Annotated in this window: 54 protein-coding genes, 1 pseudogene and 1 riboswitch (2 of these 56 cut by a window edge); of the genes and pseudogenes, 34 read left to right on the top strand and 21 right to left on the bottom strand. The window is 44.1% G+C overall.

From position 1 onward, the window contains the following. Positions 1–702 carry the 5' portion of a sodium/proton antiporter NhaB gene (gene nhaB, locus ACHA99_RS06830; RefSeq protein ID WP_028760322.1) on the bottom strand. It extends 900 nt beyond the left edge of the window, so 702 of the gene's 1,602 nt are visible here — the first part of the coding sequence; the start codon lies at positions 700–702; the stop codon falls past the left edge of the window. Between the two features lie 301 nt (positions 703–1,003). On the opposite strand from nhaB, the gene fadR reads away from it, so the two are divergent. Then, complete coding sequence (fadR, locus tag ACHA99_RS06825) at positions 1,004–1,720, top strand: fatty acid metabolism transcriptional regulator FadR (RefSeq protein WP_028760321.1); 717 nt, start codon at positions 1,004–1,006, stop codon at positions 1,718–1,720. Positions 1,721–1,804: 84 nt separating this feature from the next. On the opposite strand, the gene ACHA99_RS06820 is transcribed toward fadR, so the two are convergent. The 4 genes from ACHA99_RS06820 to sodB all read right to left on the bottom strand — a co-directional run bounded on the left by ACHA99_RS06820 (position 1,805) and on the right by sodB (position 7,481). After that, on the bottom strand, positions 1,805–3,331 hold the full coding sequence (locus ACHA99_RS06820) for a SpoVR family protein (protein WP_393941822.1): 1,527 nt from the start codon (positions 3,329–3,331) through the stop codon (positions 1,805–1,807). A 9-nt stretch (positions 3,332–3,340) separates the two neighbouring features. Beyond that, positions 3,341–4,609, bottom strand: a complete 1,269-nt coding sequence (locus tag ACHA99_RS06815) for a YeaH/YhbH family protein (RefSeq protein ID WP_063883574.1) — start codon at positions 4,607–4,609, stop codon at positions 3,341–3,343. Positions 4,610–4,675: 66 nt separating this feature from the next. Then, positions 4,676–6,610 (bottom strand): PrkA family serine protein kinase, encoded by a 1,935-nt coding sequence (locus ACHA99_RS06810; protein WP_393941819.1) that lies wholly within the window; start codon positions 6,608–6,610, stop codon positions 4,676–4,678. A gap of 286 nt (positions 6,611–6,896) precedes the next feature. Continuing rightward, complete coding sequence (gene sodB / locus ACHA99_RS06805) at positions 6,897–7,481, bottom strand: superoxide dismutase [Fe] (protein WP_028760317.1); 585 nt, start codon at positions 7,479–7,481, stop codon at positions 6,897–6,899. Between the two features lie 225 nt (positions 7,482–7,706). Between sodB and grxD the strand changes: the two genes are divergently transcribed. Then, the gene (grxD, locus tag ACHA99_RS06800; RefSeq protein WP_011846572.1) at positions 7,707–8,039 is read left to right on the top strand and encodes a Grx4 family monothiol glutaredoxin; all 333 of its coding nucleotides are present in this window, start codon (positions 7,707–7,709) and stop codon (positions 8,037–8,039) included. Positions 8,040–8,202: 163 nt separating this feature from the next. Here the strand turns inward: grxD and ACHA99_RS06795 are convergent, their stop codons facing one another. Further along, positions 8,203–9,453: a uracil-xanthine permease family protein gene (locus ACHA99_RS06795; protein ID WP_263144613.1), complete on the bottom strand. Its 1,251-nt coding sequence runs from the start codon at positions 9,451–9,453 to the stop codon at positions 8,203–8,205. Positions 9,454–9,668: 215 nt separating this feature from the next. Here ACHA99_RS06795 and ACHA99_RS06790 point away from each other — a divergent pair, with 215 nt between their 5' ends. After that, a complete protein-coding gene (locus ACHA99_RS06790) occupies positions 9,669–10,760 on the top strand; it encodes a DUF2066 domain-containing protein (protein ID WP_393941816.1) in 1,092 nt (363 codons plus the stop codon). A gap of 62 nt (positions 10,761–10,822) precedes the next feature. Next, the gene (gene hda / locus ACHA99_RS06785) at positions 10,823–11,533 is read left to right on the top strand and encodes a DnaA inactivator Hda (RefSeq protein ID WP_393941814.1); all 711 of its coding nucleotides are present in this window, start codon (positions 10,823–10,825) and stop codon (positions 11,531–11,533) included. Positions 11,534–11,651: 118 nt separating this feature from the next. Here the strand turns inward: hda and ACHA99_RS06780 are convergent. The 4 genes and pseudogenes from ACHA99_RS06780 to ACHA99_RS06765 all read right to left on the bottom strand — a co-directional run bounded on the left by ACHA99_RS06780 (position 11,652) and on the right by ACHA99_RS06765 (position 16,284). Then, a pseudogene (locus tag ACHA99_RS06780) lies at positions 11,652–13,606 on the bottom strand (hypothetical protein). A gap of 302 nt (positions 13,607–13,908) precedes the next feature. Further along, positions 13,909–14,283, bottom strand: coding sequence for a DUF2069 domain-containing protein (locus ACHA99_RS06775; RefSeq protein ID WP_028760312.1), 375 nt, complete (start codon positions 14,281–14,283; stop codon positions 13,909–13,911). A 52-nt stretch (positions 14,284–14,335) separates the two neighbouring features. Then, the gene (gene arsC, locus ACHA99_RS06770) at positions 14,336–14,686 is read right to left on the bottom strand and encodes an arsenate reductase (glutaredoxin) (protein ID WP_286993544.1); all 351 of its coding nucleotides are present in this window, start codon (positions 14,684–14,686) and stop codon (positions 14,336–14,338) included. A gap of 128 nt (positions 14,687–14,814) precedes the next feature. Next, positions 14,815–16,284 carry a M48 family metalloprotease gene (locus tag ACHA99_RS06765; protein ID WP_393941812.1) on the bottom strand — a complete coding sequence of 490 codons (1,470 nt, stop codon included), beginning with the start codon at positions 16,282–16,284 and terminating at the stop codon, positions 14,815–14,817. A 111-nt stretch (positions 16,285–16,395) separates the two neighbouring features. Between ACHA99_RS06765 and ACHA99_RS06760 the strand changes: the two genes are divergently transcribed. From ACHA99_RS06760 to ACHA99_RS06750, 3 genes are all read left to right on the top strand, one after another. Further along, complete coding sequence (locus tag ACHA99_RS06760; protein ID WP_393941810.1) at positions 16,396–16,629, top strand: sulfurtransferase TusA family protein; 234 nt, start codon at positions 16,396–16,398, stop codon at positions 16,627–16,629. Positions 16,630–16,854: 225 nt separating this feature from the next. Then, positions 16,855–17,937 (top strand): AI-2E family transporter, encoded by a 1,083-nt coding sequence (locus tag ACHA99_RS06755; RefSeq protein ID WP_393941808.1) that lies wholly within the window; start codon positions 16,855–16,857, stop codon positions 17,935–17,937. Between the two features lie 510 nt (positions 17,938–18,447). After that, a complete protein-coding gene (locus ACHA99_RS06750) occupies positions 18,448–18,798 on the top strand; it encodes a cytochrome c3 family protein (RefSeq protein ID WP_105252823.1) in 351 nt (116 codons plus the stop codon). A 98-nt stretch (positions 18,799–18,896) separates the two neighbouring features. Here ACHA99_RS06750 and ACHA99_RS06745 read toward each other — a convergent pair whose 3' ends face one another. Beyond that, on the bottom strand, positions 18,897–19,643 hold the full coding sequence (locus tag ACHA99_RS06745) for a cytochrome b/b6 domain-containing protein (protein WP_393941806.1): 747 nt from the start codon (positions 19,641–19,643) through the stop codon (positions 18,897–18,899). Positions 19,644–19,940: 297 nt separating this feature from the next. On the opposite strand from ACHA99_RS06745, the gene ACHA99_RS06740 reads away from it, so the two are divergent. Continuing rightward, positions 19,941–20,576 carry a LuxR C-terminal-related transcriptional regulator gene (locus ACHA99_RS06740; protein WP_028760305.1) on the top strand — a complete coding sequence of 212 codons (636 nt, stop codon included), beginning with the start codon at positions 19,941–19,943 and terminating at the stop codon, positions 20,574–20,576. Positions 20,577–20,693: 117 nt separating this feature from the next. Here ACHA99_RS06740 and ACHA99_RS06735 read toward each other — a convergent pair whose 3' ends face one another. Then, the gene (locus ACHA99_RS06735; RefSeq protein ID WP_393941803.1) at positions 20,694–22,460 is read right to left on the bottom strand and encodes a M61 family metallopeptidase; all 1,767 of its coding nucleotides are present in this window, start codon (positions 22,458–22,460) and stop codon (positions 20,694–20,696) included. Between the two features lie 144 nt (positions 22,461–22,604). Here ACHA99_RS06735 and hinT point away from each other — a divergent pair, with 144 nt between their 5' ends. From hinT to tsgA, 6 genes are all read left to right on the top strand, one after another. Further along, positions 22,605–22,961 (top strand): purine nucleoside phosphoramidase, encoded by a 357-nt coding sequence (gene hinT, locus ACHA99_RS06730; RefSeq protein WP_006081303.1) that lies wholly within the window; start codon positions 22,605–22,607, stop codon positions 22,959–22,961. After that, positions 22,958–23,485 carry a PaaI family thioesterase gene (locus ACHA99_RS06725; protein WP_028760303.1) on the top strand — a complete coding sequence of 176 codons (528 nt, stop codon included), beginning with the start codon at positions 22,958–22,960 and terminating at the stop codon, positions 23,483–23,485. The genes hinT and ACHA99_RS06725 overlap by 4 nt, the downstream gene beginning before the upstream one ends. After that, positions 23,472–23,969, top strand: a complete 498-nt coding sequence (locus ACHA99_RS06720) for a PaaI family thioesterase (protein ID WP_168823948.1) — start codon at positions 23,472–23,474, stop codon at positions 23,967–23,969. Before ACHA99_RS06725 ends, ACHA99_RS06720 begins: the two co-directional genes overlap by 14 nt. Positions 23,970–24,138: 169 nt before the next feature. Further along, positions 24,139–24,534, top strand: coding sequence for a YcfL family protein (locus tag ACHA99_RS06715; protein WP_028760301.1), 396 nt, complete (start codon positions 24,139–24,141; stop codon positions 24,532–24,534). Between the two features lie 300 nt (positions 24,535–24,834). Further along, positions 24,835–25,539, top strand: coding sequence for a purine-nucleoside phosphorylase (deoD, locus tag ACHA99_RS06710; RefSeq protein WP_012196924.1), 705 nt, complete (start codon positions 24,835–24,837; stop codon positions 25,537–25,539). A gap of 50 nt (positions 25,540–25,589) precedes the next feature. Beyond that, on the top strand, positions 25,590–26,765 hold the full coding sequence (tsgA, locus tag ACHA99_RS06705) for an MFS transporter TsgA (RefSeq protein ID WP_393941800.1): 1,176 nt from the start codon (positions 25,590–25,592) through the stop codon (positions 26,763–26,765). 67 nt (positions 26,766–26,832) lie between these two features. Here tsgA and ACHA99_RS06700 read toward each other — a convergent pair whose 3' ends face one another. Beyond that, positions 26,833–27,513 (bottom strand): Crp/Fnr family transcriptional regulator, encoded by a 681-nt coding sequence (locus ACHA99_RS06700; RefSeq protein ID WP_012196926.1) that lies wholly within the window; start codon positions 27,511–27,513, stop codon positions 26,833–26,835. 197 nt (positions 27,514–27,710) lie between these two features. Beyond that, positions 27,711–27,849, top strand: a riboswitch (TPP riboswitch). A 54-nt stretch (positions 27,850–27,903) separates the two neighbouring features. On the opposite strand from ACHA99_RS06700, the gene ACHA99_RS06695 reads away from it, so the two are divergent. The 13 genes from ACHA99_RS06695 to ACHA99_RS06635 all read left to right on the top strand — a co-directional run bounded on the left by ACHA99_RS06695 (position 27,904) and on the right by ACHA99_RS06635 (position 38,748). Beyond that, positions 27,904–30,123 (top strand): TonB-dependent receptor, encoded by a 2,220-nt coding sequence (locus tag ACHA99_RS06695; RefSeq protein WP_393941798.1) that lies wholly within the window; start codon positions 27,904–27,906, stop codon positions 30,121–30,123. Between the two features lie 97 nt (positions 30,124–30,220). Then, positions 30,221–30,481, top strand: a complete 261-nt coding sequence (locus ACHA99_RS06690; protein WP_393941796.1) for a hypothetical protein — start codon at positions 30,221–30,223, stop codon at positions 30,479–30,481. Between the two features lie 46 nt (positions 30,482–30,527). After that, positions 30,528–31,181 (top strand): nicotinamide riboside transporter PnuC, encoded by a 654-nt coding sequence (gene pnuC / locus ACHA99_RS06685; protein WP_393941794.1) that lies wholly within the window; start codon positions 30,528–30,530, stop codon positions 31,179–31,181. Beyond that, positions 31,181–32,293 carry a phosphotransferase gene (locus tag ACHA99_RS06680; RefSeq protein WP_393941792.1) on the top strand — a complete coding sequence of 371 codons (1,113 nt, stop codon included), beginning with the start codon at positions 31,181–31,183 and terminating at the stop codon, positions 32,291–32,293. Before pnuC ends, ACHA99_RS06680 begins: the two co-directional genes overlap by 1 nt. Positions 32,294–32,485: 192 nt before the next feature. Further along, entirely contained in the window at positions 32,486–33,343 is an 858-nt protein-coding gene (locus ACHA99_RS06675) for a DUF6279 family lipoprotein (RefSeq protein ID WP_393941790.1), read from the top strand. Between the two features lie 81 nt (positions 33,344–33,424). Further along, a complete protein-coding gene (locus ACHA99_RS06670) occupies positions 33,425–34,018 on the top strand; it encodes a DoxX family protein (RefSeq protein WP_263163101.1) in 594 nt (197 codons plus the stop codon). 186 nt (positions 34,019–34,204) lie between these two features. Next, the gene (locus ACHA99_RS06665) at positions 34,205–34,753 is read left to right on the top strand and encodes an NAD(P)H nitroreductase (protein ID WP_263163099.1); all 549 of its coding nucleotides are present in this window, start codon (positions 34,205–34,207) and stop codon (positions 34,751–34,753) included. A 30-nt stretch (positions 34,754–34,783) separates the two neighbouring features. Continuing rightward, the gene (locus tag ACHA99_RS06660) at positions 34,784–35,281 is read left to right on the top strand and encodes a GNAT family N-acetyltransferase (RefSeq protein ID WP_131525839.1); all 498 of its coding nucleotides are present in this window, start codon (positions 34,784–34,786) and stop codon (positions 35,279–35,281) included. A 193-nt stretch (positions 35,282–35,474) separates the two neighbouring features. Continuing rightward, positions 35,475–36,098 carry a 2OG-Fe(II) oxygenase gene (locus tag ACHA99_RS06655; protein ID WP_028760290.1) on the top strand — a complete coding sequence of 208 codons (624 nt, stop codon included), beginning with the start codon at positions 35,475–35,477 and terminating at the stop codon, positions 36,096–36,098. A gap of 399 nt (positions 36,099–36,497) precedes the next feature. Next, positions 36,498–37,103, top strand: coding sequence for a GNAT family N-acetyltransferase (locus ACHA99_RS06650; protein WP_131525840.1), 606 nt, complete (start codon positions 36,498–36,500; stop codon positions 37,101–37,103). 19 nt (positions 37,104–37,122) lie between these two features. Then, positions 37,123–37,587 (top strand): N-acetyltransferase, encoded by a 465-nt coding sequence (locus tag ACHA99_RS06645; RefSeq protein ID WP_131525841.1) that lies wholly within the window; start codon positions 37,123–37,125, stop codon positions 37,585–37,587. Positions 37,588–37,619: 32 nt separating this feature from the next. Then, positions 37,620–38,024 (top strand): hypothetical protein, encoded by a 405-nt coding sequence (locus ACHA99_RS06640; protein ID WP_105252762.1) that lies wholly within the window; start codon positions 37,620–37,622, stop codon positions 38,022–38,024. Positions 38,025–38,352: 328 nt separating this feature from the next. Then, complete coding sequence (locus tag ACHA99_RS06635) at positions 38,353–38,748, top strand: hypothetical protein (protein WP_105252761.1); 396 nt, start codon at positions 38,353–38,355, stop codon at positions 38,746–38,748. Positions 38,749–38,813: 65 nt separating this feature from the next. Here the strand turns inward: ACHA99_RS06635 and ACHA99_RS06630 are convergent, their stop codons facing one another. Further along, a complete protein-coding gene (locus ACHA99_RS06630) occupies positions 38,814–39,629 on the bottom strand; it encodes an ABC transporter substrate-binding protein (protein WP_263138258.1) in 816 nt (271 codons plus the stop codon). A gap of 137 nt (positions 39,630–39,766) precedes the next feature. Between ACHA99_RS06630 and ACHA99_RS06625 the strand changes: the two genes are divergently transcribed. From ACHA99_RS06625 to ACHA99_RS06610, 4 genes are all read left to right on the top strand, one after another. Then, a complete protein-coding gene (locus ACHA99_RS06625; protein ID WP_263179630.1) occupies positions 39,767–40,864 on the top strand; it encodes a DUF2157 domain-containing protein in 1,098 nt (365 codons plus the stop codon). A 19-nt stretch (positions 40,865–40,883) separates the two neighbouring features. Beyond that, a complete protein-coding gene (locus tag ACHA99_RS06620; RefSeq protein WP_393941840.1) occupies positions 40,884–42,014 on the top strand; it encodes a DUF4401 domain-containing protein in 1,131 nt (376 codons plus the stop codon). After that, a complete protein-coding gene (locus tag ACHA99_RS06615; protein WP_105252757.1) occupies positions 42,014–42,529 on the top strand; it encodes a GDYXXLXY domain-containing protein in 516 nt (171 codons plus the stop codon). The genes ACHA99_RS06620 and ACHA99_RS06615 overlap by 1 nt, the downstream gene beginning before the upstream one ends. Before the next feature lie 292 nt (positions 42,530–42,821). Continuing rightward, a complete protein-coding gene (locus ACHA99_RS06610) occupies positions 42,822–45,656 on the top strand; it encodes an ExeM/NucH family extracellular endonuclease (RefSeq protein WP_393941784.1) in 2,835 nt (944 codons plus the stop codon). A gap of 696 nt (positions 45,657–46,352) precedes the next feature. Here the strand turns inward: ACHA99_RS06610 and ACHA99_RS06605 are convergent. Beyond that, complete coding sequence (locus tag ACHA99_RS06605; RefSeq protein WP_168823976.1) at positions 46,353–46,595, bottom strand: thioredoxin family protein; 243 nt, start codon at positions 46,593–46,595, stop codon at positions 46,353–46,355. 744 nt (positions 46,596–47,339) lie between these two features. On the opposite strand from ACHA99_RS06605, the gene ACHA99_RS06600 reads away from it, so the two are divergent. Further along, on the top strand, positions 47,340–48,656 hold the full coding sequence (locus tag ACHA99_RS06600; RefSeq protein ID WP_393941782.1) for a hemolysin family protein: 1,317 nt from the start codon (positions 47,340–47,342) through the stop codon (positions 48,654–48,656). 773 nt (positions 48,657–49,429) lie between these two features. Then, positions 49,430–49,822, top strand: a complete 393-nt coding sequence (locus tag ACHA99_RS06595; protein WP_393941780.1) for a DUF6678 family protein — start codon at positions 49,430–49,432, stop codon at positions 49,820–49,822. Between the two features lie 200 nt (positions 49,823–50,022). On the opposite strand, the gene ACHA99_RS06590 is transcribed toward ACHA99_RS06595, so the two are convergent. The 6 genes from ACHA99_RS06590 to ppk1 all read right to left on the bottom strand — a co-directional run bounded on the left by ACHA99_RS06590 (position 50,023) and on the right by ppk1 (position 56,685). Continuing rightward, positions 50,023–50,919: a hypothetical protein gene (locus ACHA99_RS06590; RefSeq protein ID WP_263265253.1), complete on the bottom strand. Its 897-nt coding sequence runs from the start codon at positions 50,917–50,919 to the stop codon at positions 50,023–50,025. An 11-nt stretch (positions 50,920–50,930) separates the two neighbouring features. Then, a complete protein-coding gene (locus ACHA99_RS06585) occupies positions 50,931–51,689 on the bottom strand; it encodes a hypothetical protein (protein ID WP_263185176.1) in 759 nt (252 codons plus the stop codon). Next, on the bottom strand, positions 51,689–52,216 hold the full coding sequence (locus tag ACHA99_RS06580) for a hypothetical protein (RefSeq protein ID WP_393941777.1): 528 nt from the start codon (positions 52,214–52,216) through the stop codon (positions 51,689–51,691). The genes ACHA99_RS06585 and ACHA99_RS06580 overlap by 1 nt, the downstream gene beginning before the upstream one ends. 22 nt (positions 52,217–52,238) lie before the next feature. Continuing rightward, positions 52,239–52,523 carry a J domain-containing protein gene (locus tag ACHA99_RS06575; RefSeq protein WP_006081330.1) on the bottom strand — a complete coding sequence of 95 codons (285 nt, stop codon included), beginning with the start codon at positions 52,521–52,523 and terminating at the stop codon, positions 52,239–52,241. 403 nt (positions 52,524–52,926) lie between these two features. After that, complete coding sequence (ppx, locus tag ACHA99_RS06570; RefSeq protein WP_028760274.1) at positions 52,927–54,471, bottom strand: exopolyphosphatase; 1,545 nt, start codon at positions 54,469–54,471, stop codon at positions 52,927–52,929. 42 nt (positions 54,472–54,513) lie between these two features. Further along, a complete protein-coding gene (gene ppk1, locus ACHA99_RS06565; protein WP_028760273.1) occupies positions 54,514–56,685 on the bottom strand; it encodes a polyphosphate kinase 1 in 2,172 nt (723 codons plus the stop codon). A gap of 376 nt (positions 56,686–57,061) precedes the next feature. On the opposite strand from ppk1, the gene yegD reads away from it, so the two are divergent. Further along, positions 57,062–57,671 carry the 5' portion of a molecular chaperone gene (yegD, locus tag ACHA99_RS06560; RefSeq protein WP_168823987.1) on the top strand. It continues 857 nt past the right edge of the window, so only the first 610 of its 1,467 coding nucleotides appear in the window; it begins with the start codon at positions 57,062–57,064; the stop codon falls past the right edge of the window.

Below are 57,671 nucleotides of genomic sequence, written 5' to 3'. Positions count from 1 at the left end.
GATAATAAGGTTTTGTGGTTCACCCACCATAGTACACACGCCGCCCAGCGCAGTACCCACACCCGCATGCATTAACAGATTACGTAGGAAACCACGGAATGCACTGAGTTCTTCTTCGTTTAACTGATCTTCACCATCATCATTTTTACCTTCAGAGGTATGATCGTGATCAGCGCCGAAATCTTTTCCAGAAGCGACCTTGTGGTAAATAGAATAGAAACCCACAGCGACCGCGATAATGACGGCAATAACCGTTAACGCATCTAAGAAGGCTGATAAAAAGGCTGAAGCCAAACAAAACATTAATGACACTAAAATTTTAGAGCGCACTTTAGTAATGATTTTCGTGAAGCCAAATAGCAGCAATTGCTTCATGAAATATATACCAGCGACCATAAATACCAAGAGTAATAATACTTCGAGGTTGGCTTCTATTTCATGTAAGACTTGGCTTGCCGATGTCATTCCGATCGCGACGGCTTCAATTGCCAATAATCCGCCGGGCTGTAATGGATAGCATTTTAATGCCATTGCTAAGGTAAAAATAAATTCTAGAACCAATACCCAACCAGCCACAAAGGGGTCGACATAGAAAAAGAGTATTGGATTGATAATTAAAAATGACAGTATTGCGGTTTTGTACCACTTAGGAGAATTTCCTAAGAAGTTCCCAATAAACGCCTGACTCATTGTCGCCGGCATGGCAGCCTCTCTTCTAATTATGTTAAAAATTGCACGTGATTATTATCAATACCTGCGTTAGTTAAATGAGTCTAGCCTAAAGAGAAAGCTAATGTAATGAGTTACTGATACCGACATTTCAAAAAGCGGAGCTAAGCGGCAAAATTGGCCCATCCTGTATTGACCTTGGTCGTTTTTTTGAACGATTCTGTGACATTTACACGGCGATAACACAGTGATTTTAAGTGAATGGTTTCCATTTTTTACCGCTCTGGTATGATCAGTGACCATTACGACGCACAACAACTGGATAAGTGGGCTGATGATTATCAATGCCAAAGGACCTGCAAGTTTTGCAGAGAAGTATATTGTGAGATCAATTTGGGAAAACAAATTTCCTCCAGGGTCCATTTTACCGGCTGAACGTGAGCTTTCAGAATTGATTGGTGTGACTCGCACCACTCTGCGTGAGGTGCTTCAGCGCTTGGCGCGTGACGGTTGGCTGAAAATTCAGCATGGCAAACCAACACGGGTTAACAACTTTTGGGAAACCTCAGGCTTAAACATCCTTGAGACTATTGCTGATTTGAATCCCGAGGGTTTTCCGGTATTGGTTGACCAACTCTTGTCAGCTAGAACGAACGTCAGTGCTATCTATTTTCGCGGTGCTTTGCGTTATAACCCGGATACCGCTGTGGAGGTACTTGCAAAGATTCACCAGCTTGAAGATACGGCTGAATCCTATGCTGAATTTGACTACTTACTGCATCACACCTTAGCTTTTTCGTCCGGAAATCCACTTTACGTTTTGATATTAAACGGATTTAAAGGTTTGTATAGTCGAGTTGGTCGTTATTACTTTACCAGCTCAGATGCGCGTTTATTAGCATTGAACTTTTACAAAGAATTAGAACTGTTGGCTCAGGCTAAAAATTACCTCGATGTCTCTGCGCTAATGCGTACCTATGGCATGAATAGCGGTAAGATGTGGTTACAATTACGCGAAGATATGCCGGCTTCTATTGCTCAAGATCATTAAACTCTGTGAGTGATATCGCGTTAAGATAGCGCTAAATAAACAAAAAGGCCGTTTCAATTGGAAACGGCCTTTTTATTGTGCTTATTATTCTGGTTTATTGGCTTCAGGGCAGGATGCTAAGACGCTAATACTCGCATCTGCATTTTTTTGCTCTAAGGTGACAGTGAAACCCCATAATCGATGTAAATGCTTTAATACTTCTTTATGGCTGTTGGCTAAGGGAATATCGTTATTTGGCACATAATGTAAGGTTAAGGATCGATCACCGTTGATTTCTACATTATGTACTTGGATATTCGGCTCAATATTAGACAGGTTATATTGTTGTGATAGTAACTGGCGAATATCTTGATAGCCCCGTTCATCGTGGATTGCAGATACCGAAAGATAATTGCGTTTCTCATCATCATGGATACCGAACAATTTAAATTGGCGGATAACTTTAGGTGAGAGATATTGGCTAATAAAACTTTCATCTTTAAAGTTTTGCATTGCAAAGTGTAAGGTTTCAATCCAATCGCTGCCAGCAATGTCGGGAAACCAAGCTTTATCTTCATCGGTTGGATTTTCACAAATACGCCGAATATCGGTGAACATGGCAAAGCCTAAAGCGTATGGGTTGATGCCACTGTAATAACGACTGTTGTAATCGGGTTGGGCCACAACGCCTGTATGGCTTTGCAAAAACTCGATCATGAAGCGGTCAGTAACCACGCCATCGTCGTATAAGTGATTCAAGATAGTGTAATGCCAGAAGGTTGCCCAGCCTTCATTCATCACTTGAGTTTGTTTTTGCGGATAAAAATATTGCGCCATTTTACGCACAATACGGATTATTTCCCTTTGCCATGGTTCAAGCAAAGGAGCGTTTTTCTCGATGAAATATAAAATATTTTCCTGCGGTTCGGCGGGGAAACGACGCTTTTTAGATTGAGACTGCTCATGTTGATGGGTTGGAATGGTGCGCCATAAATCATTTACTTGGCTTTGAAGGTAAGCCTCGCGATCCTTTTGTCTTGCTTGTTCTTCCCTGAATGAGATTTCAGAGGGACGTTTATAACGATCTACACCATAGTTCATTAGCGCATGACAGGAGTCTATGACGCTTTCGACTTGTTCTACACCGTATTTTTGCTCGCAGTCACTTATGTAGTTTTTAGCAAAGACAAGGTAGTCAATAATCGAGCTCGCATCTGTCCATGTCTTAAATAAGTAATTGTTTTTAAAAAAGCTGTTATGTCCGAAACAGGCGTGAGCTATCACCAGCGCCTGCATTGTGATGGTGTTTTCTTCCATTAAGTAAGCGATGCAGGGGTTAGAGTTAATCACAATTTCATAGGCGAGCCCCATTTGGCCACGTTTGTAACCTTGCTCGGTTTCGATAAAACGTTTGCCGAAAGACCAATGGGTGTAACCTATGGGCATGCCTATGCCAGCATAAGCATCCATCATCTGTTCAGCAGTGATGACTTCAATTTGATTTGGGTAAGTGCTGAGTTTATAGAGCGCTGCCACCCGCTCAATTTCCTTGAGGTAGCCTTGCAGTAGCTCGAAGCTCCAGTCGGGACCATCGCTCAGTGGTGTCCAAGGTGTTGATTTAGTTATCCCCATAGTGCCCCCTTAAACCGCTTGTTTCTTGAATAGCTCCCTAAAGACAGGGTAAATATCTTCGGCTTGACGTATATGCTGCACGGCGATGTTGTCGTAATGCTGTTGCAGGGATTCATATTCGCGCCACAGGGTTTGATGGGCGCGATTGGTGATTTCGATATAGCTGTAGTAGCGCACCAGTGGCAATATTTTTTGTTCTAACAATTGCCTACAGGTAGGTGAATCATCGGCCCAGTTATCCCCGTCGGATGCTTGGGCTGCGTAAATATTCCACTCATCGGCGGGGTAGCGGGCTTGTTGAATTTCATGCATTAATTTCAATGCACTGGACACTATGGTGCCGCCCGTTTCTTGGGAGTAAAAGAACTCGTGTTCATCGACTTCTTTGGCTTGGGTATGGTGGCGAATGTAAACCACTTCTAAATTTTTATAGGTACGAGTGAGGAACAGATACAGCAAGATATAGAAGCGTTTTGCCATATCTTTAGTTGCCTGATCCATAGAACCTGACACATCCATTAAACAGAACATCACAGCTTGGCTAGAGGGGATTTCTCGTTTCGCATAATTATTAAAGCGCAGATCGAAGGTATCGATAAACGGCACTCTAGCAATCTTTTGTTTTAACTCCTCAATTTGAGCTTTTAAATCCAAAATCAACTCCGCCTTAGTACCTGGAATATTTTCCAGTTCAGCAAGTTCTTGTTCTAACTCTTTTAATAGTTTCTTTTTACTGGCCGACATCGCAATGCGACGTGCAAGGGATGAACGTAATGAACGGACAATATTGATGTTAGCGGGGACGCCATCATTGGTGAACCCAGCACGGTAAATTTGGTATTCCACCAGTTTATTGAGGCGATTTTTTTGTAGATTGGGGAGTTCTAAGTCCTCAAACAATAACTCTAGATACTCGTCTTTAGAGATTTCGAACACAAAGTCATCGTCGCCTTCACCCGAGTTTGAGGCCTCGCCTTTGCCCGAACCGCCGCCTGAACCACCAGGTGGTCGGTCAATTTTATCGCCACGGGTAAATTGGTCATTACCGGGATGCACTCTATCCCTGACACCACCTTTGCCTTGGTGAAACATAGGTTCACTGATATCCCGTGTTGGGATACTGATTTTTTCGCCTTTATCTACATCCGTTACGCTGCGACGAGTCACTGCATCGCTGACGGCTTTTTTAATTTGTTGCTTATATCTATTGATAAAGCGTTGGCGGTTGACTGTGCTTTTTCCTTTCGCATTCAACCGTCTATCGATAAAGTTCGCCATACGCACCTCCCAAAACCCAGCGAAGGCTTTGGCAACACCAAAGCCCTGTACTTAGTTAGCGCAAGTTTAAGAAGATTTACGAACTCGTAAATACCACTCAGACAAGAGTCGGACTTGTTTTTTGGTATAGCCTTTCTCCATCATGCGATTGACGAAATCATCGTGTTTGCGTTGATCGTCGTTCGACGTTTTGGCGTTAAAGGAAATAACAGGCAGTAAATCTTCTGTGTTGGAGAACATTTTCTTCTCGATCACAGTGCGAAGTTTCTCGTAGCTGGTCCAGAGCGGATTGTTACCCTCATGATTCGCGCGGGCGCGCAGCACAAAGTTGACGATTTCATTACGGAAATCTTTAGGATTACTGATCCCCGCTGGCTTCTCAATCTTTTCAAGTTCAGCATTGAGGGCGGCACGGTCGAATAGCTGACCTGTTTCTGGGTCGCGGTATTCTTGATCTTGTATCCAAAAATCGGCGTAAGTGACATAGCGGTCGAAGATATTTTGGCCATATTCAGAGTAAGACTCTAAGTAAGCGGTTTGAATTTCTTTACCGATAAACTCCACATATTTAGGGATCAAATAACCTTTTAGGAATTCAAGATAACGTTCGGCGGTATCGCCGGGGAACTGTTCTTGTTCAATTTGTCGTTCGAGGACATAGAATAAATGTACTGGGTTGGCGGCGATCTCTGAATGGTCGAAGTTAAATACCCGCGACAAAATCTTAAAGGCGAAACGGGTGGATAGTCCATTCATGCCTTCATCGACACCTGCGTAATCACGGTATTCTTGGTAAGACTTAGCCTTAGGATCGGTATCTTTCAGGCTTTCACCGTCATATACCCGCATCTTAGAGTAGATGGAGGAGTTTTCAGGCGGCTTGATGCGTGACAACACACTAAATTGCGCTAAGGTTTCTAAGGTGCCGGGAGCGCAGGGCGCTTTCGATAACTCAGAGTTGATTAGCAGTTTTTGATAGATTTGCAGCTCTTCTGAGACCCGTAAACAGTAGGGCACTTTGACTATGTAAACACGGTCGAGGAAGGCTTCGTTGTTTTTGTTGTTTTTGAAGGTTGACCACTCGGACTCGTTTGAGTGAGCCAGAATAATCCCGCTATAGGGCAAGGCCGATAAGCCTTCTGTGCCGTTATAGTTACCTTCTTGCGTCGCAGTCAGTAGTGGATGCAGCACTTTAATTGGTGCCTTAAACATCTCGACGAATTCCATCACCCCTTGGTTTGCACGGCACAATGCGCCTGAATAGGCGTAAGCATCGGGATCATCTTGGGAGAAATGTTCGAGCTGCCGAATATCGACTTTACCGACAAGGGACGAAATATCTTGGTTGTTTTCATCACCGGGTTCAGTTTTCGCTATTGCCACTTGGTCCAGAATGGATGGAAAGACTTTCACCACGCGAAATTTGGAGATATCGCCACTAAATTCATGCAGACGTTTTACCGCCCAAGGCGACATGATGGTTTTCAGATAACGGTTGGGAATGTTGAATTCATCTTTTAACAGCTGTCCATCTTCTTCCACATCAAACAGGCAGAAGGGGTGATCGTTGACTGGGCTGCGGACTCCATTCGCGCTCAGAATGTAAATGGGCACTTTTTGCATTAGGGCTTTGAGTTTTTCGGCTAGCGATGACTTACCGCCGCCCACTGGGCCCAGTAGGTATAGAATTTGTTTGGATTCTTCTAATCCTTGAGCCGAGTGCTTTAGGTAAGCCACAATTTGCTCTATGGCGTCTTCCATGCCGAAGAAATCTTTAAATGCGGGATAGCGTGAAATAAGTCGATTCGAAAAAATACGGCTAAGTGTTGGATTTTTTGCGGTATCAATGACTTCTGCTTCACCAATTGCAAGCAGTAGTCGCTCTGATGCTGACATGTAAGCGCTGCGATCTCCCTTGCAGATGTCCAGAAACTCCTGCAAAGAATATTCTTCATCGAGTTTTTGTTCGTAGCGCTTTTGGTAATGCTCGAAAATGCCCATATAAACCCCCTTAAACGCCAGTGATGTCATGGAACGGATAACTGGCTAGCCAGCCTCCTACTCTAATCTTAGACACAAACTCACTATCTGTGTCAAAAAAATATCAAATAAAAACAATAACAAATAGTTGCAAACGCAATTATTGCACTTGTAGTTAGCGGAGGATAAATCGGTAGGATAAGGGATGGGCGGCAAACGAGTGGCATAAAAAAAGAGCCACTAGGGCTCTTTTTACTGGGATTAACCCACTGCTCATTCGGCAGTAAACAACGTTAGGTTAAATGAATTAACCTGCGAAGTTTTGGTTAACGAAGTCCCAGTTAACTAATTGCCAGAAGTGGGCAAGGTAGTCAGGACGCACGTTACGGTAATCGATGTAGTAAGCGTGTTCCCACACGTCAACTGTCATGATTGGCGTTACTGTGCTGTCAGTCAGTGGCGTCGCTGCATTGCTAGTGTTAACGATAGCAAGAGTGCCATCGGCTTTTTTCACTAACCATGTCCAAGCGCTACCGAAGTTGTTTACTGCCGAATCAGTAAATTGTGCTTTGAATGCGTCGAATGAACCGAAAGCGGCATTGATTGCATCAGCAACTGGGCCTGTTGGTTCGCCGCCAGCATTAGGGGCTAAGCAGTTCCAGTAAAAAGTGTGGTTCCACACTTGAGCTGCGTTGTTAAATACGCCACCCGTAGAAGTCTTGATGATATCTTCTAAAGATTTGCCAGCGAAATCAGTTCCTTCGATTAAGCCGTTTAGCTTCACAACATAAGTGTTGTGGTGCTTGCCGTAGTGGTATTCTATGGTTTCTTGAGAAATGTGTGGTTCTAGTGCGTTCTTTGCATATGGTAATGCGGGTAATTCGAAAGCCATTAGTATCTCTCCATGGTCTTAGGTTATCGTTTCTTAAACGTGCTCACTTAGGACTATTGTACCGATAAAATTTGTGATGTGAATCATTGTTTAGCTAATTGGCTAGATAGACGCCATCGAAAAATCAAATGTCGACATAACCTTACAAACTGTGGGATTTTGTTCTGCGTCTAGCTGACGTACAATAGTCGCATTGAGTCAACGTCATCCTACTTAGGAATCAAAATGGAAACAGTAGAGAAAATTAAGCAGCAGATCACGGAAAACCCTATCATTGTTTATATGAAAGGCTCTCCTAAGTTACCAAGCTGTGGCTTCTCGTCACAGGTAGCTCAGATCATGATTAACTGCGGCGAGCAGTTTGCATTCGTGGATATTCTTCAGCATCCAGACATTCGCGCAGAATTACCTAAGTTTGCTAACTGGCCGACTTTCCCACAATTGTGGATTGAAGGCGAGTTAATCGGTGGGTGTGATATCGTAGTGGACATGTTCCAAAAAGGCGAATTACAACCTTTGATCAAAGCGGCTGCCGCTAAGATCAAGACTGAAGAGTAAGAGTTAATTCTTACTTCATAAAAATATTGCTTCATAAAAAAGGCCGCCGTGATTGATATCACAGCGGCCTTTTTTATGGTGGTTTCTTAATAAACGATCAATTTTATAAAGTGGTCATTTTTCAACGATCTACTTCGAAATTGATCGTGTCTTCAAGCCGTAATTAATGAGGCGTCACATCAGACTCGTGGTGTTTATTGTGTGGCTTAGTCGCGGGTAATAGTAAGTTCATGGTAATAGCGACAATACCGCACAAGCTAATACCAGTCAGACTGAATGAACCTATGCCAAATGCCATGCCGCCGATACCAAAGACTAAGGTAACACCGACAATACTTAAATTACGTGGCTCTGATAAATCCACATGATTACGAATAAGGGTGTTGAGGCCAACTGCGGCAATGGAACCAAATAGCAAACACATAATACCGCCCATCACTGGGACGGGGATAGTTTGCATCAGCGCACCTAGTTTGCCAACGAAGGCTAAAGTGATGGCGGTAATGGCAGTCCAAGTCATGATCTTAGGATCAAAATTTCGGGTTAAAGTTACTGCACCTGTCACTTCTGAGTAAGTTGTGTTCGGTGGACCACCAAAGGCTGCGGCTGCAATTGTGGCAATCCCGTCACCCGTTAGCGTGCGATGCAGGCCGGGTTTTTTCATAAAATCTTTACCCGTGACGTTGGATATCGCCAGAATATCACCTATGTGTTCTACCGCAGGGGCGATTGCCACTGGGATCATAAATGCGATGGCATACCAGTTTAATTCTGGCGCGACAAATTTAGGAATAGCAATCCAGCTTGCAGCGGTCACGACGGCAAAATCAACAATACCAAAGGCTAGGCTTAAGCTGTAACCTACTATAATACCTGCTAAAATCGGCATCACTTTGAGTAGGCCCTTTGCGAAAATCGCCACCGCGATAGTGGTGCCAAGCGATGCGAGCGAAATAAATAACGCCGTATTTGTAGCGACTAAAGTCAAGCTACCATCACCACTCTTGCCTAATGCCATATTCACCGCCACGGGGGCTAAGCCAAGGCCGATAATAATGATCACGGGTCCCACTACGACTGGGGGCAATAGTTTGTGGATAAAGTCAGTGCCGCGCACTTTAACCAAGGCGCCGAGCATGACGTAGACCACGCCCGCGGCCATAATGCCGCCCATTGTGGATGGAATTCCCCAAGTCTGCACGCCATAAAGTATGGGGGCAATAAAGGCGAAGGAAGATGCGAGGAAGATAGGCACTTGGCGTTTAGTAATCAATTGGAAGAGTAGGGTACCGATACCTGCGGTAAACAATGCCACACTGGTGTCGAGCCCTGTGAGTAGCGGCATTAGCACTAGGGCACCGAAGGCCACAAATAGCATTTGCGCGCCCTGTAGGGGGATAGCGAGTCGTCTCATTTATTATTCTCGTTAATTTAGGGTAAACCGCCAAATGATAACAGTTTGTTGGATTTTGAGCAGAAGAAAATCGCCTGTTTTGCCGACGTTGATCACTGTTTGGGTTTTCTGTGCTATGGCAGGCACGGAAATGGGGCTAAATTTTGGCAAGACTCGCTTAAGGCGCTAACTATGGTACAATTTGCCTCATCTGACGCTACTTCAACTACTCAAAGATGCTGAAATTCCTATTGAAGCCGAGCTTAATTGCATTTCTATATTGTCTGTTCACGATTAATAGCGTCAATGCTGTTGAGGTGAGTAAATTAGATGAGGCCAATGTGCCTGTGTCTTCGCGCGCAGTTGCTGAACGCGACAAAGCCTTAAAAAGTGCACTTGAGCAAGTCATTATCAAGAACACTGGGACGGCGCGATCCCTCGATAACAGCCTAATCCAATCTCAGATCAGTAATCCTGATACCTTGCTGAGCCAGTATGGTTATATCGAGCAAAATGGCCAATTGCTGTTGACCGCGAGTTTTGAGCACCGCCGCATAGTGGCGTTACTGCGTCAGGCACAATTGCCCGTTTGGGGAACTCAACGCCCGCTGACGTTATTTTGGGTCGCTATGCCTGGTGATGGCGACACTATGATATTGGGTGACTCATCTGCGTTAGCCGAACGTAAGATTTTTAGCGATTTTTCCTATGCCCGCGGTATACCTGTACTCTTGCCTATCTTAGATCTTGATGAGTTGATGGGTATTAATCCTAACGATATTAAAGGGATGTTTGCCGACATCGTGGCGAGTGTATCTGGCCGCTATCAAGCTGACTTTTTGGCGCTAGTGGCAATTGATGCCGCCGGGAATCAGGTTCGTTATCGTTTAAATCTTTATACTAAGGCTACCATTGACTCTTTGACGCCACCGTTATTCAGTTATAACGGTACTGCTGAAAATTCGGCCCAAGCGATTACCGCTATGATGGCAGCGTTAGGTGAATACTATTTTACTAAGTATGCGATTGCTGATACTGGTACTCAGCTTGGTGCGAGTGTTACCTTCGTTAATATCCAAAAAATGGCGCAATTAGTTGAAGTTGAAAAATATTTGAAGCAACTCAGCGCGATTAAAAATGCCACGTTAACGCATATTCAAGGTAATACTGTGACTTTCTCGTTAGATTTATTTGGCTCAGAGACGGATTTACAACGCTTATTAAGCTTAGAGCCGCGTATTTCTGTGGTCGCACCTGTGAGTGCAGGTGAATTTAGCCCTGTCTCTAATCAAACTGGCAAACCTGTGTATGAATGGCGTTTACATTAAGATGTTATCGGCCGTGCTTAGTTAAGCACGGCATTGTTTTTATTTAATATTGAGAAGACCGAGTGCCCTTAAACTCACCTCTGCAACTCTCGTTACCTGTGCATTTGCCAGACGACGAAACCTTTAATAGTTATTACCCCGCCGCGGGTAATGATGAACTTATTCAAAAATTGAGAGCGAATGCCGAAGGGCATGGTGAAGCCGCCATCTATTTGTGGGGCCCAGTTAAATCGGGTCGAACCCATTTAATGCACGCTGCTTGCGCGCACGCTAATGAAGTGGAGCGTCGCAGCTTTTATATTCCCTTAGGCATACATGCGAGTATTTCGACCGCATTGCTTGAAGGCCTAGAACAGTTGGATTTGGTTTGTATCGATGATGTCGATGCCATCGCCGGCCACCCCGTTTGGGAAGAGGCGATTTTTGATCTCTACAATCGCGTCGCAGAAAATAATAATTGCGCCTTAGTGGTCAGCGGCAGCTCGTCTCCTGCGGATGCTGGGTTCCTCTTGCCAGATCTTGTTTCACGTATGCAATGGGGGTTGAATTACCAACTGCAACCCATGGCAGATGATGAGAAACTTGCCGCTCTGCAACGCCGCGCCGCCATGCGTGGTCTGCAATTACCGGAAGACGTTGGGCGTTTTTTGTTGAACCGAATGGCGCGGGATTTACGTACCTTGTTCGATGTATTGGATAAGTTAGATAAAGCCTCATTAGTGCATCAGCGCAAGCTCACGATTCCGTTTGCCAAAGAGATGCTACACCTTTAGATACAGCATGGTTTGTGTTCGTTCTGAAGATACAAAACCTACTGGCATTAAAGCCAAAAAGAGTAAAGCCCGTCATGTTTAATGCATACGGGCTTTTGTTTATCTAAAATTTAAAACGCTATTGTTGTGGATGTTGGTGACGGTCACCACTTAAGCGAAGTTCGGCTTCAAAACGAGACTCGGCATTAATTGCAGCTGCATTGCTTTGGCCTTTGAGCTGCGTATTCGCAGGCGATATTGCCAATGTTTGACGCCAGCTTTGACCTTGCACCATATTAATTGGCTCGGGTAGGCTTTCGACCAGACTGATCCCATTAAGCTCTGGCAGCATTTCATCAATCACCAACGCGGCGCGATTTTCTAGACTGTCTTGCGCAATTCTTCCCCTTTGTCCCGAGTCAATAATCAGCGAATCCGCAGTTAATATCGCAGGTTTATTGGTGACGGCGACATCACGCAATATTTGATAGCGATAACTCATCATGGCTTCCTCAAATAACATGGCCGTGTCTTCACGGGTACTGGAATAGGCATAGAAGTCGCTGGCGATATCGGCAGAAAAGAAAGTACTGACATCCGATGCTTGATAGGTCTTTTGCACATTACTCGCCGCTGCGCCGAGGAAACTAACATTGGCAAGTCCCATCATTTCAGTACTCGTTAATGGGTAGGTTTTGCTGACTTCATCTGAAATTAGACTCTTGTTGGCATTGCGGCGGCTGTAGTCATCTAACAGTCTTGGCCCTGTGAGTGTGGCATGCACGCTGCGTGGAAAAAAGTCATTGGCATGGGCGAGTTCGTGATACAACAAGGAGGCCAGATCGGGGTTGATTTGCGCTAATGTGCGGTTTGCTCTGACGGTGATAGGCACGCCAAGGGAGGCATATTGGTTATCTTTTACATAACGCCAAGGCATCACAAAGTTAAGATCATTTCCAAAATTACTGCGGTAATCCGGCGCTTCATTAATAGTGTCGCGTTGGCTTGGCGTAAGCCATAAATCATTGGGATCGAGATAAATCGCCCCTGTGACTACCCAATAAAAAGAAGGGCGTACATCATAGCTAATCACCACGGCCGTGACGGATTGTAATAGGCGAGCAAAATCGCTGTTGGGGTCCATCTGGGCTAAGAAAGCGGCAAAGTTATCACCCATCCAATCGTGGGAAACCAGTACTCGATTTAGAATCGTCTCGTGATTGAGATCGCTTGAGGTTTGACCTATCAAAGGTAAGGTATTGATAGTGCAGCTATCATTAAGCTGATTGGAGTAAACACAGTTTGCTAGCACATTGGCGTAAGGTGAAGCCGGACGATAGGCATGGGTGCGCGCAACTGGGGTATCGAAGTATGGTGAGCTGATCGCTGGCGCCGAGGTTGTTAGCACAAAGACATCATCGCTAAGCTGATTGCCATTGACGTTGGCATTCACTTTGAGGCGAGTGATTGTATCCTGGGTGACCGTTGGCGCGGTAAACAAGGGTCTAAACGGATCGCTCACATCGACCATTAAATCTGGGCCAGATGCTATACACCAAGAGATATTTGCTGCACTTAATTCCGATTGTTGTCCGAGTCTTAAGCTCACATTATTGCCTTCAACCACTTGGTGATCTTGACGGACGTTTAGCATACCCGTCGATGCGGGATCGACATTAATGCCAATTTCTCCGGTGACATCTAGATTACTGCCCGTCACATGCAAGTTAAAACGGTAGCCGCCTGCGGTGGGAGTATCAAAGGCTAATACCGGGCTGTTTTGACTGACGAGTGCGATGTTAGCGCCATCGATTTGCTGCCAACGGAAGGTTAAGTCTTGGCTGTCACGATTTAGGATATTGGCAATGATAGTACTGGATTGACCCGCCACATAATTTGGCTCGGTTTGAAAGCGAATTGAGGATGACGTGGTGGTAATGAGTGGCGAAATACTATCTGTGCAGCGTGCTAGTGAAGTGGAGGGGGCGTGACTACACTATCATCTGGTTGACTATCACCACCGCCCCCGCATGCCGCAAGTAGGCCCGAGCAGGCCATAAATCCGAAAAATTTCAGTGGTATCGACATTCCCATTACACCATTCTCCCTTGTTAACTCTGCTGTGCTATTTAGACTTTTGTGGCGTCATGGGACGCTTATACCGTGAGAAACTGACTATAACACGGGCACTTAGTTGCAAAAAGTCAGTGTAAGTATAATAAGTGTTAATTTTGTCGTGATGGGAATTGACGTCGGAACGGAGGTTAGAACTAAGGTTAAAATGGGTATTCAGGCTGAGATCATAAGGGATATTTGAGCCAAGGTTTGGCCTTGCAATATAAAAAGTGCCGCTATACCCAACAAGGTTAAACGGCACTGAAAATATATTGAACGGACTATTCTTTAGATTTTTTCTTCAGGCCTAATCCCAGTTCACGACCACGTATGCGGGCATAAAATGGGAAAGCGATTAGCAGTACGCCAATCAATAATACTTCGATTAAGGCAAAAGCGAAGGCATCATTGGTGACATAAAGCAGGGTGAGCCCATGTAACATATATAAGCACAGAATAAAACTCGCCCAAGCGTAAGTGTATGGATTACCTTGGAAAACTCCCTTTGCGGGTAGTAATAACGGCACTATCCATAAGAGACTAAATAGCAGGGTGTATTCACCGCTAATCCCTTGGCCAACAAACCAACCGCCTAATAGCAGCACTAGCGCAAAGTAGCCTAAACGGCTAAGGATAAATAAGGTGTTGGACGTCATAAGTCTACCTAAGGGTTGAAAATAAAAGCCATTTTGGTTTAAAAATCATGGGTTAAAGAATAGTGAGCACATTCTCAGGAGGACGGCCGATGGCTGCGCTTTGATTGGCGAGCACAATTGGCCGTTCGATGAGTTTAGGTGTGTTGACCATAGCCTCAATCAACTGCAATTCTGTTAGTGATGAGTCTGCAAGTCCCAAGGCTTGATATTCTGCTTCCTTGGTGCGCATTAATTCGCGAGCACTGATGCCTAGTTTAGCCAGAATGTCGCCGATGTCTTTAGCCGTAGGGGGATTTTTTAAGTAGTCCACTAGGGTAATGTCGCAGCCTTGTTGCTCGAGTAAAGCTAAGGTTTCACGGCTTTTTGAACAACGTGGGTTATGGTAAATCGTCGCTTGGGTCATAGTACTAGAGGCTCAATACGGGCTGAAATAACAATGGCGCGGATAATAACAGAAAAAACCGCGCCCCGTCAGTGTGTTCGGGGCGCATAAATGGGTTATTGTCTTTAATCTATTTGTAAAACAACTTATTACTTAAGCGCATCCATCTCTTTATCAGCCATTTTAAACTGGCGAATACGTGCTTCAATACGTGCAAGCTGTAATGGATTATTTTCGGATGCACGGTAGGCAAAGTTAAGTTGATCGATTGCGCCCTTATAGTTAGCACCTAAGGCCATCAGCTCTGCGGTGGAAAAATATTCCAATGCTTGATTGCCGGTTTTTTTATACACCATAGTCAACAATTGATAGGGCAGTTCATTTTGTTTATCGAGGAAAATCATATCTTCCAGCAAAGGGATTGCTTTGGGGGCTTGATCGGCTTCGATATATATATTGGCTAAGTTGGCATTGATCACTTGAGACGTTGGTTTCATTTTACGCTGGGCTTCGAGCATAGTTATCGCTTTTGCATAGTCCTTACGTTCGATCAGTAAATCAGATTTAGTGTCTATATAAAACAGGTTGTTATCATCGATTTTTAACAGCTCATCAACGATTTTTTCTGATTCATTAAACTTCTTCAATCTATATAAAGCCAGCGCTTTGCCATAAAGTGCCGCCTCTTTGAAGCTATAGGTCTGTTTGTTGAGCTGCCGATCAAACATGCTTAATACTGCTTCGTCGCTATAGCTGGAAAAACGGACTTGAATACGGGCTTTTGCTAGCTGAAAATTAAGATTATCAGGGATATAACGTTTAGGGTATTGCTCGGCACGGTTACGGGCTTCAGTGATCCGCGATTCAGGTAATGGGTGAGTTAATAACATTTGTGGTGGTGTTGTGGTAAAGCGATAACGAGTTGCTAATTTACCAAAGAAATCCGCCGCAGCATTGGGATTAAAGCCTGCATCCACTAGAATTTGCATTCCGATGCGATCGGCTTCCTTTTCATGCAAACGGGTGTAGTTGATTTTCGATTGTGTCGCCATGGCTTGGGTTGTCGCAAGCGCCGCCATACCTGCTTGTGGTACTGCAATAGTTAACAAAATGGCGCCGAGTAAACCGGCAATTGTTGCAGGATTACTTTTTTGCTGTGCTTCAAGGGATCGGGCAAGGTGACGTTGAGTAACGTGAGTTACTTCGTGGCCTAATACTGAAGCCAGTTCGCTTTCATTGTCGGCATTGAGAAATAAGCCTGTGTGTACGGCAACATGGCCGCCAAAGAAGGCGAAGGCGTTGATTTCATCATTTTGTAATAGGAAAAAATAAAACGGCGTTTTTACGCCTGTGGCATGGGCGACCAGTTTATTGCCAAGCTCGGTAAGATATTGACTCAACACGGGGTCATTTAGCATAGGTGCCGATGAGCGAATGATGCGCATATAAGCATCACCGTAAACCATTTCTTTTTCAAGGCTGAAGGTGTTAACTGCGGCCGTACCTAAATCCGGTAAGTCATTGTTGGCAAAGCTTTTGGCGGCGAAGGTTAGCAGCATCAAGGAGAGTGCGCCTGCAACAAAAGGTTTGAATCGAGTCAAAAAAGTCAAGTTACGCAAGCGGATCCTTTTATTTCTAATTATCTCAACTAAAGGCAGATACTGCACTTAGCTTGTAGTTTGAGGTGCAACTTAGGATAATGGCCCAAGTTCGTCTATAGCAAGTTCATTATGATTTTTATTGATTTAACGCTCTTTCGTTGTCCAGTACCCTTAGTGAAAGTGAAGCTTACATTGAAGCCAATGCGAGAGGGTGAGCAGTTGCATATCTTACTCTTAGACTCTGGTTCGCGGCGAGATGTTCCCCAATATTTAAAAAAACAAGGGCATGTCGTGCAAGAGTTGCGTAATGATGCAAGTCTGTTAGCCTTGATGGTCACCAAAGTTGATCTATCTCAGGGATAAATTGAGGATTTTTATGTTTAAATCCTCTTAGACTAGCATCAAGCGCCTAATTTTGAGCCAGAGTGCCGCTCAGGCTAGGTTGTTTACTCCTATCAGTTTATTTTTTGATTTAGCTGACGTGTAGAAGCGAAAGTCTAACTGAGTAAAGTCTCGAATAACATCATGATAAATAAACTTTCCTGAGCGTTTGGGAAGCCTTGCCAACCATCACTATTGGAATGATCCATGTTTACTGTTTTTTCTCGTTGGTATCAAGAGCGCTTTAGTGATCCACAAGCTGTGACCTTAATGGCTATTCTTGTCGGGCTTGCGCTAGTGATTTATTTTGCGGCAGGTCTACTTGCTCCGCTGTTGGTCGCTCTTGTGTTGGCATTTCTATTGGAATGGCCTGTGGCGCAAATGCTTAAATTGGGGATTAATCGCACCGCTGGTGCGTCCTTGGTTATTGTGTTGTTTTTGGGAATCGTGGTTTTACTGACATTTGGCTTAATTCCGAGTGTGTGGCGTCAAGGTGTTAGCTTAATTGCCGACTTGCCTAGCATGATAGATAAAGGCTTGCTGACAATACAAACACTGATCAATCAATATCCACGATTTATCAATCCAGAGCAGTTAGATCTGATGGTTGGTGAGCTTAAAAAACTGCTCGATACTCAACATGTGTTGGATATTGCTAAGCAATTAATCGGTTATTCAGCTTCTTTACTCGTCTTGATGGTGTACGCGATTTTAGTGCCCTTACTGGTGTTTTTCTTTTTAAAAGATAAAGATCAACTGATTAGCGGCAGTAAGCGATTTTTTCCCACAAATCGCCAGCTAGCGCGTAAAGTGTGGTTTGAAATGCACCAACAGATTTTTAATTACATTCGTGGCAAAGTGATCGAAATCGTGGTTGTTGGTGTCGCAACTTATATTTTGTTTGCCTTGATGGGACTGCGATATTCGGTGTTGCTCGGTGTGTTAACGGGGTTATCGGTATTGATCCCTTATGTCGGTGCAACCTTAGTTACATTACCTATCGCCCTAGTGGCATTTTTTCAGTGGGGTTTTAGTTCTGAATTTGGCTATTTAATGTTGGGTTACGGTATTATTCAGGCGCTCGACGGTAATTTACTCGTGCCTATTTTATTTTCCGATGCGGTGGATTTGCATCCGGTGATCATCATAGCGGCCGTATTAGTCTTTGGCGGTTTATGGGGTGTATGGGGAGTATTCTTTGCCATTCCATTAGCATCGTTAGTCAAAGCCGTGATTAACGCTTGGCCTAAAACAGAGCTTGAGGCTGACAATAAACTTGATGCGAGTTGATGCCTACCTGTCTAATAGCTATTTGTATCATTGGTTATAGTGGGCGAGTTAACCGTTATCGCTAATTCCTTCTGGCATTTGAATTAAGTGCCAGAGGCGTTTTGGTTGAATGTTGTGCCTTCACTATTTAAAGCATCCTCGTCTAGTACTCTGTACCCATTCACTTATTGTCATTCCTTTTTATTATCACTTTGTCTTAAGTATCACCATGAATCGAGCTTTTAGTTTTAGATTAAGGGGGATTTATTCTGTCGCTTGCCAGTTTAGGGATTTACATTATGTAGCCTCTAGGTTAGGTAGATGTAAAACTCTTATATAAGCATGTGGTTACATGATGCAGCGCACATTTTACCCTTGAGTATGTTGATAAAGTTGTGTCGCTTAGTTTGGGTTTGCTTATTCGTTCATCCTTAGCTAAGTTATATCGAGTCGTGCTATTTATTTTGGTTGAGAGATGGAAGTCACCCTGACAAGAATTTCCACTGACAATCGCCATTGGAGGATACTATTGTGAGCAAAAAACTATTAAGTGCGCTTTTCGGGGCAAGTCTTGCAGCGTTAGCGCTGTCGCCAACCGCATTTGCTGCAGATCAAAAATTGTCTGATTTCCATGCTGAGTCGGGTGGATGCGAAAGCTGTCATAAAGATGGTACACCTTCTGCGGATGGTGCCTTTGAATTTGCACAGTGCCAAAGTTGTCATGGTACCTATGCTGAAATGGACGCTGTGCATAAGCCACATGACGGTAATTTAGTCTGTGCAGATTGTCATGCGGTACATGATATGAATGTCGGTCAAAAACCTACCTGTGAAAGCTGCCATGATGATGGTCGTACCCCTGCAACTGTTCTGAAAAAATAATCTCAAAAATACGTTTAGAAAAGTTGGTATATACCTTCATGTCTAAATAAATAACGCCAGCGAATAGCTGGCGTTATTTTTATCCGTTTACTAACCGATTACTCGTCTTTTGGTTGGCCTTGGATGATTTTTTTACCCGAAAACATGGCTGAAATAATCCCTGGTTGACGTTTTACTTCAGTATAAATCACCGCGAATACATGTAATAACATCAGCAGTAACAACACATAAACCGCATAGACGTGCACTTGACCTGCCAATCCTTTCATTGGTTTAAGTGCATCCGCTTTTTCTGCGTTCACACCCGTTGCATCATAGGGTTTTAAGCTTGTAGGTTCGACATTGGTATCGGCAAGATAGCTTTGTACAGCACTACCTAGCGGCGGATAATAAATATCTGTACCTGCACGCAAAAGTCCAGTGATCATTATGGTCACTAATAGCAACATGATGGCCAGCACGGCAAATTTACCTTTAGGGTTATGACCTAAATACTGCGGATTTTTCCCCGCGGCTAATTCAGTCTTATAAGCTATTAATTCGCTTTTGCTATTAGCATTGGGAAACATGTGGCTGAAACGCGCATATTTGTTACCGATAAAACCCCACACAAGGCGGACGATGAGGTTTATTGCGAACGCATATCCTATGCACACGTGTAAAGTTTTCAAGCCAATTTTACCTGTTAACTCAGATATGCCTAGCTCAGTGCGATACATCATGATGCCACCGACTAAGGTGAGTGCGAGCACAAGAATGACATTAATCCAATGAAATAATCGCGTCGGTTTGTCCCACACAGGATAGGATTTTATTTCAAAAGCGGTGGGGTTACTGCTGGACATGGAATTTCCTTATTTTTTGTGTTGGTATGATCTTACGCTTTTATCCTAAAATTTCAGTAACTTTTTTCAGTTTCAATTAAGACTTCTGATTGATAGTGTAGTCAACGAAAGTGTTAGAAGTTTTTGATTTGCGTACGGTAAATATTTTTTACGTAAGTCTTTTTAATCTGTTTTATCTAATGCTAATATCGTGACCACGGTAGACTTGGAAGTCTATTGAACGGATGTTGAAGTCGTATTTGGAGGATCTTAGATCCTTAAAGTGAATAATCGTTAACCAGACAGGGAGTGAGCAGGATGTTCAAAATATTACATTGGATTGTAGTGTCACGATCGCAAGTATTGATGGAATTGCTCGCAGGACGTTGGCCGCAGGAGTTTCTCGTTAAGTTGACCCAAGTCAGCCCTGATGAGATGTGTGAGAAAATCAAAGATAATAATGCCTCCATGGTCGTGATCGATTTAGCGACTGTTGATCTTCAAAAAGCACACCAATTTCAGCGTTTACTTGCCCGTGAGCAACCGAGTGTGCGAGTTGTCTATTTGCAGTTCCCTAAACAAGTGGATGCACGTTTCTTAATGCAAGCAGCCACAACTGCAGGGGTGTTTTATCTCGATGCAGGTTTAACTGAGATAAGCCTAGGACTCTCGAATATTTTACGAGGTCATAGGGTCATCCCAATTCAGCTCATTAATGGGGTAAATGATGATTTTGGATTGTTCGAAGACACTGAACCGTTAACTATCCGTGAGCGTGAAGTATTACAAGCATTGTTGACGGGAAGTACTAATTTAGATATCGCCAATCAGTTGTTTGTCAGTGAAAGCACGATAAAAACCCATTTGTACCGAGTATTCCGTAAAATTGGAGTGTCTAGCCGTGGTCAAGCGATTGCGTGGGCACAAACCTATTTGCACGATGTGGTGGTTTAAGTCGATATCAGTATTGATATACAAATGGATATACATTTAAGTTAAGTCTTATCTCAGATAAAAGGGGCTAAAGCCCCTTTTATTATTTCTCAAAAGTGTTCTTAAGCCGAAAGTCTATTAACGTCCAAGCCAAGCCGCTATTTTGCTTTTGTCACGAATGGATAGGGCGACAGTATCCTTAGGCGCGGCAGTTATCATCAATTCACCCGTCATCAATTCATCCCGTCTAAACCAATGTAAATTCAAGGATTCACCCAGCGGATACTGCTGTAGCTGCGCCTCAAATTGTCCTGTGACTTGTAGGTTATCCGCGGCAATTAACACATCACCTGCACTTAACCCTGCAAGGTGTGCAGGGCTGCCTTGGGTGACAGTCACGATTTTTAATCCTATAGGTGCTGCTTGGGTTTTCGCGCCGAATGCAATCTCATAACCTTTCGCTTGCCCGCCGCCCACGTCTTGCGCACCTTGACTGGCTCGAAGACTCAAGTTGACCCCAAATTCGGCGAGTAAAGCCGCTAACGGAATATCGTCAGTGCTATCTAAGTAGGCAAATAGATCTTGGCAATCACGACCAAGGAGTCGTTCAACGATGGCTTGATGGCAAGTATCTGTGGTGCCTTTATCTTGCAGAGCATATTCCTGCCATAAAATCTGCATAACATGGTCGAGATTGTATTTGCCCAGGGTTTCGCTGCGCAGGGTTAAATCTAAATACAGCGCAAACAGAGCCCCTTTAGTGTAATAACTGATGATGGCATTTTGTGCGTTTTCATCCTGCTTGTAGAACTTAGTCCAAGCATTAAAGCTTGAGTCCTTAACACTTTGTTTAAAGCGTCCCTGGCTGTGATAGACACGGGTGAAGGTCTCACTCAGCATATCTAAATAGCTTTGTTCATCTACCAGACCTGCACGATAGGTAAGAAAGTCATCGTAATAGGAGGTGATGCCTTCATAGGCCCATAATTGTGGCGTATAGGTTTCTGCCTCAAGTTTATAGGGTAAAAAGCATTCAGGCTTAATGCGCTTAACGTTCCAGCTGTGGAAATACTCGTGGCTGCACAGGGATAAATAAGTGCGATAGTCATTATTGATTGGCATATCTAGCGACAGCGGTAAGTCTTTGCGTGAACACATTAATGCAGTAGAAGCTCTGTGCTCTAAACCGCCAAAGCCATTGTCTAATACTGTGGTCATAAACAAATAACGTTTAAACGGTGCAGGCGTACCAAAGAAGTTAATCTGATACTCACAAATGGTCTTTAAATCTTGGCAGAGCCTTGGCATGCAAGCACGGTGGCGACCATTGAGTACGATATCATGCCGCACGCCACAGGCATCAAAACTCCCTAAGGTGAATAAACCCATTTCCACCGGATGATCGATGAGCTCGTCATAGCTTTTAGCTGAAAATTGGCCGAAGGCAAAATCGTCACCACTGGTGCGAGTCATGCTGGTAGCAAGGCGCCAGTCACTTAATGTTGGCTCTGTTGGTGGCTCTATAGAGACGGTGTGTAAAGTGTCTTCGAAACCATGGGCGGATAAAAATACGCTACTGCCGTTAAAGAAGCCGTGGGTCATGTCCAAATGCGCGGTGCGCACCGACAGATCCCAAGCATACACTTGATAAGTCAGAATAATTTCGCTGCTATTATTGTCAACCGACCAAGTTTGCTTATCTAGTTGGGTGAGCTTAAGCGTTTGGCCTTGTGCATCTTGTGCCTTGAGTTCAATGATATTTTTGGCAAAGTCGCGCACCATGTAACTGCCGGGCAGCCAAGCGGGTAGGCTAAAGACCTGCACTGGCTTGGGTTGTGATAATGTCATAGTAACAGCGAATAAATGGGCTTTCGGATCGACGGGGATTATCTGGTAATGGATCATATTTATCCTGCAAAACCTGAGTGTTTTAATGGTGGCCATGCTGCCAAAAATGCCTGCAACTGGCAAATGAAAAGCAAAATATCTGCAGACACAAAGTATTGAATTGCTAGTATACTATGCCAACTAACCCAAGGAGGACGCCCCATGGCCGAAGAAACGATTTTCAGCAAAATTATTCGTCGCGAAATTCCCGCGGATATTCTGTATCAAGATGAACTTGTGACAGCCTTTAGAGACATTTCCCCTAAGGCGCCAACGCATATTTTGATTGTGCCGAATCATTTGATCCCAACGGCGAACGACATGAAAGCCTCTGATGAGCCAGTGCTTGGCCGTATGATGACGGTTGCGGCTAAATTGGCGGCGGAAGCGGGTATTGCTAAAGATGGCTACCGACTGATCATGAACTGCAATCAACACGGTGGACAAGAAGTCTATCACATTCATTTCCACCTTGTGGGCGGGGAGCCTCTGGGGCCCATGTTGAGCCAAGGCAAATGAAGGTCAATTCGGATTTTTTCCCGCTGACCCAAATGGCGCAGCGGTTTGTGGATCAACTAGCCCAGTGTCGCCGTCTCGGTTTAACCGTATTGGAGGCGAGTGAGCACCATGTGTTGATTGAGTTGCCCTATAGCACTGAATTAATTGGGTATCCCGATACCGGTGTTATCCATGGCGGGGTGATCACTACTTTAATGGATACCGCGTGTGGCAGTGCAGTCGTGAGCGCTATTTTCCATAAATTCAAATTATTAGAAATATCACCTACGCTCGATTTGCGGGTGGACTACATGAAGCCCGCTCAGCCCCATAAGCCTGTATTTGGTTTTGCAGAATGCTATAAGTTGTCTTCTAATATTGCCTTTACCCGTGCAATTGCTTACCAAGACAGTATTGACGATCCCATCGCCCATGCCGTCGGCTCTTTTATGCGGATCAGCCCTGAAATGGTCGGTGATGCCTTTAGGCAAGCGTTAATGGGTGAAGCCGTGCCTGCGATAGGAGAGAGTGATGAGCGCAAATAATTCGATACTAGATGCAGCCAGTACAACTCAAAACGCACAGGTTAAAGCGCCTATTGATGTGCAAGGCATAGTTAAACGCGCGACTGAGCTTAACGATTTCGGTCATTTACTTGAGCACGTTCCCTATGCCAAATTTATTGGCATGAAGGTAGAGCGTTTTGGTGATGAACTGATTTTTAAATTGCCCGCTAAAGACGACAATATCGGTAATCCTGTGTTGCCCGCTATTCATGGCGGCGTGATTGCGGGCTTTATGGAAATGTCAGCGATAGTGCAGTTAATGGTATTTATGCAAACAGCAAAGGTGCCTAAAGTCGTTGATTTTTCAATCGACTATTTACGTGCAGGTCTGCACAAGGATAGTTTTGCTGAGTGTCGTATTACCCGTCAGGGTCGACGAGTCGCCAACGTGAATATTGATTGTTGGCAAACCAATCGTAAGCAGCTTATTGCTACGGCACGGGCACATTTTTTGATTGATTAATCTGATTAAGTTTAGATTGATGAAGCATGACTGATTCACTATTTTAGATTGAAAATGCTTTATTTAGCCTATGTTATTAAGCATGAGTTCAGCACTGTTCGATTAGTTTGTCGTTTAATGGGAAATGATGCGCTAGCTGCGTATTTTGTGGCGTGACTAGGAGAAATATATGAAACAAGTTTATACAGGGTTATTACTGGCCGCAGCGCTTACCTTAGGTGCTTGTGCCTCACATACCGCAGGGATTTCAGTGAGTTCACTGGGTGAAACCCGCGTCGATAATTCCAGCTTTGCCCGAGATATTGCGGTACAGAGTGTGGATGCACGCCGAGTCGGTGATTTAGTGCAGGGCTCAGCGTTGATTGTTAGCAAATCCTCTTCCGATATGCGTGTGCAATATAAATTCACTTGGTACGATGCCAGCGGCTTTACTATCGAAGATGAAGCGACCAGCTGGAAATCAGTGAAATTACACGGCAAACAGCAATTGCAAGTCGGCGCCGTAGCACCTAATGCCCAAGTGGTTAAATTTGATGTATACGTGCGTGAAACCTTTTCAAACTAAGCTTGAGTTTGCTTCTGTTTAGTTTATTCCGTGTTTAATTGATTTTTTGATATTAAACCCGTTCTAAAAAGGCTTACTTCTTTTAAGGAGTAAGCCTTTTTATTCTTTTTACATCAACGTTCAATGACCTTAAGGTCATTCAAATGTTATTGGCTTTCGTCTTTTTGACATTGAAAGTTGCGATAAATTACCCATTTTTAAGCAAAAAGGTTTACGGCAAGATGAAATCCGGACTTTAGTCCTAAATACATTCAGTGATTGAGCACTACTATCAGCATATTACCACATGAGGATAGAAAGATGACTGCTCATATTAATGCTCAACCTACTGATTTTGCTGAAACTGTTATTATGCCGGGTGATCCACTCCGTGCTAAATATATCGCTGAAACCTATCTCACCGATGCCGTAGAAGTCACGAATGTTCGCAATATGCTTGGTTACACGGGCTTTTACCAAGGACAGCGTATTTCCGTTATGGGTCATGGTATGGGTATTTCATCTATGGTGCTCTATGGCCATGAGCTGATTAATTATTTTGGCGTGAAACGCATTATTCGTATTGGCAGTTTAGGTGCAACACAAAAACATGTACAAATGCGAGATGTCATTTTAGCCCAAGCCGCAGGCACGGATTCACCTACTAACGCTAAGCGTAGTAGCGGCTACCAAATGGCGACTTCTGCGACCTTTTCTTTATTACATAAAGCTTATACAACAGCGAATGAGAAAGGCATTAGTGTAAAAGTTGGCAATATCTTTAGTGGTGATCTTTATTACGATCCCGATGAAGATATGATCCCCGCACTTGAACGTTTTGGGGTATTAGGTATTGATATGGAAGTGGCGGGGCTTTATGGATTGTCACACCAACAAGGTATCGAATCATTAGCCATTTTAACGGTATCGGATCATTGTTTAACCGGTGAAGAAACAACGGCCGAAGAACGCCAACTCTCTTTTAATAATATGATCGAGCTCGCGTTAGAAACCGCCCTCAATTAGGTTTAAAGCCATCCTTTGAACCCTTAGCATTTCACTTATGGAATGACATAATGAATAATAAAATTACTTTAACAGCCATCAGTTTTCTCGCCAATTTTATTATGGCGGGCTTTGCGACCCAATTTGGGATGTTGATTGAACCCATAGCTGAAAAATTTGCCGCTAATGTTAACGAAGTTGCATCAATTTTTTCATTGCTCAATGGTGGTGCACTCGCGGGGACGATTGCAGCATTTTTCTTTATTGAAAAAATGGGTATCAAAAGAATGACCTTGATAAGTTACAGTCTGGTTGCTCTTTCTGCTCTGGCTTTACATCTAACCAGTTCCCTACAAGTTGTGATGGTAGCAATGACCTTAATTGGTTTTTGTGGCGGTATCGGTCTATGTATTGCTGGTACGATTGTGGTGTCTGTGTGGCAAGAGAAATTACAAAGCACAATGTTAGTGGTGCAAGATGCAACGTTTAATATTGCAGGCGTTATTTTTCCATTGATAACGACTTATGCATTAACAAATTCATTATCATGGAGTTATAGCTATTTAGCCGTAGGTTTAGTGGCGTTCGGTACAGTCATTATTACCTTGTTCACTCATTTCTCTATTTGCGAGCAATCGTCTACAACACAAGAGAAACAACAGTCTGAATGGAATATCGGTATTATTAGTGGAGGTATTGGTTTATTTTTAGGAATGCTGGCTTTATATACTTTTTTAACTTGGGCACCTTTATTTGTAAAACAAAAATTTGATATTCCGTTTGAAGATGCCGGTAATATTATTACCCAGTATTGGTCCGCTGCGCTAATTGGTGCGTTAATTTCGACTGTGATTGTGACTCGTGTAAAAATTCACCATTTCTTAGTCGGTATTATTGCTTTAGCTATGGTGATCACCGCTGCCATTGTCAGTACCAATAATCTTAATTGGATAGCTTATTTAACCTATGGTTATGGTTTTGTGTGTGCCGCGCTTTATAATGCATTTATTGCTTATGGCGTGTCTTTTGTAAAAAAAGCCAGCAGCAAAAATGTGTCATATATACTTATTAGCGGAAGTGCAGGGGCGATGTTTAGCCCAGCCATCAGTTCTTTCTTTGAACGTATTATCGGATTACAAACAGTGATGTATGTGATACCTCTGCTTTACGCAGCGATATTTATGCTATTGATCGTTTCAAGTCGGATGAAACCGGCTATGGAACAACACTCGCCATCGGTAAGTTAATTTACCTGTGCATCCATCCCACACTCGGTTGTTAAATTAAGTCGAGTGTGGGTTATGTTGAAAGCGGTTATATACCTGCTTCAACAAATTTCTTGAGTGCGTTGAGATCACAAATCCGAATGCCATCTTTTTTCCGCTCAATTAAGCCTCGTTCCTCAAGATTTTGTAGTGCCCGACGGTAGACTCGGTCGGTAGTGCCAAATCGTTCAGCCTCTAAATAGCGTTTACTAAAGCCATCTACGGGCAAGTCATTTAAGTATTCATGGTAAATATCAAATGCCACGTTATAACTGATGGGATAGAGCAGTCGCCGAGTAAAAATATCCACTGTGTCTTGGTAGTCAATCGCAATTGCACTAGCGAAAAATAGCGCGAGTTGAGGATGCTGACCGAGGCAATGTTGTAGTTTTTCAGCGCTAATCAACATGATTTCTAAGGGTTCACTGGCAATAATGTCTAGTTGACAGTGGTACTGGGTGAAGAACTCCATTTCGCCAAACAGTTGTGAATCACAATCAATAGTGCCTAATTGAAAACACCGACCATTTCTCGCGGTATGGCCGAGTGATACTCGACCTTGCTTCACCAATACAAGTGATGCCATCGCTTCCCCCTGCGTCATGAGGTGAGCGCCTTTTTTGAGCATTTTTATTTCGCTGATGCAGCTAAGTACAACCGCTTCAATAAGTGGATAGTCTTGCTCCCATCGCTGGCTATAACGTCCTTTCGATAAAGGTTTTAGCTGCATCGACTATGATCCTCTTACTGTGTTCGAAATTGCGACCTTCTATAGCATTATCATGATAGGCGGTCAAATGGATGAAAGGATTTAGGCTGATACTAAATACATTTTCATCATACGAACTGAAGGGCAGTGGTTTTCGCGACATTTAATTGAATCGCAGAGATAAGAGTGCCCACTTTTTATTTCCGTCATGTATACTAGGCGCCGCCAAGGGGTGTTTGTTGTGCATTAATGTTACTCTGATTTTAACGTTAACGGCTGCAAACTGAGATGTCATCTGACGAACCCTTAGAACCTGATCCGGCTAATACCGGCGTAGGAATGGGCCAATCAACAGCACACTTCTGAATCGCTTATTCGTTGCCGGATCTCAAACATTATATTTGAGGTCCTATGTCAAACCGTAAAACGTCAAACCATCAATCCCCATTTTCAACCGTATCGCCAAGCTTATTTTTAGCCCGAGCACCGCTGGCATTAGCCATTGCTGCTGCGATGAGCACTTCTGCACTTGCACAAACTGATGCTATCGATAAACCCGATCCCAGCCCTGAGATGGAAGTCATGGTGGTGACGGCGGATTTTCGTAGTTCAAGCTTAGAAAAAATGCCCTCCAGCATTACCGTTATCGACAGTCAAAAAATTCAAGATGAAAGTGCGCAACACTTTGAAGATCTGCTTAATTCTATCGCCAATTTTAACTGGTCAGGTGGAAGCTCGCGGCCGAAATATTTTCAAATTCGCGGTGTAGGGGAGCAGGAACAATACCAAGGTGCACCTAATTCTTCCGTGGGCTACATCATAGATGATATTGATTTATCCGGTATTGGTATGGTGTCGAGTATGTACGATTTACAGCAGGTCGAAGTGCTTCGTGGACCGCAGGGGACGCGTTACGGCGCGAATGCCTTAGCGGGATTGATTTATCTGAAGAGTAACGATCCAACTGATGTGTTTGAGCATGGCGGCGAAGTGTCGTTAGGCGAGGATGATTTACGCACTTTTAGCGGGTTTAGCTCGGGCCCATTAACGGATTCTGGCAAGCTGCTTTATCGTGTGTCAATGCAGCAGCACCAGCAAAATGGTTACCACGATAACCTGTATTTAGACCGTGATGATACCAATGGTCGCGATGAATTCAGCGGCCGCGCTAAGCTGCGCTGGTATGCGACAGATGATTTGCAGTTTGATTTAACTGTGCTGCATGCCGATTTTGATAATGGCTATGATGTGTGGAGTTTAACTAATTCACCAACTCAGACAACATCGGATCAACCGGGTGTTGATAGCCAACGCACCACAGGCGCGGGTTTTAAAGCGACCTATTCTGGCGCAGAAAACTTCGAATTAACTTCGTTAACCTCTTTTGCGAATACCGATCACCATTACAGTTACGATGGCGATTGGGCTAACTCAGAATATTGGGCCTCTAAGCAATGCAATGATGACAATGGCAATCTGGCGCCGTGTCAATACGATTATTTTTGGGATAAAACGGGTCAGCGTAAAACCGTGTCGCAAGAGTTTCGCCTAAGTTCTACCGAGCAGGGCCGTATTTTTGCAGAGAGTACAGATTGGTTGCTTGGTGTGTATGCCATGAATCTGAAAGAAGATAACCAATTGTATTCTGAGTACAATGCTTCGCCGGATGAAGTCTTAGACTCAGAGTATGAAGCGACAAACTATGCACTGTTTGGCCAGCTCGATACGGATTTGGGCTCAAATTATGCTTTATCTGTGGGTCTACGTTTAGAGCGTCGCAACAGTCATTACTCTGATACGAATAACGATAATTTCGACCCGAGCGAAACCATGTGGGGCGGTCATATTGCTGTGAGTAAAGTGCTGAACGACTCGCACAATGCTTATGTCCGAGTCGCACGCGGTTACAAGGCGGGCGGTTTCAACATGACTTTACCCGTCGAATTGAACGATAAAAAAGAGTTTAGTACTGAGACGCTCTATAACTATGAAATCGGCCTTAAATCCCATTGGTTAGCGGGACTTATCGATACTAATTTGGCGCTGTTCTATATGGACAGACAAGATCAACAGGTGGCTGCATCACAGCAAGATCCTGATAAACCACAGCGTTTTATCTTGTTCACTGAAAATGCAGGCAGTTCGAATAACTATGGCGCTGAGTTAGATGCAACCTGGTATACCACGGATAATCTGCAAGTTTACTCAAGCATAGGTTGGTTAGAAACGGCCTACGGTGACTACCAGTATCAGGACAAATATGGCACTGAGGTGGATTTAACTGGCCGCGATCTGGCCCATTCTCCACACGTTACCTACAGCCTTGGCGGGACTTATCGTGCCAATTCGGGTTGGTTTGCTAACCTGAATCTTAGCGGTAAGAGTGAATTCTATTATTCAGACAGCAATGAATCCCGCTCTGAACCCTACACTATCGTCAATGCTCGCGTAGGTTATGAGGCGAACGCATGGTCGGCATATTTGTGGGGACGCAATCTGTTTAATGAAGAATACGGTGTGCGTGGCTTCTATTTTGGCAATGAGCCAGATAACGGTTGGGCGGAAAAGCAATATATTCGTTACGGCGATCCGCGTCAGATTGGCGTAACCTTTAACGTTAAGTTTATGTAATAGCTCATTTTAAAGTGAGCATAATCATTTAAGTGTTAACTGAACTGTAGCCCAGTATTTGGGCTACAGCCTTACTTCTGAATATCAAGGAATTAAAATGAAACTGACCGCAGAAATTAGCATGTATCCCTTTAATGAAAATTACCTCGACCCTATCCAGTGGTTTATTGGCCGCGTGGATAGCTATCCCAATATCGAGCGCGTGACTAATGCGATGGCCACTCAAGTGTGCGGTGATTATTTAGATGTGATGACTATGCTGGCGACCGAGATGCAAGCGGCCCATGAGAAGTGGGGCAAGGCAGTATTTGTGTGTAAGTTTATCGGTGGTGAGCTGAATTTAGCCCACAGCGAATAATGATTGACCGCCATGTAAGCGACAAATAGGCAATGAGAACAACACTATGACAGATTTATGGTTAACCTTGGTCGAGAGCGTTAATACGGCCTTTGGTGAAGTCCATGTGATGACCGTATGGGAAGCACTCGCGGTATTGCTGGCGATGGCATATTTACTGCTGGCTATGAAGGCGAGCGTCTGGTGCTGGGCGGCGGCCTTTGCCAGTACCGCTATTTACACTGTGTTGTTTTGGAAGGTGTCGCTACTGATGGAGTCTGTGCTTAACGTCTATTACATGGCAATGGCGCTCTATGGATATTGGCTCTGGACCCAAGGTGGTGATAAGCATCAAGGCGTAAAAGTGACCACTTGGCCATTGAAAACCCATTTAAAGTTGATCGCAGCGACGGGCGTGATTTCGCTTTTGGTTGGTCACGGTATGGCGACGTATACCCAAGCCGCATTCCCGTATCTAGATGCGGCGACAACCTGTTTCGCCGTGATGACGACTTATTTAGTGGCAAAAAAGGTACTTGAGAATTGGCTTTATTGGGTGGTTATCGACATAGTGTCGATTTACCTTTATCTCAGCAAAGGCTTGATGCTGACATCCTTGTTATTCGTGCTTTATGTGGGTTTAGCGGTCGTGGGGTATTTCCTGTGGCGAACCGCGTTAGCCGACGCCCGTGAAGCTAATGCCTTGAAGTTACTCAGTTAATGCTCGATATAAACGTCTCGATGCAGCGCTCAGTGGGCGAGCCATTCAAAGCACTTTACCCCATACTCAAAAGTGCTGGGCTAGTTAACGTGTTAAGTATTCATGAGCTTGCGGGCGGCTTAAGTAATCATAATTATAAAATCACTACGCCCACAGGCAGTTATGTGTTGCGGGTGAATGCCGATGCGGCGGACAGTTTTTGCAACCGCCAGCAGGAGCGTTTTTACTGGCAGCAATTGGCTCAAGCTAAACTTGCTCCTGAACTGTTGTGGGTGAGCGAAGATGAGCGTTATTACCTCAGTGATTTTATTGAAAGTGATTATATTGAAAGTGACGATATTGAAAACGAGGTCTTAATCCACTGGCCAGCGTTAGAGCGCCAAACGAGTGCTGCTGATTTTGTGCTGGGGCAATCGACGTTTAATTATTTACAGTATCCGGCAGCAGAACAAGAAACGAATCCTAACCAAGCCCATTGTTTGCTATTGGCGTTATTGCTGCAATTACGCGATCTGCCTACAGGGCCTTACGCTATTAGTATCACTGAGCAGTGGCAGGAATATCACCAACAAATGCTTGCCTATCAGGCTTCTGCAACATTTTGTGAGCCAGTATTAAGGCGTGCTGTGCCATTGAAGCAGGGTAGTGATATTGGTGATAGCAATACTCACGATTGGAATGAGCGGGTGGCTAAGCTGCTTGCAATTCAAATCGAAATCAAACATTGGTGTGATGAGTTAGCAGCCTGCATAATCAAGCCGCAGTTTTGCCATCGCGATCTTAATCCCCATAATTTGTTACTTAAAAATAACCGCTTGTGTTGTATCGATTTTGAGTATGCGACGGCGTCGCATCCACTGTGTGAGTTGGCTGTAGTGTTAGCGACCCATGCGTTAACGCCCTATCAGCAAAGTGTGTTGGTGAAACAGTATCTAAGTGGACACCCTTATGTTACTGCACAAGCCGTAACGGCAGTGCCTGCCGCTATTGACATGTATTGGGTATTTGCTTGTTACTGGGCATTATTGATGGCAGCGCAAACAGAACCCAGTCGTAGCGCCGACTACCTTGCTTGGTTTGATTGCTTCTGGCCGCTGATCACCCCCAAATAGTCATTATTGCGTGTGCTTAGTTTCCATCTGATGATAATGGTTCATTCCCTTATGGCATTGACCGCGCTATGGTGGGACATGCGGGTATAACATACTGAAAACCTTTATTAGACAAACTTGTTTGATATAAAAAGCAACTTTATATAGTCTCAAGCGTCTTATTAGCAACAATTCTAGGATGGATTATTCAGTATGAAAAAAGGCGTGATGCTACTTGTGTGTCTCTTAGGCTTAAGCGCCTGCTCCACTAAATTCAGTTACCATTTCCTCGACTGGGCCATCGGCTGGGAGCAAGAGGATTATGTTACCTTAGATAAATCTCAGCAAAAGGCATTCGATTCCCTCATTGAAAAATTTGTCATTTGGCATCAATCCAAAGAGTTAGCTCATTATGTGGTGCAATTGACCGAAGTCGAAGGCCTCATAAAAACCAATACGTTAACGCCAGTGCTATGGGCAGATCATGTGAATATTGCTAAGCGGCATTGGTTTCGATTGTTTGAGTTCGCCTTGCCCGAGCTTCTACCTATCATAATGTCTTTGTCCGATGAACAGGTGAAGCAGATCCTCACAAAATTACGGGAGGAAGAGCAGGAGCTCGTCAAAGAGTTTGCCGGCAAAACTCCAACGCAGTTACAAAAAGATGCCGATGAAAACCTTCAAACCCAATTTGATGATTGGCTTGGAAGTGTAACTGCGGAGCAAAAAGTACTTATTCACCAATATAATCAACAGCGTTTATCCACCTTAGATATGTGGCTTGAGTACAGGCACGAATGGTTACGCCAGTTTGAGGTTGCACTAGGTCAGCGCGCTGATAAAACATTATTAACCGAGCGTTTGACCTTGCTGATGACGCAGCCCGATGAGCTTAAGTCAGAGCAACATAAAGTGTTTTTACGTAAAAATACTGAGGCATTTGGGACTTTGTTGTTGGCGATGAATGCGAGCTTATCGGAGCAGCAGTCTAAGCATTTTTATAAAAAGTTAGGTGGGCTCATTCAAGATCTCAAGGAACTGAATCAGGAAGCGATTGAAAAAGAAGCCTAGGTCATGAAAGATTTATTGCCTTGCTAGGGTCTATTTCTGCAAGCCAATAAATCAGCCTACTAACGACTAAATAGAGACCTTATGCCACTCGTATCCCTTTACCAGAAACTACTCAATATGAGCCGCTATTTCGAAGGGTTAGCGCCATTAGCCCTTAGGATTTACCTTGCACCTGTGTTAATGCAAGCAGGCTATAACAAGCTCGCTCACTTTGAAGATACGGTTGCTTGGTTTGCCAATCCCGATTGGGGCTTAGGTCTGCCAATGCCGGCGTTAATGGCAGGACTGGCGGCGGGAACTGAGTTCTTTGGCGCTATCTTGTTACTGCTTGGGCTCGCGACGCGACTGATTTCTATCCCTTTAATGGTCACTATGTTGGTCGCCGCATTGACTGTGCATTGGCCAAATGGTTGGTTAGCGATTGCCGATGGTAGCTCTTTGCTAGCCAACGACAGAGTGCTTGAGGCTGGGGATAAACTGGCGAAAGCCAAAGAAATATTGCAGGAGCACGGTAACTATGACTGGCTGACTAGCTCAGGTAACTTAGCTGTGCTTAATAATGGGATTGAGTTTGCGATCACCTATTTTATTATGTTGCTGGCGCTTTTTACCTTAGGCGGTGGTCGTTACACTAGCCTAGATTATTTCATCGCTAAGCGTTGTGGGATTAAGTAAGTCTTTCTCAAGCGGGCCCAATTGTTAACTGCATCGGATTTTCAAGCGCATTTAATTTTGAAGCCCACTCGATTGTTAAGTGCACTCAACAAGTTAAATCCCACTCAAGCGGTGGGATTTTTTTATGCCTCTTTGTCAGCAATTTGCTATGCTTGAGCGCAATTTATATCGAACTAGGATAAGAACTTGGACGCTATTGAACTTTTACTCACTCGCCAATCAACCCCACGATTAACTGCTCCTGCTCCAGATGCGAGTCAATTAAAAATCATCTTAGATGCTGCCATTCGTGTGCCAGATCATGGCGCCTTAGCGCCATGGGAATTTATTATTGCCGCAGGACAAGGGTTAGAGACCTTGGCAGATATCTTTGTTGAGGCAGCGAAAGCGAGCGACGCCGATGAGGATTTTGTCAATAAAGCTAAGGGCATGCCAATGCGTGCGCCTATGGTGATTACTGTCGTGGCGAAAACGCAGCAACATTCCAAAGTCCCCGTACTTGAACAGCTCATTGCAGCGGGTTGCGCGACCATGGCGATGCAGCAGGCTGCCTTCGCCTTAGGTTTAGGTGCCGTGTGGCGTACAGGGGATTTTGCCTTTGATGCGAATGTGAATGTTGCTTTAGGTCTTGAGCCACACGATCAAATCGTCGGTTTTTTGTATGTGGGTACGCCAGCGGTTACTGCTCCTAAGAAACCGCAAAAGGACGGCAGTCAGTACGTCCGTTATTTATAAATCCGCCCTCTTTTTTAGTGGAGAAATTCTATGCAAGTTGCGCGTACTCCTAGACTCATCCTGCGGCAGTTAACCCCAGCCGACGCTTCTTTTATGTTAGTCTTGCTCAACAGCCAAGGCTTTATAGAGAATATCGGGGATAGAGGAGTACGCACACTTGTGCAGGCTAAGGATTATATCGTCAATGGACCGATGAAAAGTTATGCCGAGTGCGGTTTTGGTTTTTATGCTGTAGTGCTCGCCGAGAATGGATTCACCATTGGCATCTGCGGTTTAATCAAACGGCCGACACTGGACAATGTCGATATAGGCTATGCTTTTTTGCCGCAATATTGGGGCAAGGGCTATGCATTCGAAGCGGCTAAAGCCGCTTTTGACTTAGGTAAAAGTTTAGGTATTGAGCGTATTGTCGCGATTGTTAGCAGTCATAATAGTGCTTCAAAAGCTTTGCTGAACAAACTTGGATTACACTTTGAGCGTTGTTTGCAGCTTAGTGATCATGATGCGCCTGTTGAACTGTTTGGTTAACGTTAACGTGTTGTTTATATTGGTTTTTATTTTGTTGTAATTCCGTCTTCTTTATTCTAGAATTTCGCAAAATTTATCGTTGAGATATGGCAATCATATCTCTTATCGACGCCCCTCGAAAATCAGGCTCACTTAATCCCTCCTTGAGCCCTTGAGTACAGCAAAAGCGTAGCCCTTTTTTGGATGTAGCATAATGGTTTCGCAATTAAGTGAAGCAATGCTGGACGTGATCGCTGATGCCTTGGTAGACAAAGGCTATATCTTTTTATCTGACTTAGTTCCTTCCTGTATTAGTCAAGTACTATTGGAAAAAATTCAATCAACTGAAATATATGAATTAAAAGCTGCCTCTATCGGTCGAGGTTCTGAACAGCACTTAAATCCAGACATTCGCCGTGACAGAATACAGTGGCTAGAAGAGCAAAATGAGCCCGATGCCCAGTATCTTGAGTTGATGACACAACTCAAAAATGGCTTGAATCGTCGCTTGTTTATGGGCTTATTCGATTATGAAAGCCACTATGCGGTATATCAGCCTGGGGCCTTTTATAAAAAACATGTTGATGCACTTAAGGGCAGCCAAAATCGTATTTTAACCACAGTGTTTTTCTTAAATCCTGACTGGAAAGCGGCAGATTGTGGCGAGTTGATTATCTATGATGAAGCCGATATTGAGATTGAGCGCATCGCGCCTAAAATGGGCCATTTTGTGATTTTCCTCAGTGAGCGTTTTCCCCATGAAGTGACCAAAACCTTGGCACAGCGCAATAGCATTGCGGGCTGGTTTAGGGTCAGTAACAGTGTTCATGGCTTTTAACTTTAGCTTTTAACTTCACCTGAAAACAAACGCCTAAATGCTGCCCACAGGTTTAGGTGTTTTTGCTCTCGATTGTCGCTTTTGGTCATCACCAATCACCAATCACCAATCACTTATCGCGACTGCGCAATGTCATTGGCTATTTCTCGGATATTGATTGGTCATATCACGGCGTGTTCTTCCGCAGCAGTATTTATTCCAACCTGTTTTAACTGCCTTGTACTCATTTTTTCAATTTTTTTTACACTCTTAAGCTTTAGGTAATCTAAGCCGCCGACAATGGGGTAAATTTGTCCAATCATACTGAAAATAGGGTATTTTTTTATTCTCGTTTAATGTTAGGCTAGATAAAAACGTGCGCTACAACACACTTTTCTATCATCTAACGGAGGCGATACTGTGGGCTGTGAAGATAACTTAGGTTGTTTAAGTGGTGAGCATATTGTACTTGAGCCCTTATCTTTGTCCCATGTGGCGGCATTGAGTCTAGCCGTGACAGATGGTCAACTTTGGCGTTTATGGTTTACCAGTGTCCCTGAGCCAACGGAGATGAAGCTCTATGTGGCTAAAGCACTCGAAGAAAAAGCGCGGGGCCTGAGTTTTCCCTTTGCGGTGCGGGATAGAGTGTCAGGGGAAATCGTCGGATGCACGCGAATTTGCAACTGGGAGTCTGATAATCGCCGTCTTGAGATTGGATACACTTGGTATGCTAAACGTGCCCAGCGCACTGGGATTAATACTGAAGCTAAACTGCTGTTATTGACCTTTGCTTTTGAAACCTTAGACGCCATTGCCGTTGAGTTTCGTACTCATTGGCATAACCAAGCTTCGAGACAAGCCATTGCAAGACTGGGCGCTAAGCAAGATGGTGTATTGCGAAATCATAAGATTCTTAAGGACGGCACTATCCGCGATACCGTGGTGTATTCCATTATTGATACCGAGTGGCCAACGGTGAAAAACAGTCTGCAATTTCGATTGCGACAACGACCGCCAACACTCTAATGATAAATAGGAAAAGCCCATGGCAAGCATCATAACTCGAGTAGATGTGACTCATGTCCATGAGGTTGCAGTGTTATTCAATGAGTACCGACAGTTTTATGGGCGTAGGGATGATCTCGCGGCTGCGGAGCAGTTTATTTATTCAAGAGTGTCAGATGGCTCATCGGTGATATTTATAGCTAAGGATAATCAAGGGCTTGGATTAGGTTTTGTTCAAATGTATCCCAGTTTTTCATCGTTACGTTTGGCCCCTATGTTGATCCTCAATGATGTGTATGTGACTCAACATGCCCGATGTGTCGGTATTGGGCGGGCATTAGTGCTACAAGCCGCCAGTTATGCCAAAGCGCATAATATGAGTTATTTGATGTTAGAAACACAGCAAAAAAACCAGCGCGCGCAGGGCTTGTATGAAGGTTTAGGCTTTGTGCGTAACCAAGATTTTTATATCTACGAACTTGAGCTCCACCGAGGGCTTGAGTAGGTTTATTTATGGCGATTAAAAGGAAAAGTAACATGTTAACTCAGGTAAAAACGTTAGTATTAGGTGGTTTAGTCTTAAGTGCCAGTACTGCAGTTTGGGCTGATGAAGCAGAAAAAGCGTTTAGTAAAGAAGCCATTGAATGTGCCGCTTACTATCAAATTAGCTCAGAAGCCATTGGGGCGATGAATGCACCGCAAATGCAGGCCGTGGGTGAGCGTTTAAAAAGTTCTAAAATTGAGTCTGAGAATTTAGCTAAGAAATACAGCTCTGAAGCAGAGGTCACTCAAGCGGTTGCCGATGCTAAAGCCCGTCAAATCGAAAGCTTAGGTGGGTCAAGCAACTTAGGTGCGTTAATGGGTAAATATAAAGAAGAATGTAAAAACCTGTTAGCCGATCCACAAAAGCGTTTAAATTATTGGACTATGGCGACGATGTAATCGTAGGTTTTAGTCAGGGTAATCGTTTACGGATTGTGAAGAGAAGGAGCCTGATGGCTCCTTTTTTGCGTTAAAGTACAATCACTAAGGAGCTGATGGGGTCATTCATATTGAGTCGGTTTCCCCATAGATTTTAGCCCCGTTTGGTTTAGGGGCTTAGAACCAAGTTGCTTATTTTCGCTCGGCTGAAACTCAACCTCAGTTTTTAGGGTCTTAGTTACATGGTCAAGTATTTAAGCCTTGGGTTTAAATTCTCCTCAGTTTTAAATTCTTAGTTCAGTTTACGATATTCAAAGATAATCACATATGAGTACTAAATGGGAGCACTATGGTATTAACAATAATGGCAGCGACTGTTTTGAGTGCTGGAGTCTGTGGCTACCATTTAATCTATGGTAAGCGGGTTTTATTGGCGCCGCTCTTGAAGGCAAATGTGTCACAGCAAAGCAAGCAAATGCTACTGTGCTTATTTCACTGCCAATCGGTATTTTTTGTGGTTTCAACGGCTGCACTTTTAGCCTGTGCACTAAAGGTGATCCCTGGGATGTATGCCTTTAGCCTGTTGTTATTCCTCGGGATGAACTATGGGATCTTTGCGATTTGGCAGTTTTACATTGCCACTCTGAGTCCACCCAATAGTGGCCAGATGATCATAGTGCAAGCGCTGATTTTCTTACTCATTGGTATTTTGGCTATGCTAGGGCCACTCTTGTCTGCCGCGTAAATTGCTCATGATAGTTTGTAAATCATCGCGATTGAAGCATCAGAGTTTGAAAAACAAACAGCGAATTATGGGGTTAATTGAATACCGTATTGGGCGGCGAGTTCAGCGAGTTTACCATTATTGATGAGCAGTTCAATCCAGTGTGAGAGCCTTTTGCTATCGAGCTGTGAACTGGGGTTGAGTAAAATGCCATTGGCGTATTTTTGGTCCCATTCATCTGATATTAAAAGTAATTTTCTCTCTTCTGGATGAACCTTTAAATAATACTGTAAGTAAGAGTTAGTCACGGGCGCTAGGTCGGCGCGTTCACGTAGAATACTTTCGATAGAGGCGTTATTGTGACTGACGAACAAGGGACGAAATTGCTTTGCCAGCGTATTCGCATCGGTTTCAAAGTGGGCAAACTGGTAGTGATATCCTTTGATGAACGCAATTGACTTGTTGGTTAAGTTTTTGAAATAGCTTTGGTTATGAGCTTTAGTTTTAAGTGCAATAAAGACTTCACCATCTATCATATGTAGCGGAATAAACTGAGTCGCTATTTTTTGCCATCCCCAAGCGGGATTCTCAAAGAGCATCATGTCGAATCGACCTAAGGAATAGGCTTTATATCTGTGCTCAATACTGGTGACGGCAAATTTAAAGACCACTTCTTGTTGTACTTGATTTAATGCATTAATGATATCGAGTGTGAGACCTGTGTAACGGCTGTCTTGTTGTTGATGGACATAGGGAGCAAATTGATAACCACCGACATGAATTGTCGGAATTGACTCGGGAATCGCTGGCGACTGAACTTTATCTTGGGCGATAGCCGTGGTAAATGCGCTAATGCTTAAGGCTAAACAAAAGAGTAGACGACACAACTGGCTCAATATCATAGTCACCCCTTGTTATTTTTAGCATGAATGATTTTTTACAAGTATACACAATTTAATTTGTTCAATGCTGTCGATAAAGTGCGAATTTTAAATCTGTCATAGTAAGCTAGCGCAAACAGGATGAGGGAGATTTCACATTGAGCAAGATAAAATCTCAAGTGTGTGGTTGGGTTGAACAGGGACATATCACGCAAGAGCAGGCGAATAAGCTTTATCGACAGGTGACTGTCTTGCCGGATGGGTCGAGTTGGCGTCGCTTAATTGCTCATTTATTACTCTGGTTCGGTGCGTTAAGTTTTGCCTGTGGGGTGATTTTTTTCTTTGCCTATAATTGGCAATCTTTGGGGCGATTTGCCAAATTTGGACTGATTGAAGTGGCGATAATACTCGCTATCAGCGCATTTGCTTGGCTCTATTATCGTGCCAATATTTATTCCCCTGTTAGTTCTTATCGTAAAGACAGCACTTTTGGTGCGACGACCGCCAATGGCGTGCTACTGGCCGCAAGTGTGTTAGTTGGTGGCTTATTAGCGTTAGTTGGGCAAACCTATCAAACGGGCGCCGATCCTTGGCAGTTATTTGCGCTATGGGCATTCGTTATCTTACCCTTTGCTTGGGTGGCGGGATTTGATGGTTTGTGGCTGTTGCTGGTGGGATTGCTAAACCTCAGCATAGGGATATTTCTGGATTCCTTTTCCCATTTCTGGGGATTATTTTGGGGCGCTCAAGGACAATTGCTGATCTTTATCTGTTTGAATTTAATTATCTATTATGCTTTCGTACTTTTAGACAACAAAGTCGCGGGGCGCTGGCATGCGCCAATCCTTGAATATGTTTGTTCATTGTTTGCTATGGGCTGTTTTACTTGGTTAATCACTTGGCTTATTTTCGACGATTTCCTTGAACGTGACAGCTTCAGCACTGGGATTTTCTGTGGTTATTTTGCCCATCTTATATTCGGATTCGTTATTTTTCGTTATAGATTACCACGCATATATCCCTTGGCCTTGGGCGGTTTTAGCTTGATTGCCGTAGGCGCCGCGTTACTGATAAAGCTGATGTTTGAGGATAATGACCCCATAGGTGGATTTTTGTTTATTGGGCTTTATATCATTTTGGCAAGCACAGGTTTGAGTATTTGGTTGAGGGAGCTAAGCCGGAAACTTAAACCACAGTTTGTAGGAATCGCCAGCCAAGGGAGCGTGAGCGTGGGAGATGTTCATGAGCAACAATAATGGTTTACAGGATAGCGAAATGATCACTCGACCCTGCACTGATAGACTTAATTCAATCGACGCTTCGAGTGAATTAAGTCTAATCAAACTCTGGCAAGCTTTGTATGCCGAAGGCAATGTTAGTGCAGCTCAAATGTCAGAAGACCATGATATCCCTTGGTATATTGCCACTATGCAGGCGTTTGCTGCTTGGATAGCTGCGTTGTTTTTATTGAGCTTTATGATGGCAGCGTTTGGTGCCATTTTTGAGCATGTTGAAGAAGATGTCATTTTATTTATCGGCTTAACCTATTTAGCCTTGGGGATTGGGCTGTATTTTTTACCGCGGCAACAGATTTTTATTGAACAATTTGCTTTTGCCGCCTGTTTGAGTGGTTTGATCAGTGTGGCATGGGGATTATTTGATTTAATTAACAATGATTTTAGCCTCACATGGTATCTCTGTATGGCGGGTATTACATTGTTATTGTGGGGCTTGATTGCCCATGGGCTAGCCCAGTTTGTATTCGCTTTTTGCTTAAGTTGGTGCGTGATTGGCCTGATGGCTAAATTTGAACTGCTCAATTTTAGCCCGAGCCTTTTTGCCGTAGTCATTAGTCTAGTGTTATTAAATATCAATCAGTTCGGGCGTCATTATCGCAGGGCTCGGATGCTCATCTATGGTTTCGCACTCGCGTTGCTTTCGTTGCAGTTGATGCACGCTTTTAGTATGGACAGTATTTTTGAAGCCTTATTTAGCCCTTGGCAGCAAAGCCTGTGGCTGACACTGACTCATCTGTTGATTATTTTCGCTATTTGCGGATTTTTATTGGTGACAATCTTGCGCGAGCGCCAGCAATCACTAAGCTCACCAGTGGCGCTGGGGTGTGTTATCGGTTTAGTCATCGTTAGCGGTTTATCCTTACCTATGCAGGGTTTATCAACGGCTATTCTATTGATCTTGCTTGGTCATTATTGCAACGAGTCTTGGTTGAAAGGTATGGGAATGGTGTCGGCGCTGTTATTTGTCAGCGGGTATTATTATTCCCTAGAGACGACTCTGTTACTTAAATCTGGTTATTTGATGGGCTTAGGCGCCTTGCTGTTGGTGGCAAGGTTAGTGATGTGGCGGTTATTTCCTGCCAATGAAAATGCCAAGGAGACTGTGTGATGGGCAATGTGATGGGAAAACTGTCGGCTTCACATAAATGGGCGCTTGGGCTCGTATTATTCACAACAGTGGCGATTCTCGCTGGCGTGAATTGGCGCATTTTCAAATTCGAACAACTGCTTAATCACGGCCAAGTGGTGCGTTTTGCATTAGCACCGGTCGATCCGCGCTCATTAATGCAGGGTGATTACATGGCGCTTGAATATGCAATCGCGCGCGATGTGCGTAGCGCCTTAGCGCCGCAACAAATGCAGGGGCAGTTATTGCTGGCTGTCGATGGGCAAAAAGTGGCGCGTTTTGTGGACTTTTATACCGACCAAGCACTCGGTAAAGATCAATTACGAGTGCAGTTTCGTGTCCGTGGTAATCAAATTAAACTCGCATCGAACAGCTTTTTCTTTGAAGAAGGACAAGCCGATCATTTTAGTGCAGCAAAATACGGTGAGTTTAGAGTGAATTTGCAAGGTGAGTTACTGCTCGTCAGTTTACTCGATGAAAAGCTTCAGCCCTTATAACCCTGTGTCATGATTGTCAGGATTGCCATCCATTTGTTCTGCTTACTTGATTAACCTCGATTTATCTCTGGCCGCACTGTGTAGTGCGGCCAGCATCTCCCGTACTGCTTTCTTCCTAGTTCTGATCGCTAAATCGCACGAATAATATCCACCTTAAGTTGCAACTTTGATGCAACCAATTTGTAACCTTGACAGCCTATAGTATCGTCAGTCTTCGAGGTGACATCACCTTGAAGTATCTAAGCGCATCAATTAAATACCAAATATTAAAACAATACATTTAGGGGTCTCAATGTTTAACACTAAAACTGTGCTGGCGTTAGCCATCAGCAGCGTTTGTGGGCTTGCCCATGGCGCGGATAATTTGATCATTTCTGAATATGTCGAAGGCAGCAGCAATAATAAAGCTATCGAACTGTATAACCCAACCGCGGGCGCTATTGATTTAAGCCAATACCAATTGCGCTTCTATTTTAATGGCAGCACAAACGTCGGCACGACCATTGCGCTCACGGGCTCTTTAGCGGCGGGTGCGACTTATGTGGTTGCCGATAATGACTCTTCTGCCGATATCCTTGCGGTCACAAATCAACAGAGTAGCGCCAGCTTCTTTAATGGCGACGATGCGATTGAGCTGACCTATCAAAATCAAGTCATTGATAGTTTAGGCCAAGTCGGTGTTGATCCCGGTGCCGAGTGGGGCAGTGGTGATCTCTCCACTCAAGATAATACCCTGCGCCGTAATCCTGATCTGCTGATTGCCGATCCTATCAGTACTGATGCAGTAAGCTTTAGCACTTGGCTAGGTTTTGCTAAGGACGATGTTTCTGATCTTGGTAAGTTCAGTGCGGGTACGCCAACCGATCCCGTCGACCCTCCACCAAGCTCTTTAGTGTGCGGCGAAGAAGCCACAGCAATTCATGCGCTCCAAGGCGCGGGCGCTGCTAGCCCTCTCAATGGTCAAACTTTAGTGGTTGAGGCGGTTGTCGTCAGTAATCAAGAAGCAGGTCTTAAGGGCATTTTTGTACAAATGGCTGATAACGAAGCCGATAGCGATCCCCAAACCTCTGAAGGTGTGTTTGTATATACCGGCACTGCGCCCACAGCTTATGTGGCAGGCGATCGTATTCGTTTAAAAGCCAAAGTCACTGAATATCAAGGCTTAACTGAACTAACGACTTTATCTGATCACAAGTTGTGTGCCACAGGACAAACGTTACCAACGGCCGCGCTAGTGACCTTACCTGTTAACAGCAGTGATGATTTTGAGCCCTTTGAGGGCATGCGGGTTCGTTTCAGCCAAGATTTAGTGGTGAATGAAGTTTATAACCTAGGCCGTTATGGCGAGATTTCATTAGGGAGTCAGCGCCACTTTATTGGTACGCAGGTGGCTGCGCCGGGCGCGGATGCGCTGGCGGTGAGCGCAGCCAACCAACGTGACAGTATTTTATTGGATGACGGTTTAACGGCGCAGAATCCTGATCCTGTGCAATTCCCCGCTCCTGGTTTGAGCGCATCAAACACAGTGCGTGTAGGCGATAAAGCCACATCGCTTACGGGTGTAATGCACTATGGCTTTAATCTGTATCGCATTATGCCAATCGAAACGGTGAACTTTGTGGCGGAAAACCCACGCCCTGTTGCGCCCACATTGAATGAAGGTGGTAATTTAAAAGTCGCTAGCTTTAACGTGCTTAACTACTTCAATGGCGACGGCCAAGGCGCAGGTTTCCCAACCGCCCGTGGTGCCAATACCTTAAGCGAATTTGAGCGTCAAAAGGCGAAGATTGTCAGCGCCATGATGGGCATTAGTGCCGATGTATTTGGTTTGATGGAAATTGAAAATGATGGCTTTGGCACTAATTCAGCCATTGCCGATTTAGTCGCAGGTTTGAATGCCGCAGTGGGTGAAGCGCGTTATGCTTATATCGCGCCAACAGGCATGAATGCGATTGGCACCGATGCCATCACAGTCGGCTTGATTTATCGCAGTGATAAAGTCACGCCGCAGGGTGCTGCGCGTATTTTATCCAGTGCGAATTCGCCATTAGATAGCGATCAACAGCCCCTGTTTGACGATAGCAAAAACCGTCCAATGCTGACGCAAGCCTTTAGCGTGAACGGCAGTGAAGAAGGCGTGGTTGTTGCGGTTAATCACCTTAAATCTAAGGGCAGTGAATGTGCGGGCGAACCTGATCTTAACGACGGTCAAGGCAACTGTAATATCACTCGTACCCGTGCGGCGACGGCTGCAGGTCAATGGATTAGCGAGCAATATCCAGATCAAGGCGTACTGCTGATTGGTGATTTGAACGCCTATGCGAAGGAAGATCCATTAACGGCGTTAGGTAATGCAGGCTTTAGTGAGCTGTTTGCCAAACTTGAAAAGCCAAATCCTTATTCCTATGTGTTCTCGGCTGAATCGGGTCAGTTGGACCATGCTTTAGCAAACGCTGCCCTGCTGGATAAAGTGGTGGATGTGACGCAGTGGCATATCAATACCGACGAACCACGTGTATTGGATTACAACGAAGAGTTTAAGACGCCTGCTCAAATCCAAGACTTATTCGCAAGTGATGCTTATCGCTCATCGGATCACGATCCTGTGGTGATTTCACTCTTGCTCGAAGCGGAAAAAGTCGCGCCAGTGGCCAGTTTCACTCAAGTGGTGAATGGCGCCGCGGTGCAACTGACATCCACTTCAACCGACAGTGATGGACAAATCGTGTCAGCTGAGTGGAGCTTTGGTGATAATACCGTCGCAATGGGTGAGGTAGTGACTCACAGTTACAGCCAAAGCGGTGAGTATCTGGTCACGCTAACTGTGACTGATAACGACGGCCTAACCCATAGCACGTCGCAAATGGTGACAGTGGTTGCTGATAACGTGAAACAACCACCCGTTGCGCAAATTCAGCGTATCAATTTACTGTTCGTCGATATGTTTATCTCGACTAGCTATGATACCGATGGCGTGATCAAGCAACATAAGTGGACGTTCGACAATGGCACCCGCGCTAACGGTCAAGTGGTACTCCGCCTTGCCCGCCGTGGACAACACACTGTTGAACTGACCGTTAAAGATAACGACAAGTTAACGGATACCACGACGCTGACGTATCGTTAAGTCAGTCCTTGTATTCCGTTGATTTTAAGTGATTCAAAGCCCGCAGCCGCGGGCTTTTCTTTTTGCCTAAAAGCAAGATAAAGTTGTCGTCAGTTGTTGTGACGCATCAATTTTCATTGTTTCCCCAGTGACTCGCCGCCTCTGTATTTAACAAGAAGTATCCCTGAGGGTTCTAATAAAATATCCCTGTTTTAGAAGGTCACTGGTACAACAATGCCAATCTTAACTAACCCTTCTGCTGTTCGTTTAGCTAAAAAGCTATTGCCCCAAAGTTTACCACAGCTTGAAGTTCAGCCATTTGTTGTCTGATAATTTGAGATACATAAAGTAATGACTACCAAAAAGTAATGCCTGACCATCAGGGATTGCATAAATCGTTACAGTTGATCAGACTTTGAAGTGATTCTCGGGAGCAAAATCTAGTATTTGGCGTTAGCTTTGGGTTAAAGCACTTCTGCTCCATTCTTAATTGAAACCAGTAGACTCGTCGTATCAAGCTTGGATAATTGACCGGCCTTTGTTAATGAGTATTGTTGTGCTTACAGCTATTTTGGAAAAATAAGGCAACAAATCAACAAATAATAATGTGTGATTTTTCATTGTTTTCTATATGTATAGAACGTTAATTGGGATCTGAGGTGACGGTAAAACAAGAAAGTGGTCTGTTGATTTATTGAGCAGTAATAGTGCAACAATTCAGCGCAAAATGTTTAGCCATGATTCAACCATGTATGGTTGGGGAGTAGAGCCCCAATGCATTAATCTTTCGTTAATAACAACCGCTGGTGAGCTCACCACTCTATAGTCCATCATCACTTCTGGATTTGATTCCATAATCAAGTTAATACTGATGCCACGATTAGTCGCGATAGTAGTGATTAACGCTGCTGTACTTGTGCATTTTGTGCATCCATTGCCCAAAACTTTTATGTATAGCATTTTTTACACTCTCACAAAATGGATCATTCACTCAGTGCCACTGTTATTGGAGATAGGATAAGGACACTTTGCAAAAATTCACTTCAATGTGATAACGGTTAAAATCTATGTGCGCACTATGCCTTTTGGTTTTATTCTAATCAACTAGAGCTTCATTAAAATTTAGGTGTTTTTCTTAAATTTTTGTTAACCTTAGTGTGCTTAAGTAAGGTAAAAACGTAAGTGCTCCGTACAACTGATGACCTAAGTAGTCTTCGCTACTCATACACTTAAGCTATAATTTTTTAATATTAGAGCTTAAGTATCCGTACTAATTATGTTAATTACTAATACTTTACAACTCTCTCTTTTCGTTTAATATGCGAATTACAATCACTTTTTTATGTAGGATTATGGACCCTCACCGACGATACGCTGTAACTTCAGTTGTTGCAGCCATTATCAATAAACATTGTCTTTCCATTTATTTCAATGAGTTAAGACAACTTTCTACACAATCAAATACACGGCTAATCAAAAAGTTGATAGCAAGTAGTAGATGGTTTGTTCTGAGAATTTCAAATCATACCCCAAGCCCGTTCTGGGAAAGGTCCTTTCGTTATATTCTTTTGTTATTTAAGAAGATTATTTCATGAGTTGTATCTAAGCTATCTTTCGATATTTAGCTGAGCTCATTGAGTTTCAGTATCAATTGTCTATTCATTTTTTCTTGTTCAACTTAAAGCGGAACCCAGAGCCACGACTATGGAAATTTTTATTCTTATTGGTTTGATTGTGTTAAATGGCTTATTTGCTATGTCGGAAATCGCCATTGTGACTGCTCGCAAGTCACGGCTAACTGCCCTTGCTCATGGCGGTAGCAGCACTGCTAAAGCAGCACTCAAACTGGCAGAAGATCCAACGCAATTCTTGTCAACTGTGCAGATAGGCATAACATCAATAGGGATCTTAAACGGAATATTTGGTGAATCCATCCTCGCCGAACCTTTGTCACTTTGGCTTCAGACTTTTGGTCTAAGTCCAGATTTAACCAACATCTTTTCAACCGTTCTAGTGGTTATCATTGTCACTTATGTGTCAATTGTCATTGGTGAGTTAGTTCCCAAGCGAATTGGTCAAGTCAGTGCGGAAAGTATTGCCTGTCTAATGGCTAAACCAATGGTATTTCTAGCAATAGCAACCAAACCATTTGTATGGATGTTATCCGGTTCAACTCATGCTCTTATGCGTCTAATGGGATTTTCGCATAGACTTGACGACAATGTGACTCAGGAAGATATTCAGGCAATGTTGCAGGAAGGCTCATCTGCAGGGGTGATTGAGCACAATGAACATGCGATGGTTAAAAACGTTTTTCGATTAGATGAACGTACTATTTCTTCTTTGATGGTGCCACGGTCTGATATTGTATTTCTCGACTTAAACCAGCCTCTTGATGCAAATCTGCGAACTGTTATGCAGTCTCCTCACTCACGATTTCCTGTTTGTCGTAACAATGTTGATGATATGGTGGGTATTATTTCAGCTAAACAACTCCTTTCACAGTCTATCGCGGGTGAACGTTTAGAATTGGTGGATCTCGTTAAGAATTGTAACTTTGTACCCAACAGCTTATCTGGAATGGAGCTACTTGAGCATTTTCGTACTACAGGCTCGCAGATGGTGTTTGTTGTTGATGAATATGGTGATTTGAAAGGGCTGGTAACGCTTCAAGATATGATGGATGCACTGACTGGTGAGTTTTTTCAGGAAGATGTGAATGATCAGATGGTGATAAAAAGGGAAGATGGCTCATTATTACTAGATGGTCTAATCCCTATTTTTGACCTAAAAGACGCTTTAGGTATAAAGCAATTACCAAATGAAGAGGATGGGCGTTATCAAACGCTAAATGGATTTTTAATGTATGAATTAGGGAAAATACCTCAAACCACAGATATTGTTGAAGTTGCAGGTTGGCGACTCGAAATTATGGATATGGACGGTAAAAGGGTCGATAAAGTCCTTGCTCAAATGTTACCTGATGCTGATTCTTCAGAAGAATCTATATTTGTTGATTGATAAATTCAAAAGCATAGTAGTTGTCAGCTTTAGTGCAAAAAACACGTCTAAAGAGCGACCAACTAAATCTGCTCGGTGAGTCGAGCATTAGCCATAGATTTCCTCATGGTTGTTTAACTAAAAATCGTGCCCGTGAATCACTCTACATCAGACTGATTCACGCTATCCCCAATGCCCCGTTTGCAGCTATTCTGGGGCGCTTTTTTCCCTTGAGATGAATCAAATCTTTATAGAATTGATTTATGTCCCTGTTATGCCTATTCCGACTAGTAATATCGAGAGTTGATTAGTTTACAGTCAACAGAGACGTTACTAATAGAATAGCTAATCCGAATCTGACTAAGCAGAGTGAATTATCTAACAAGGTTTTGTCCAAAAGTATGTTGCGTATGCCTTTTAAACCTACAGGTTACGCGAATGCTCGAAAGGTGAGCCGTGGTGATTTGCGATACGACTGTCCGCCCCATGGACGGGGCGGTCGGGCATTCTAGAATGGACTGGAACAACATCCATGCTTAACTGCCAGTTCGCTCTCCATGGCCCTCGTTCATAAACTTAGAATCCCTAGGCTTCTATTCACCCTATCGACGAGCAAATACGATGGCAAGCCAGTATGAGTAGGTCAAACCAATAAGCGCTCCACGGTTAAAAATGGCTGGCCTAATTTATTACCCATCATTTTATCTGTCACTTTAATTAGTTTTTATTGGCAATATATATCTATTAAAGCTATATCATTTAGTTTTTCACTTAGTCGCTTGAGACACTAAAAAATGAATTCTGAAGTTTTGAAGTATGTAAACGAGCATCAGCTTTCGTCTGTAATGAATAAAACAAAGTGGTGCGAGCTTGAAAAGGCATTAAATGGATCTGAAGACTTTATTCCCTATGTGCGCTATAAATTGATTTATGATGAAAACCCTAATGCAGGTTTTACTGCCGTGTGGTGGCACGAGTTACTTGAAATAGCAGAAACCATTGAGTGGTTAGAAGTTGATCCATTCAAAAGAGAATGGCTAGGCCGATTAGTGACGGATCGAGTGACGGACTTTTCTGATGTTGTAAGCGCACAATTAGCCCAATATTCAATTCCTTATTCAATAGAAAATGGCATGTTTCGAATTTGGGGTTATCTGAGGAGGAATGAGTCTCCAGAATTTATTTAACTGAAGAGTTATATCTCTGTAAGTCACTTATTTTTTTTCAAGCTAAACCACTCAAAACTGAGACGTCAATACTGATTGTTGGGATTGAGCATAGAGACAAAAGACATTAAAAAAGTGCTTTATTTTTCAATAAAGCACTCATTTTAAAGCGACTCAAGCACTCGTTAACCTATTGAGCACAGTACTGATTAAAGGACCGATCAAAGTACTATGTAGAGTGGCCAGCCGAGGAGGCCGACGAGACCTTCCTTGTGTTCGAATCTTTCTAAGCGTTCGGGTGAAGCGTCGCTGAGTAAGAGTTCGCGGTAGCTTTTCGCAAAGTGCAGGGTACGCAGTAGGGCGGGGGCAAAGTTTTTGCCGAGATCTTTACTGATGGTTTCAGCGAGTTCTGCGGGTAATTCTGCTAACGCTTTCTGGGTTTCCAATTCGATATGCTCACGGGTAAACCATTCCTCTTTTAAGGTGATTTTGCCGATACGCTTTTTCAAATCCTGTCTGACTTTGGCGCCATCAAACAACAATCGATACAGTACCGCTTCGGCTAATACACTCTCTAGATTGAGAAAATCTAGCGGATCATAGCTCGATTGCGCGTAAAACTGCGCCAATAGGGCCGCAATCGACTGTTGGCGTTGGTGTTCAAGCAGGGCATCTTGATAGGCTTCATAGCCTAACCATTCTTCCGCATCGGGCGGGCTGGACACTTGTTCGAGCAAGAACTTGTCGACATCACCGTACAGTGACTTGCCGTTGATGAGTTTATGCTTGCTGACAGTGCTGAGCATGCTCCAGCCTTTTTGAAAGCATTTGACTACGCCATCGGCGGTGATCAACAGGCGTATCGCCTGCTGTGGGTTTTGGTTTGATAATTCCATCAAACCAAGACTCACCACACCAATGACATCGTGCGCCGCTTGTTCGAGCAGGTGCATTTTGTACTTGTTGTAAAACTTATCGGCCAGTTTGAGGCTCATCAAAATGGCTTTGGATTTGATTTGTGACAGCTGTTCACCGCTCAGCGTTTCGTCTGCTTGGCCTTGGATCAATACCTTGCTCAGGTAGGGTCCTTGATCTACATCACGCAGTACCAGTTGCATCAAATAATTCCTTAATCCAAAAAGCTAAACATATCATCGACTTCAGCGTATTCATCCGTCACTTGGTTTTTCTCTTTGGCTTGAATAACCAGCTCGTTGACAAACTTGCTGATGATCACTTCCCAACCTGAGCTTTCGTTACGCAGCAGACTCTTAATGGCTTTTTCAACATCGGGCGCGAGCTCGTGGATCAAGGCCATTAGGCTGCGTGGGTCGTCTATGCTGAGGCTGTGTGCATCTTCACTGGCGACGCGGCTGTCGTAGCCGATGGTTTCAGTGTCTTCTTCGTCATCATAGAGATCTGTGTAGCCGTCTTCATCTTCATGTTTTTCGCCTAACATCATTTCGATGAAAGGGATCGACAGGTAGAAGAGGCCCGCAGGATCTTCGGCGATACATTCTAGAATCGCAGTTTGCTTTTCTTCGCTATCTTGAATGCGAATTAAATAGGTCAAAAAATCAAAGGTATGCTGAATAAGTTCTTCGGCATTGTTTTTGATTTTTTCTTCCCAGTACAAAGGTTGCTGACAGACGATGTCGCGAATTTGTTCCGGGGTCATGAGTTCAGACATGATCGAAGGACAAGAGATATCATGGTGACTGTTGATTTGCGTCAGCGTGACGATATCCATGTGTTCGATAACTTCGACTAATTGCTCGTCGCTCATGGTATTTGCAATGATTTCAAAGCGTTTGCTCGCTTGTTTTGGCTCTACGTCCGCCAACTCTTTAATTTCGGCGACGGTAATCTCAATGAGACTAGTGTTCATTAGCGGTCCTCATCATCGTAGTGATCGTAGTAGCCATCTTCCTCTTCGCCTTCATCATCATCGTCGTTATCTGAGGTGTCAACATAATCGTTGTCATCATCTTCATCGTCGTGATGTTTTGCTGCTGGCGTTGCTTTACCTTGAGTTTCAAGTAAATACAGCACGGCGCAGCTTTCAATCAGTAAGGTTTCCGAGTAACCACGCACGGCTAACACTAAAGGTAAATCAGCATTGTTAAAGCCAATCGTGACTTTAAACTCATCCCACTCGGGTTGAGTTGCCGTGTTTATCCAATGTGCCCACTTGAGTTTGGCTTCGGCGGGAAACTTAATTCGACCGTAAAGCGCGACAGGCAGGTACTCAGGCACAGTATCGAGCATCTTAGGATCGGCTTCTAACACCTTTTTGATTTGGCTAGTAAATTGTTCTAGCGCTTTAGGTGTATCGGGATCGTCGTAGGACTCGATATTGTCGTAGGCATTATTTTTTAGCTCATTAATGCGTGAGATATTCAGTTTTTTGACCATTTGACACTACTCTAGAAAACGCTCAAGGATAAAATTGATCCCACAGCTCGCGCATAGCGCTCGCGGGATCGGTCACTATGACGTTATTGAAATCTTTGATAAACGCGTTACGTCGCTTAGGATCGGACAACACATCATAAGCATTTTTAACGCGTTCAAGTTGTACGGCGGCTTGCTGCTTTTCCTCTTCCGAGGCGCCTAACAACTTGTCGGGATGATATTTGTTTGACAGCCGTCGATAGGCTTTTTTAATGTCGTCTTCTTTGGCACTGGGTTTTATACCAAGCACACTAAAGTGGTTAATCATACTTGTACCTGCAGGCGATGGGGCTGATATCGCGAGATAAAAAGGGTTTGACTCTGATTATCTTTAAATTCGTGGAATTATGATTAGTCAGTCGTGGATGATAGCAGAAATTCCCACTCAGCGGCAAACGCGCGAGCAGGAATTTGTGCTTTAGTGAAGGGTTAAAAATCCTTTAAACTTTAATCTGTTGTGGCGCATAGATTAAGTCTACCGCTATGCTGTTGAAATCCGGTTACCTAGCCAGATTGACAGCTAACTTAACCTTGTTTTAGGCGAGATAATGGCCCTCGATTAAGGGCAATATTTTAGCGCCGAACAGTGCCGAATCCTTCGCTAAATACACTCACACAGAGCTAACCCACACTCGCCTCGGCCACGTTAGGCTGAGCTAACGCCGTAACAGCTAAGTCAGACTAGACACTAAACGCAGGTTCATTCCAAGTGTGAGCATTTGTTTTTGTTCTCGCTGTAAATCTTTCATAAACAAGCTGATTTTCCGCTTATGGCTTGGTAGTACTAGCATGAGTCCATCGGGGATCACTTTAATATGATCTAAGGTCAGCGTCTTAGCGATACGGCCAAGATTGAGCAAGACAGCGAGCCTAAGCAAGCAGAGCAGGCGATTGAGCGTGAGCTTATGGTTGGGATCGAGCTCAGCGAGCATTAATTCGTTAGGCTTTTTTCTGTGATTGGTGATAAGTCGTGCTAAATCCAGCTGTAATGCTTCGCTAAACCCAGGTAAGTCACTGTTACTGATAATGTAACCGCCGTGTTTGTGCAGGGATTTTGAATTAATGTGTAATCCGATTTCATGTAAGGTCGCGCTATAGGCGAGCAAGCGCGCATGGGGCCTTAATTGCCATTCATCGGCGACCTGTTCAAACAAGGCCATAGCAGTGTCGCGTACCTTAGCCGCGTGGGCCATATCGATATGATAAAGCTGGGCAATACTGTCGACGGTGCGGTGGCGAATATCCTGATACTGACCAATCTTTGCCAGTTCATAGAGTACGCCTTCACGCAGTGCGCCTGGGCTAAACTCAAGTTTTTGAATAGGTAAGCGCCTAAAAAAGCTGATCAAAATGGCAAGTCCGGCGGGCACTAAGGGAATGCGTTTATCATCGACGTTGGCAAATTGGATTTGGCTAATATGGCCACATTTGATCAACTTGATTTTGAGCTGTTTGAGTCGTGGCAGCGTGATAGTTTCATCGCCGTGTTCTTCTTGAATCGCTTCGCAGATGGCTTTCACTGTGCCTGAACTACCCAAGGTGAGTTCCCAGCCGCCCGCGAAATATTCCTTTGAGAGCGACGCGAACTGCTTATCGGCCGCACTTTGGGCATCGCGAAATGAGGCTGGGGTGATGAGCCCATCAATAAAGAAACGCTCATTAAAACTCACACAACCGCAGCGCAGGCTAGATAACTGAGTTGGGGTATTTTTCTGGCCGATCACCACTTCGGTAGAACCGCCACCGATGTCGATGACTAAATTACTTTTTCCTAGCACTTGGCTTTGGGCAATACCGTTATAAATCAAACGCGCTTCTTCATGGCCCGAAATGACCTCCACCGGATAGGGCATGATGGCGAGCGCCGCCTCGATAAACTGATCGCGGTTTTTGGCGATTCTCAGAGTGTGGGTGGCGACTAATCGCACTTGCGCTTGGTCGAGATTGGAAAATCGTTGGTTAAAATCCCGTAGGCAATTGAGCCCACGTTCTATGGCGTCATTGTCGAGAATATTTTGCGCATTGAGTCCAGTGGCGAGCTGAACCTGTTGTTTTTCTTTATGTAAAATCTGCAAACTACCATCTTGCTCGCGTGCGATGACCAGATGAAAACTGTTCGACCCCATATCGATGGCGACAAAGTGGCGCGATTTAGAGTTTGCGAGTACATTGCTGGGCGTAGCGTGTGACTGTGTGTGCGAATATGTGGTTACCAATCGGATTATCCTTAGGCAATCAAAGCGATATAAAGCCAGCGATTAGCTGGCTTTGGCCCGTAACTCAGGTGTTATGTCAGGCTGAGTTTTCACTTCTCGCTCAGCGTCACCCTCATGGGTGGACATACGTAAGGCATTAAATTCTTGCAGTTGGCGCTTCTCATAATTAATCAGATATTGATAAATGGCAATTTGAGAACGCACTTTTCGTTTGTTACCGCGATTCCGATAAGGATTACTTTGTTCCTTGTTAATGACACGTGCTTTAGTGTTGTCATTGAACTGTAAGGATAAAATATCCATTATCATCTGTTTTAGGCGCAGATCATAAATCGGCACACTCACTTCAACGCGATTATCTATGTTGCGGCTCATCCAGTCGGCGGAGCAGATGAAGAGTTTGTTCTCTCCACCCGCGTGGAACAGCATCACCCGCGAGTGTTCGAGGAATCGGTCGACGATACTATAGACTTCGATGTTGTCGCTGATCCCCGGAATTTGCGGGATAAGCGAACACATGCCGCGAATAAGTAACTTGATTTTGACCCCTGCCGCCGAGGCTTCATAGAGCTTTTGTACTAAGGATTCATCGAGTAAGTTATTTAGTTTTAAGGTAATCGCCGCCTTCATATGGCTCTGGGCATTAACGATTTCATTATCAATTAAGTGACTCAGTTTTTGTCTGGCATCGTAGGGCGACACAATTAAATGCTGGAAATTATCGCGGCGATACGGATGTTCAATCAAGTCAAATACTTGCTCTACTTCTCGGGCAATTTCTTGATTGGCGGTGAACAGTGACAAGTCAGTGTAGACCCGCGCCGTGCCTTCGTTAAAGTTGCCTGAGCCGACGTGACAATAGAGTTTGATTTCCCCTTGTTCTTCGCGGCCAATCAAGCACAACTTGGAATGTACTTTTAAGCTGGTGATACCGTGGTGAACTTTGACGCCCGCTTCGGCCAAGATGCGGGTCCATTCGATGTTGGATTGCTCATCGAATCTGGCCCTGAGTTCAATGACGGCGGTGACTTGTTTGCCGTTTTTCACTGCATCGATAAGCGATTGCATTACATGGGATTTTTTCGCCACTCGATATAAATTAATTCGAATAAAGCGCACCGCCGGATCGTAGGCCGCTTGGCGCACCATTTCGGTAAAGTGGGAAAACTTATGGTACGGATAATTGAGCATGATATCGCCCATCCGAATCGCATCGAAACTGTTGGCACTGCGGCCAAAACCTGCACTATTGAGCGCCGGTAGTTTTTCGTTTTCGAGGTAGTCGCGGCTCGGGTTGGGGAAGGCGATAAAGTCTTTAAAGCTGTGGTAACGCCCGCCTGGGATCAAACATTCGGTCGAGCTGATGTTCAGGTTTTCTTTGAGCATCACCAACATGTGTTCAGGCATTTCTTTGTCATACACTAAGCGCACAGGCTCTGCAGTAAGACGTTTTTTCAATCCCTTGGTCATTTTCTCAAGTTGGGTTTGTTCAAGCTCGTCAGTGATATCAAAATCAGCATCGCGGGTTAACTTCATCGAATACACTTCGATAGCATCGTACTCGAAGAAGGGACCAAAGAGTTCATCTACGCAGTGGCGAATAATATTATCTAATAAAATCAGATATTTTTTCGCTTTACTCTTTTCAGCTGGGAGTTCGATAAATCGCGGTACATTTTTAGTAGGCACTTCGACTAAGGCGTATTGGCGACGCGCTTTAGTGAACAAACACACACACAAATAGGTGGCGTCGTCGTTGATTTGCTTGATCAGATCGCGATTATTATTGACCATAAGCGGCGCGATATGGCGTTTGAAATGGTCTCTAAAATGCTTTTTCAGCCAGTCGCTGTGGAACTCGCTTAATTGTTTCTCATTGATTAACAAAATATTACGACGTACAAGTTCGCGCATTAAATCCGTGTATATGCCATCAAACCTTTCTTGCAATGCCATCACTTTCGATTGGATCTTGGCCATTAAATGGCGGCTATTACTGCGACCTTCCTGCAGGGATGACAGCAAAATGGAGCGTCTGACCGCAGCCACACGCACCCTAAAAAACTCATCCATGTTATTGGAAAATATCCCTAAAAAGCGGACTCGCTCCACTAAGGGAACATTGTGATCGCAGGCTTCTTGCAATACCCGCTCATTAAAAGACAACCAAGAGAGTTCTTTATCAATCGAAAGTTTATCGGTATTCGGGGACACTGCACAGCTCCTTTAAGCAAGCGTCATGGCGCAATATACAATAGCATTCATCCGCCGTTGTGCAATCAGATTTACTGCCGACAAGTGAAGGAATTTCAATGATAAATATTGCGTACACGCCAAAATCAGTCTGGGATTTATCTGGGATAAAGATACGAGGGAAATATGTCAACTTGATGACGAGTGTGACAGAAATATGACCTTATGATGATCATCTTGGATTGAGCTTAAATTCTGTTCGCGTTACTGCGATTTAAGTCTTGAGAAACTGTGCAAGCGCGGCTTACTGGAGGATAAATCCGTCAGTGTTAACTCCTTGGGCATTATCGCAAACTATGTTATCTTGCTCGGCTTTTTTATCGCGGGAGTAAAAGGTATGTTTGTTGGATTTGATTATGGTAGTGCTAACTGCGCCGTAGGGATCATGCTGGATGATGGTGTGCAGTTATTGGCGTTATCAGAGCAATCAGCTTATTTGCCTTCGACCTTATACGCGATGGACAGGGAACTGATCGCCGAGGCGGTTTATCGTGGCCTTCCCACTGAATTAAAAGCCGATTACGCCAAAAAGCGCGCCGCGCAATTGAGTCGCGCCCGTATGGTGCGCCATGAGTTAGATCTCGATGCCGATGTTCAGGCTGTATTTGTTGGCGAGCAGGCGGTGAGCGCGTATTTAGAAATGCCGGAGGAGGGATTCTATGTCCGTTCGCCAAAATCCTTTTTAGGCGCGACAGGGCTTAGACCCGAACAAGTGGCCCTGTTTGAAGATATTGTTACCTTGATGATGCAGCACATTAAAGTGCGCGCCGAATCTGTGTTAGTTGAAAAAGACCTTGTGAAACAGGGTAGCACTGCGATGATCACCCATGCGATTATTGGTCGTCCGGTGAACTTTCAAGGCATAGGCGGTGAAGAGAGTAACCGTCAGGCCGAAGCTATTTTGACCTTAGCGGCAAAACGCGCGGGTTTCATCGACGTTGATTTTC

The sequence above is a fragment of the Shewanella sp. S23-S33 genome, from assembly GCF_043359565.1.
Taxonomy (GTDB): Bacteria; Pseudomonadota; Gammaproteobacteria; order Enterobacterales; family Shewanellaceae; genus Shewanella; species Shewanella oncorhynchi.
The sequence above is the reverse complement of the archived record's forward strand: the minus strand, read 5'-3'. Positions and strand labels throughout refer to the sequence as shown.

Bases quoted from the DNA above. Each gene is read 5' to 3' on its own strand.
- ACHA99_RS06595 (WP_393941780.1), top strand. From the start codon at position 49,430: ATGAATTCTGAAGTTTTGAAGTATGTAAACGAGCATCAGCTTTCGTCT.
- ACHA99_RS06695 (WP_393941798.1), top strand. From the start codon at position 27,904: ATGTCAAACCGTAAAACGTCAAACCATCAATCCCCATTTTCAACCGTA.
- ACHA99_RS06655 (WP_028760290.1), top strand. From the start codon at position 35,475: ATGGTTTCGCAATTAAGTGAAGCAATGCTGGACGTGATCGCTGATGCC.
- ACHA99_RS06680 (WP_393941792.1), top strand. From the start codon at position 31,181: ATGCTCGATATAAACGTCTCGATGCAGCGCTCAGTGGGCGAGCCATTC.
- ACHA99_RS06740 (WP_028760305.1), top strand. From the start codon at position 19,941: ATGTTCAAAATATTACATTGGATTGTAGTGTCACGATCGCAAGTATTG.
- grxD (WP_011846572.1), top strand. From the start codon at position 7,707: ATGGAAACAGTAGAGAAAATTAAGCAGCAGATCACGGAAAACCCTATC.
- ACHA99_RS06590 (WP_263265253.1), bottom strand. From the start codon at position 50,919: ATGCAACTGGTACTGCGTGATGTAGATCAAGGACCCTACCTGAGCAAG.
- ACHA99_RS06815 (WP_063883574.1), bottom strand. From the start codon at position 4,609: ATGGCGAACTTTATCGATAGACGGTTGAATGCGAAAGGAAAAAGCACA.
- ACHA99_RS06790 (WP_393941816.1), top strand. From the start codon at position 9,669: ATGCTGAAATTCCTATTGAAGCCGAGCTTAATTGCATTTCTATATTGT.
- ACHA99_RS06660 (WP_131525839.1), top strand. From the start codon at position 34,784: ATGCAAGTTGCGCGTACTCCTAGACTCATCCTGCGGCAGTTAACCCCA.
- fadR (WP_028760321.1), top strand. From the start codon at position 1,004: ATGATTATCAATGCCAAAGGACCTGCAAGTTTTGCAGAGAAGTATATT.
- hinT (WP_006081303.1), top strand. From the start codon at position 22,605: ATGGCCGAAGAAACGATTTTCAGCAAAATTATTCGTCGCGAAATTCCC.
- ACHA99_RS06735 (WP_393941803.1), bottom strand. From the start codon at position 22,460: ATGATCCATTACCAGATAATCCCCGTCGATCCGAAAGCCCATTTATTC.
- ACHA99_RS06615 (WP_105252757.1), top strand. From the start codon at position 42,014: ATGGGCAATGTGATGGGAAAACTGTCGGCTTCACATAAATGGGCGCTT.
- ACHA99_RS06700 (WP_012196926.1), bottom strand. From the start codon at position 27,513: ATGCAGCTAAAACCTTTATCGAAAGGACGTTATAGCCAGCGATGGGAG.
- ACHA99_RS06610 (WP_393941784.1), top strand. From the start codon at position 42,822: ATGTTTAACACTAAAACTGTGCTGGCGTTAGCCATCAGCAGCGTTTGT.
- deoD (WP_012196924.1), top strand. From the start codon at position 24,835: ATGACTGCTCATATTAATGCTCAACCTACTGATTTTGCTGAAACTGTT.
- ACHA99_RS06645 (WP_131525841.1), top strand. From the start codon at position 37,123: ATGGCAAGCATCATAACTCGAGTAGATGTGACTCATGTCCATGAGGTT.
- pnuC (WP_393941794.1), top strand. From the start codon at position 30,528: ATGACAGATTTATGGTTAACCTTGGTCGAGAGCGTTAATACGGCCTTT.
- ACHA99_RS06640 (WP_105252762.1), top strand. From the start codon at position 37,620: ATGTTAACTCAGGTAAAAACGTTAGTATTAGGTGGTTTAGTCTTAAGT.
- ACHA99_RS06600 (WP_393941782.1), top strand. From the start codon at position 47,340: ATGGAAATTTTTATTCTTATTGGTTTGATTGTGTTAAATGGCTTATTT.
- sodB (WP_028760317.1), bottom strand. From the start codon at position 7,481: ATGGCTTTCGAATTACCCGCATTACCATATGCAAAGAACGCACTAGAA.
- ACHA99_RS06635 (WP_105252761.1), top strand. From the start codon at position 38,353: ATGGTATTAACAATAATGGCAGCGACTGTTTTGAGTGCTGGAGTCTGT.
- tsgA (WP_393941800.1), top strand. From the start codon at position 25,590: ATGAATAATAAAATTACTTTAACAGCCATCAGTTTTCTCGCCAATTTT.
- ACHA99_RS06745 (WP_393941806.1), bottom strand. From the start codon at position 19,643: ATGTCCAGCAGTAACCCCACCGCTTTTGAAATAAAATCCTATCCTGTG.
- ACHA99_RS06620 (WP_393941840.1), top strand. From the start codon at position 40,884: ATGATCACTCGACCCTGCACTGATAGACTTAATTCAATCGACGCTTCG.
- ACHA99_RS06820 (WP_393941822.1), bottom strand. From the start codon at position 3,331: ATGGGGATAACTAAATCAACACCTTGGACACCACTGAGCGATGGTCCC.
- ACHA99_RS06670 (WP_263163101.1), top strand. From the start codon at position 33,425: ATGCCACTCGTATCCCTTTACCAGAAACTACTCAATATGAGCCGCTAT.
- ACHA99_RS06775 (WP_028760312.1), bottom strand. From the start codon at position 14,283: ATGACGTCCAACACCTTATTTATCCTTAGCCGTTTAGGCTACTTTGCG.
- ACHA99_RS06675 (WP_393941790.1), top strand. From the start codon at position 32,486: ATGAAAAAAGGCGTGATGCTACTTGTGTGTCTCTTAGGCTTAAGCGCC.
- ACHA99_RS06575 (WP_006081330.1), bottom strand. From the start codon at position 52,523: ATGATTAACCACTTTAGTGTGCTTGGTATAAAACCCAGTGCCAAAGAA.
- ACHA99_RS06720 (WP_168823948.1), top strand. From the start codon at position 23,472: ATGAGCGCAAATAATTCGATACTAGATGCAGCCAGTACAACTCAAAAC.
- ACHA99_RS06585 (WP_263185176.1), bottom strand. From the start codon at position 51,689: ATGAACACTAGTCTCATTGAGATTACCGTCGCCGAAATTAAAGAGTTG.
- ACHA99_RS06755 (WP_393941808.1), top strand. From the start codon at position 16,855: ATGTTTACTGTTTTTTCTCGTTGGTATCAAGAGCGCTTTAGTGATCCA.
- arsC (WP_286993544.1), bottom strand. From the start codon at position 14,686: ATGACCCAAGCGACGATTTACCATAACCCACGTTGTTCAAAAAGCCGT.
- ACHA99_RS06795 (WP_263144613.1), bottom strand. From the start codon at position 9,453: ATGAGACGACTCGCTATCCCCCTACAGGGCGCGCAAATGCTATTTGTG.
- ACHA99_RS06810 (WP_393941819.1), bottom strand. From the start codon at position 6,610: ATGGGCATTTTCGAGCATTACCAAAAGCGCTACGAACAAAAACTCGAT.
- ACHA99_RS06605 (WP_168823976.1), bottom strand. From the start codon at position 46,595: ATGCTATACATAAAAGTTTTGGGCAATGGATGCACAAAATGCACAAGT.
- ACHA99_RS06725 (WP_028760303.1), top strand. From the start codon at position 22,958: ATGAAGGTCAATTCGGATTTTTTCCCGCTGACCCAAATGGCGCAGCGG.
- ACHA99_RS06580 (WP_393941777.1), bottom strand. From the start codon at position 52,216: ATGGTCAAAAAACTGAATATCTCACGCATTAATGAGCTAAAAAATAAT.
- ACHA99_RS06760 (WP_393941810.1), top strand. From the start codon at position 16,396: ATGATTTTTATTGATTTAACGCTCTTTCGTTGTCCAGTACCCTTAGTG.
- ACHA99_RS06690 (WP_393941796.1), top strand. From the start codon at position 30,221: ATGAAACTGACCGCAGAAATTAGCATGTATCCCTTTAATGAAAATTAC.
- ACHA99_RS06715 (WP_028760301.1), top strand. From the start codon at position 24,139: ATGAAACAAGTTTATACAGGGTTATTACTGGCCGCAGCGCTTACCTTA.
- ACHA99_RS06630 (WP_263138258.1), bottom strand. From the start codon at position 39,629: ATGATATTGAGCCAGTTGTGTCGTCTACTCTTTTGTTTAGCCTTAAGC.